This is a genomic window from Kitasatospora sp. NPDC088783 (assembly GCF_044750705.1).
Lineage (GTDB): Bacteria > Actinomycetota > Actinomycetes > Streptomycetales > Streptomycetaceae > Kitasatospora > Kitasatospora fiedleri.
The window spans coordinates 1-57671 of the sequence record NZ_JBIVKJ010000015.1 but is presented as its reverse complement, the minus strand read 5'-3'; the positions used below and the strand labels follow the sequence as shown (position 1 = coordinate 57671).

At 69.9% G+C, this 57671-nt stretch carries 31 protein-coding genes and 1 pseudogene (1 of these 32 running past the window's edge); 8 read left to right on the top strand and 24 right to left on the bottom strand.

Annotation, left to right across the window (positions count from 1 at the left end; translation table 11 throughout):
* Both ACIP60_RS30915 and ACIP60_RS30910 read right to left on the bottom strand, forming a co-directional pair.
* Positions 1 to 58, bottom strand: the 5' portion of a protein-coding gene (locus ACIP60_RS30915; RefSeq protein WP_400690610.1) for a hypothetical protein. Its footprint begins 995 nt before the window's first position; the window shows 58 of its 1053 coding nt (coding positions 1-58); its start codon is at positions 56 to 58; its stop codon lies beyond the left edge, outside the window.
* Positions 59 to 185: 127 nt separating this feature from the next.
* Positions 186 to 6293 carry an RHS repeat-associated core domain-containing protein gene (locus tag ACIP60_RS30910; protein WP_400690607.1) on the bottom strand — a complete coding sequence of 2036 codons (6108 nt, stop codon included), beginning with the start codon at positions 6291 to 6293 and terminating at the stop codon, positions 186 to 188.
* 1115 nt (positions 6294 to 7408) lie between these two features.
* Here ACIP60_RS30910 and ACIP60_RS30905 point away from each other — a divergent pair.
* From ACIP60_RS30905 to ACIP60_RS30880, 6 genes are all read left to right on the top strand, one after another.
* Positions 7409 to 12784, top strand: a complete 5376-nt coding sequence (locus ACIP60_RS30905; protein WP_400690604.1) for a LamG-like jellyroll fold domain-containing protein — start codon at positions 7409 to 7411, stop codon at positions 12782 to 12784.
* Between the two features lie 743 nt (positions 12785 to 13527).
* Positions 13528 to 14685, top strand: coding sequence for a tyrosine-type recombinase/integrase (locus ACIP60_RS30900; RefSeq protein WP_400690601.1), 1158 nt, complete (start codon positions 13528 to 13530; stop codon positions 14683 to 14685).
* 119 nt (positions 14686 to 14804) lie between these two features.
* Positions 14805 to 15932, top strand: coding sequence for a hypothetical protein (locus ACIP60_RS30895; protein ID WP_400690598.1), 1128 nt, complete (start codon positions 14805 to 14807; stop codon positions 15930 to 15932).
* A 241-nt stretch (positions 15933 to 16173) separates the two neighbouring features.
* Positions 16174 to 16545, top strand: a complete 372-nt coding sequence (locus ACIP60_RS30890) for a type II toxin-antitoxin system RelE/ParE family toxin (RefSeq protein WP_400690595.1) — start codon at positions 16174 to 16176, stop codon at positions 16543 to 16545.
* Positions 16542 to 16844, top strand: a complete 303-nt coding sequence (locus ACIP60_RS30885; RefSeq protein ID WP_123816981.1) for an XRE family transcriptional regulator — start codon at positions 16542 to 16544, stop codon at positions 16842 to 16844. The genes ACIP60_RS30890 and ACIP60_RS30885 overlap by 4 nt, the downstream gene beginning before the upstream one ends.
* Positions 16845 to 16975: 131 nt before the next feature.
* The gene (locus ACIP60_RS30880) at positions 16976 to 17956 is read left to right on the top strand and encodes a hypothetical protein (RefSeq protein WP_400690590.1); all 981 of its coding nucleotides are present in this window, start codon (positions 16976 to 16978) and stop codon (positions 17954 to 17956) included.
* 277 nt (positions 17957 to 18233) lie between these two features.
* On the opposite strand, the gene ACIP60_RS30875 is transcribed toward ACIP60_RS30880, so the two are convergent.
* The 5 genes from ACIP60_RS30875 to ACIP60_RS30855 all read right to left on the bottom strand — a co-directional run bounded on the left by ACIP60_RS30875 (position 18234) and on the right by ACIP60_RS30855 (position 23126).
* On the bottom strand, positions 18234 to 19604 hold the full coding sequence (locus ACIP60_RS30875) for a hypothetical protein (RefSeq protein WP_400690587.1): 1371 nt from the start codon (positions 19602 to 19604) through the stop codon (positions 18234 to 18236).
* A 142-nt stretch (positions 19605 to 19746) separates the two neighbouring features.
* A complete protein-coding gene (locus ACIP60_RS30870; RefSeq protein WP_400690584.1) occupies positions 19747 to 19935 on the bottom strand; it encodes a hypothetical protein in 189 nt (62 codons plus the stop codon).
* Positions 19936 to 20227: 292 nt separating this feature from the next.
* A complete protein-coding gene (locus ACIP60_RS30865; RefSeq protein WP_400690581.1) occupies positions 20228 to 22429 on the bottom strand; it encodes a hypothetical protein in 2202 nt (733 codons plus the stop codon).
* 59 nt (positions 22430 to 22488) lie between these two features.
* Complete coding sequence (locus tag ACIP60_RS30860) at positions 22489 to 22617, bottom strand: hypothetical protein (RefSeq protein WP_400690579.1); 129 nt, start codon at positions 22615 to 22617, stop codon at positions 22489 to 22491.
* A gap of 332 nt (positions 22618 to 22949) precedes the next feature.
* Complete coding sequence (locus ACIP60_RS30855) at positions 22950 to 23126, bottom strand: hypothetical protein (RefSeq protein WP_400690576.1); 177 nt, start codon at positions 23124 to 23126, stop codon at positions 22950 to 22952.
* 210 nt (positions 23127 to 23336) lie between these two features.
* On the opposite strand from ACIP60_RS30855, the gene ACIP60_RS30850 reads away from it, so the two are divergent.
* A complete protein-coding gene (locus ACIP60_RS30850) occupies positions 23337 to 25283 on the top strand; it encodes a hypothetical protein (RefSeq protein ID WP_400690573.1) in 1947 nt (648 codons plus the stop codon).
* A gap of 38 nt (positions 25284 to 25321) precedes the next feature.
* Here ACIP60_RS30850 and ACIP60_RS30845 read toward each other — a convergent pair whose 3' ends face one another.
* The 14 genes and pseudogenes from ACIP60_RS30845 to ACIP60_RS30780 form a co-directional block, all read right to left on the bottom strand.
* Positions 25322 to 26410, bottom strand: a complete 1089-nt coding sequence (locus ACIP60_RS30845) for a hypothetical protein (protein WP_400690570.1) — start codon at positions 26408 to 26410, stop codon at positions 25322 to 25324.
* Between the two features lie 62 nt (positions 26411 to 26472).
* Positions 26473 to 28794, bottom strand: a complete 2322-nt coding sequence (locus ACIP60_RS30840) for a UvrD-helicase domain-containing protein (protein ID WP_400690567.1) — start codon at positions 28792 to 28794, stop codon at positions 26473 to 26475.
* Positions 28791 to 35525 (bottom strand): DEAD/DEAH box helicase, encoded by a 6735-nt coding sequence (locus ACIP60_RS30835; RefSeq protein WP_400690564.1) that lies wholly within the window; start codon positions 35523 to 35525, stop codon positions 28791 to 28793. The genes ACIP60_RS30840 and ACIP60_RS30835 overlap by 4 nt, the downstream gene beginning before the upstream one ends.
* A 90-nt stretch (positions 35526 to 35615) precedes the next feature.
* Positions 35616 to 36260, bottom strand: a complete 645-nt coding sequence (locus tag ACIP60_RS30830) for a hypothetical protein (RefSeq protein ID WP_400690561.1) — start codon at positions 36258 to 36260, stop codon at positions 35616 to 35618.
* The gene (locus ACIP60_RS30825) at positions 36257 to 37555 is read right to left on the bottom strand and encodes an AAA family ATPase (protein ID WP_400690558.1); all 1299 of its coding nucleotides are present in this window, start codon (positions 37553 to 37555) and stop codon (positions 36257 to 36259) included. The genes ACIP60_RS30830 and ACIP60_RS30825 overlap by 4 nt, the downstream gene beginning before the upstream one ends.
* Positions 37552 to 42999: a hypothetical protein gene (locus tag ACIP60_RS30820; protein ID WP_400690555.1), complete on the bottom strand. Its 5448-nt coding sequence runs from the start codon at positions 42997 to 42999 to the stop codon at positions 37552 to 37554. Before ACIP60_RS30820 ends, ACIP60_RS30825 begins: the two co-directional genes overlap by 4 nt.
* Positions 42999 to 46025, bottom strand: a complete 3027-nt coding sequence (locus ACIP60_RS30815; protein WP_400690552.1) for an SNF2-related protein — start codon at positions 46023 to 46025, stop codon at positions 42999 to 43001. Before ACIP60_RS30815 ends, ACIP60_RS30820 begins: the two co-directional genes overlap by 1 nt.
* 180 nt (positions 46026 to 46205) lie before the next feature.
* Entirely contained in the window at positions 46206 to 47327 is a 1122-nt protein-coding gene (locus ACIP60_RS30810) for a serine/threonine-protein kinase (protein ID WP_400690549.1), read from the bottom strand.
* A 244-nt stretch (positions 47328 to 47571) separates the two neighbouring features.
* A complete protein-coding gene (locus ACIP60_RS30805; RefSeq protein ID WP_400690546.1) occupies positions 47572 to 49401 on the bottom strand; it encodes a hypothetical protein in 1830 nt (609 codons plus the stop codon).
* Complete coding sequence (locus ACIP60_RS30800; RefSeq protein WP_400690544.1) at positions 49394 to 49867, bottom strand: ABC-three component system middle component 2; 474 nt, start codon at positions 49865 to 49867, stop codon at positions 49394 to 49396. Before ACIP60_RS30800 ends, ACIP60_RS30805 begins: the two co-directional genes overlap by 8 nt.
* Entirely contained in the window at positions 49864 to 50934 is a 1071-nt protein-coding gene (locus ACIP60_RS30795) for an ABC-three component system protein (RefSeq protein ID WP_400690541.1), read from the bottom strand. The genes ACIP60_RS30800 and ACIP60_RS30795 overlap by 4 nt, the downstream gene beginning before the upstream one ends.
* 531 nt (positions 50935 to 51465) lie before the next feature.
* Positions 51466 to 52020, bottom strand: a complete 555-nt coding sequence (locus ACIP60_RS30790; protein ID WP_400690782.1) for an IS3 family transposase — start codon at positions 52018 to 52020, stop codon at positions 51466 to 51468.
* A gap of 31 nt (positions 52021 to 52051) precedes the next feature.
* Positions 52052 to 52261 (bottom strand): annotated as a pseudogene (locus ACIP60_RS30785) (IS3 family transposase); the annotation flags it as partial.
* A 78-nt stretch (positions 52262 to 52339) separates the two neighbouring features.
* Positions 52340 to 52648 carry a transposase gene (locus ACIP60_RS30780; protein WP_400690538.1) on the bottom strand — a complete coding sequence of 103 codons (309 nt, stop codon included), beginning with the start codon at positions 52646 to 52648 and terminating at the stop codon, positions 52340 to 52342.
* A 147-nt stretch (positions 52649 to 52795) separates the two neighbouring features.
* On the opposite strand from ACIP60_RS30780, the gene ACIP60_RS30775 reads away from it, so the two are divergent.
* Positions 52796 to 54088: a zinc-ribbon domain-containing protein gene (locus ACIP60_RS30775; protein WP_400690779.1), complete on the top strand. Its 1293-nt coding sequence runs from the start codon at positions 52796 to 52798 to the stop codon at positions 54086 to 54088.
* Positions 54089 to 54102: 14 nt separating this feature from the next.
* Here ACIP60_RS30775 and ACIP60_RS30770 read toward each other — a convergent pair whose 3' ends face one another.
* From ACIP60_RS30770 to ACIP60_RS30760, 3 genes are all read right to left on the bottom strand, one after another.
* Complete coding sequence (locus ACIP60_RS30770; RefSeq protein WP_400690535.1) at positions 54103 to 54630, bottom strand: hypothetical protein; 528 nt, start codon at positions 54628 to 54630, stop codon at positions 54103 to 54105.
* A 547-nt stretch (positions 54631 to 55177) separates the two neighbouring features.
* Entirely contained in the window at positions 55178 to 56776 is a 1599-nt protein-coding gene (locus ACIP60_RS30765; protein WP_400690532.1) for an MFS transporter, read from the bottom strand.
* A gap of 148 nt (positions 56777 to 56924) precedes the next feature.
* Positions 56925 to 57395, bottom strand: a complete 471-nt coding sequence (locus ACIP60_RS30760) for a MarR family winged helix-turn-helix transcriptional regulator (protein ID WP_400690529.1) — start codon at positions 57393 to 57395, stop codon at positions 56925 to 56927.
* Between the last annotated feature and the right edge of the window lie 276 nt (positions 57396 to 57671).

The following is a 57671-nucleotide window of genomic DNA, read 5'->3' as shown; positions in this document are numbered from 1 at the left end:
CCCCCCTCTCGATGGCGCGCACCAGGTTGCGAACGAGGAGTTGAAGTCTGGCTTTCACGGAACACGATCCTATCCCATCACGCAGCGGCCCGCCGATGGTTCGGCGGGCCGCTGCGTCGGATCAACGGAGCAGTGCTCCGGAACGGTGGAACGAAAAACCGGCCGTCCTTTTCCAGGAGATTTCGTTATTCCTCGTCCTCCACGGCACCGTTCGACATGATTCCACCGCCTCCCTCCTCGTCCTCCTCGCCTCCACCGCCGCCTCCGAACGGCCCGGTCCCGAGCATCGAGGCACGGAGCCAGACTGCGAACGGCCTCCCCGAACCGAGGGCCTTCCGCAGGCTGGCCATAAGGGTGTTGTCCATCCTCTGACCATTGATGATCCCTCGGGTGCCCTTCTCCAGGACCGTGCCGGGACGACCCACGAAAGCCGTCGCGTCCTCCTCGCACTCCGGCGAGCAGATGTTCGCCGAGACGAGCGCCGTATCGACGTCCGTGATCTTCCCGCCGAGCGTCTCCTCCTGGAGATCGACGTCTTCCCGCAGGGCCTTCGCAGCGCCTTCCGCGTGCCCCTTCCCGAGTGACCCCTCTTTCGGTGAGGCTTTGAAGACCCAGATGCCTGCTTCATTGAGGCTCTTGATGACCGAAGCCGGAAGCCCCTTCTTGCTGGTGATCACCACGACCCGTTCGGCCTCACCGTCGCTGTACTGGACCGTCATCTTGGAAATGATGCTGGTGACGTCCTGGTACACATAACCCTTCTCCTTCGAGGAGTAGTAGTCGTTGAGGATGTTCAGGCCGGTGGTCAGGATCGACGCGGCCGCCGCGGCGGAGAGCTTGTTCGGCTTTCCGACCTTGGGCTTGTTCTCGGCCGTCGGCGCGTCCCGCCACTGCTTGCAGGCGGCGCTCTCGTCGCACGGGACTTCTCCGTTGCTCCCGGACGGGAGGAAGGCGTCGCTCCCCCCGTCCACGGGCGCCACACGGTAGTTCCCATCGGGATCCGCCCCGGTGACCGGGTCGTTGCCCGCGTAGTCGTAGCCGTTGGTCTGGCTCGGGTCGTTATCTTCGAACATGGGGTCGGGACTGAGGAAACGTCCGACCGCGGGGTCGTACTGGCGAACGCCCAGGGTCTCGAGTCCGGTGACGACGTCGTCGTGTCCGCTGACAAAGCCCTTGTCCCCGCCGACCCAGGTGCCGGCGGTGCCGCGTACCTGTCCGAAGGGGAGGTACTGGCGGCGGACTGCGGACAGGGTGCTCGCGGAGACGGCGAGTTGATCGGTGCTCTGCCGGTCGGGGACGAGGTAGTGGACGGCACCGGCGCTGGTGCGCTCGGCGACGGTGGAGTCGCCGAGCGTGTAGTAACGAGTACCGCTGACGCTCTGGGACGCGGTGCTGAGGACGATCTGGGCGTCGTCGACGTAGAGGGTGGTGGTGCCCGGGTCGCGGCGGACCGACATCTTGCCGTCGGTGTCGTAGACGTAACCGGCGGTTCCGGCACCGGTGGTGTCGGTGGCGAGCCTGCCCTGGGTGTCCCAGGTCAGGGTCTGATTGCCGAGGGCACCGCTGTTGATGCTCAGGGTGTTGCCGGCCGGGTCGTAGGAGTAGGAGGCGGTGCTGGCGGCGGCGCCAGGGCCGGTGGCCGTGGTGCCGGTGAGGGTGTGGGGCTGGTCGGTGGCCGAACCGGCTGCGGGGTAGGTGTAGGTGGTGGTGGTGTCGGGGACACCGGTGGCGCCGTGGTCGGTCTGGGTGGTGCGGTTGCCGGCCGGGTCGTAGGTCCAGGACTGCCAGTAGGGGGCGAGCGGACCGCCCACGGTCGGGCTGTTGCCGGGGACCGGGATGGCGGCACACCCGTCGGTGGCTGTCCAGGCTTGCTGGACGCGGTCGGCGTAGTCGTACTGGAAGCACTGGGTGTCGACCGTGGAGCTGTTGTTCTGCTTGTCGACGGTGGAGACCAGCAGGCCCGCACCCTTGGAGACCGAGGCGTTGGCGAAGGAGTAGGACAGGTCGTCAACGACCCCGGGAACGGCGGATGCCGTGGTCTGGATGTCGGTCAGGCCGTGGGTCTGGACGTCGTAGGTGAGGGCGGTCTGGACCTGGCTGGTCGAGGGCCCCATGGTGTAGATGAGCGGCTGGCCGTACTCGTCGTAGCCGACCGAGGTGACGTAGTCCCAGGTGGCACCGCCGCTGGACTTGAGCGAAGTGGGGTCGCCGAACGTGTCGTACCCGTAGGTGAGGGTCTCGGCGGGCAGGCCGCCCTCGGCGGGATCGTTCCGGGTCTTGAGGCGGCCGGTGAGGGTGTAGCCGTAGGTAGTGGTGAACCCGGTGGCGGGGATCAGGTTCGTGCCCTCACCGGTGAGCGTGGTCCTTGTGGCCTGGGCCTTGCCCAGACTGTTGTAACCGAGGACCGCGTTGGTGTACGTGTCACCGTTGGAGTAGGAGGTGCTGGAAGTGGGGTAGCCCTTCTTGAGGGTGTCGTACGTCCAGCCGGCGAGCTGGTTGGCGCTGGACAGGGCCTGAGTGGCGGTCGTGTCGTACAGGCCGGTCCTGCGGCCGTCGTCGTCGTAGGTGGTGGTGGTCTGTCTGCCGCGCGCGTCGGTCGAGGTCACGGGTCGGCCCGCGTTGTCGTAGCCGGTCCTGACGTGTCCGGCATCGGGATCGTAGCTGTCGGTACGTTGGCCGAGCAGGTCGTACGTCCAGGACCAGGTGTTGCCCGCCGGGTCCACCTGGGTCGCCGGTTTGCCAGCCGGGGTGGAGGTGTACCGGGTGTCGGTGTAGTCAGCGGGCTGGTCGTTGACGTAGTCGGCCGGCCGGCCGGCCCTGTACTGGATCAGGTCTGTCCGCCGGCCGCGGGCGTCGACGACCTGGGTGGTCGCGGTCCTGCCAGCCGGGGGGACGACGGTGGTGAAGTCGCCGCCGTAGCCGGTGGTGGTGCGCCACGTCTCCGTGCCGCGGGCGTAGGAGATCGCATCGGTCTGCCGCCCGGCGCCGTCGTAGGCGTAGCCGGTCGCGGAGGGGACGTCACCGATCTGGGCCTGCACATAGGTGGTGGACACCGGGGAGGCGTTGTAGTAGGGGTCGGTGATCCCTGACTTCCAACCGTCCGTGTTGTACACCGTGTCGGTGATGGTGCGGCCGCCGTCGACGGTCTGTGCCTGGGTCTCACGGGCCCGCAACAGCGAGTCGTAGAGGGTCTCGGACAGCCGGAAGGTGGAGTCGTCCTCAAGGGTGTAGGTGTCGACGACGGACGGGCCGCTGTCGCTCACGACGTAGCTGAACTTGAGGCTCGGCGGGTTGGGGGCGACTTCGCCCGGCCGGTACACGGCCGTCACGCGACCGAGGGCGTCGTACTGACTGCTGGTCACGTACCCTGCGGCGTCCGTGGCCCTCAGCACGAGGCCTCGCAGCGGGTCCAGGACCACGGTGCTCACGTGGTTCAACGGGTCGGTCACGGCGATGGACGTGGGCACCGCACCGACGGCAGGGACGTAGTCGGTGTGGGTCCTGTGGTTGAGCCCGTCGTACACGTCGGTCGGACGCCCGTACTGGTCCACCGCCCGGCTCTGTGTGGTGGTGCAGACCGGAGTGGACCCGGAGTAGGACGACACTTCCTGACGCTTGGTGGCGTCGCCGGCACTGGGCGCGGCGGCGAGGACGGCGGACGAATCGTAGAACGTCAGGGTGTCGCTGACCAGGTCGGCCGGGAGGTTCGGGGTGGCGGAGCAGCCGAGCGAGACGATCCTGGTCTCGGCGGTCTTGTCGAGGATCCAGGTGGTGGTGTTGTCTGCGAACTTGACGGTGGTGCACAAGTCGTCGGCCGCGGTGGAGACGTCGCCCTGGTCGTCGGTCGTGGCGATGCGGCCGTGGGAGTCGTGGGTGTAGTCGGTCCGGGTCTGGCGGGTCGAGCCGGACGCTAGCGGGGTGTAGACCCGCGTGGTGGCCGTACCGGTCAGGAACGCGTGCTGATCGGGCAACCCTCCGCCGAGCGCGTGGGTGGCGGTGGCTGCGGAGGACCACGGAGTGCTGATGGTGTCGGTGACGAGTGCGGGACCGTTGAAGACGCGGGTCTCGTACACCTGCCCGGAGTACTGGTCCAGGTCGGTGATCGCGGGATCGCCACGGGAGTCGGTGACCGTGGCACGGCGGACGCCGTTGTTCGGCAGGGTGTCGCCGTCCATGCCTCGGAAGTAGCCGTACTGGGTTCTGGTGACCGGATCCGGCGCCGTCCCGGTGGAGACGACCATGCCCTGGTAGCCGCGCCACTCGTTCCAGGTCCGCTGCCCGGCGGGGAGCAGCGGGTTGTCGTCGTGGTGCCAGGCGGGGGTGCCGACGGGGGTGTAGCTGGTGGTGACGGTGTCGTTGGCCGATCCGCCGGTGGGGTCCTGCTGGGTGACGCTGGTGACGACGAACTTGTTGAACCAGTCCAGGACCGGGGACGTCTGCCCGTTCGGGGTCCAGTAGGACGGGTAACAGAGCCTGGTGTTCTGCGCGGGGTCGCTGGGGACGGCCGTGGCACAGTCGGGGGCCGAGTAGGTGACGGTGACCCGGGCGCCGGTCTCGGTCGTGACGCCGGTCAGGCGCTGGCGGGTGATCGGCGAGTACCCGTCGGTGACGTCTACCCGGTTCGACAGCGGCCGACCGGTGAAGGCCACCCGTGGCAGGGAGAGGGGCACGCTGGATCCGCCGGCGCCGGTGTCCTGGCCCGTGTGGGTGATGGAGTCGAGCCACAGGGACGGCTGGGTGGAATCACCGGTCGGGGGGAAGGAGTATGCGAGCGCCCAGGAGTCGGCGTCGGTCTCGGTGGTCCCGACCAGCACCTGGGTCCGGATGCCGGTGACCATGTACGCGGTCCAGAAGGACGGGGCGTGAACCAGGCAAGCGGCACCGGCAGCGCAGTCCATGTCGTAGGGGACGTCGGGCCAGTCACTCGCACTGGAAGCGTTCAGGCCGGAGACGTCGCAGCCGGTCGCAGAGGTGTTGCAGCGCCCGTTGACGGTGAAGACCACCTGGGCGGCGGGCTGGGTGGAGTAGACCTGGCCGGCCCGTTGGCCGTACTGGATCTTCGACAGGTAGCCGCCGCGGGTGTACTGGGCGGTGGCGGTGGCCGCGTCATCGGCGGCGTAGTGGCCCTGCTCGGTCTTGTAGAAGTAGGCGATGGTGTCCGCGTGGGTGTCGACGACGTAGTCGAGGTTCCACCGGTAGGCCTGCTGGCACCAGGAATCGGCGAACACCGCGTGGTAGCAGGGCTGGCCGGCCGTGGTCGCGTAGACGGGCTCGGTCCACACCGAGTCCGTAGTGGCGCTGCCGGAGGTCCAGCCGGGCAGCTGGTTCAGGCCGAACCAGTACTGGGTGCCGTCGTTGGTGGTGACCTTGAAGTGCTCGCCGTTCTGCGCGCCGTTGGCGGCACCGGCCAGATACTCGATCTTCTCGTTCGAGTCCCCCTGCGCCCGGTAGGTCCCGGTGGCGTCGTCCTTGATCAGCTTGGTGCTGGAGCCGTTCAGGGAGAGCGTCAGGGTGTTGCCAGCGGACCAGCAGTTGTCCCCGGTCCGGGTGGGGCCCGCGGGGTTGTCGTGGCAGGAGGCGTAGGAGCGCTCGACGAACGACTGCGGGAGCTGCCAGCCGTCGCCGACCTGGGACGCCTGGTTGTTGGTCGAGGAGGTGAGGCCGTCGACGGACTGGGAGTCGTAGGACAGTTGCAGCTTCGGGACCAGGTTCCCGGGTACCGCGGGCGCGGGAATCGGGTTCGACCAGGTGAAGGAGTCCGCAGCGCCCCCGGCCTGCCACGAGCCGGCCGCCCTGAGGCTGGTGGCGGTGACGTCACCCCCGCCGCCGGGCCCGGTGGTGGCGGTCGTGGTCGCGGCCAGCACGGTGGTGGACGAGGCGATCCCGGCCCGTACGGTGCCGACCGGTCCGGCCTCGGCTTCGGGGTTCGCAGTGCCGGTGCGCAAGGTCGCCGATGACACCGACGTGCCCGGAGGTCGCGGATCACCGCTGCGGGCGCCGCCGTCCGGGAGGAGGAGGTCGGTTTCCAGTGTCCGCTTCGCGGTGTCGTTGCGGAATCCGACCGGTGTCTCCCTGCGGCACGCGGGCACGGTGGGCGTGGTGAGGGCGCAGGCCGGAAGCTGGACCAGGCCCAGTCGGGTAGCCCAGTCCCCGCCGAAGGCGTCCTGGAACTGCCGGTAGGACAGCGCCAGGTGCAGGGGGGTTCCTCCGCCGTCGCTGCCGTCCCGCTCAACCGACACGACGACGCCGTTGATGCCGAGGGCCTGCGCGGCCTCACGGGGGGCGATGGTCACTCGCGCCGAGGACGGCGTCGCGTCGGCGCTCTCCCGGGGTGCTCGGTCCTCTTCGGAGTGTCCACCGATGGCAGCGGAGAGCCGGACGGGCAGCGTGCCTGCCTGGGACCCGGCCGACGCACCACCACGTGGCGTGGGAGCGAGGGAGACCTCGGCGGATCCCGTCGGCCAGGCCGGTTTCTCCGGCTGCCAGCGCGGCATCGGCTGCGGACGCTGGTAGTGGCCTTCGACCGCCGATACCGGAATCGATTCGGCGGGTGGGGCGGCGGCCCCCCGCTGAGCGGTCGAAGCAGCAGCCAGTGGCGTCCCGAGAAGGCCCCCGACCGCCAGCGAGGCTGACACCGCAAATGTCAGCAGGCGCCGAGCCATGCCGCCGTCCCCCCGCCCAGGACGATCCCCGAAAAGCAATATTAGACCGACGTCCGACACCAGCACAGCCCCCATCGCCGTAATGATGGAAAATTGAATCGGGCGGACGATACCAGAGGTGAAGCCGGGACCGGAAGATACATCCAATCGCCGGAAAACGAGTGCGGCCGCCAACAAGCTTCCCGTCAAAACGCGACAAACAAAGGCATCTGACATCAGATCACGCACTTCCGAGCCAGGGGTGCACCACCGCCCCTTACCAGGCCGATCCCCCTCCGAAAGAAAAGGTGAAATCAAGATTTGTACAAACCTCTCACTCACCCGCAGCATGCCACCCCAAAGGTCGCCAAATGCAACATCGAGGACCTACCGCCCCATTGTCACCAAGATCGGACATGGCACCGTGCTAATTTTCTGGCTACCATGCGGAAGCATGTCGACCACCATTTTTCACAAAAATGTCAAGGCTGCAGAAAAAGAAAACAAATAAATAGCAAAGGGGAATTTTTCTTGTGGTTGGAATGACTGCGCCGAAGAGAGGACAGACGGTTGCCGCGGCCCTGTCCATGGGCCTTGCCCTGTCTGCCGGGTGGTACGCCACCCCCGCCTCGGCAACCGCCCCGGGAGCCGAAGGGGCGGCGCCCTCGGTAACGGGCGACCCCGCACCGGCGGGATCGCTGACGAAGGAGTCAGGGCTCTCCCCCCTGCGGAGCAACACCGGGCCGGACGCGGCTGAACTCGCCGCCATGGCAGCCGCGGGAACGAAGGCCCGGGCCACCGGTCAGCCGGTGGCGGTGGACGCGCTGACCACGGAGTCGACGCAGGTCGTGGCGCAGCCCGGGGGCGGTTTCGCCGTGAACAGTTCGGCGAAGCCGGTGCGGACCGAGCAGAACGGCCGGTGGATGGCGGTGGACACCACCCTCCACCGGGGTCCGGACGGCAGGCTGGCTCCCGCGGCGACGGCCTACGGATCGGTGCGGTTCTCCGGCGGCGGCAACGGGCCACTGGTGGAAACCGTCTCCGGCGGGACGACGTACCGGGTGTCGTGGCCGTCAGAACTGCCGGTACCGAAGGTGGACGGAAGTTCTGCCACCTATCCGGAGGTCCTGCCCGACGTGGACCTGGTGCTGTCGCCGACGGTCAGCGGCGGCTTCAGCGAGGTGCTGGTCGTCAAATCCGCCCGGGCCGCGAAGGATTCGAGGCTCGCGTCCTTGCGGCTGCCGACCGCCGTCAGCGGCGGCACGCTCACAGGTGCCGCCGGCCGGGGGGCCGCGGTCGAGGCCGCCCCGCACGGTCCCGTCCTGGACATCGGATCGGCCGTCATGTGGGATTCCGGTCTGGACGCCCGGGTGGGGCAGTCCGACGGCGCGGTGCGCCCGCTGACGGCCCAGGAGGCCGCGGCCGCCAGGATCGCGCCGGACCCCTCCGACACGAAGCACCCCGGTGCGGCCGCGAAGATCGCCGTGGTGGGGGTGTCGGTCCGCGAAGACGCCCTGACGCTCACCCCTGATCGGGGCCTGCTGGGGGACCCCGCCACCGTGTTCCCCGTCTACGTGGACCCGACGTTCAACTGGCACCCGGCAGACGGCGGGACCCCCGCCTTCGACGAGGTGAAACAGGGCTCACCGTGCAACGGCGTCTCGCTGTACAACCACACCGACAGCGCGGGTGACTACGGCAACCTCGGCGTGGGTGTCAACGGCTGGGGCGGCTGTCAGGGTGCCATGCGCGCCTACTACCAGTGGAATCTGCCGTCCTCGATCTGGGGTGCGGACATCAACAGCGCGACGGTGAACGCGACCAAGGTGTACTCCGCAGCCTGCGGTGAGAGCCCGACCGTCATGCTGCACTGGGCCGGCGCCATCGGGTCCGGCACCGACTGGAACAACCAGTCGGGCTACGGCGGGACGATCTCCAGCTCTCAATTCGGCCCGTCCTACAACCCGCAGTACTGCCCCGGCAACGGTTCCGTCTCCCACGGCCTGGACGTGACCTGGCCGATCGGGCAGCAGGCCGCGAACCACAAGGACAGCTTCACCGTCGCCCTCACCGAGGACGGCTACGAGTCCTCGCACAACGTCAACGGCTTCTCCCGCTTCTCCGACAACCCGAGCCTGCAGATCTTCTTCAACCTGCACCCCGGCACCCCGGGCAGCAGCGACCTGTCGGCCGTCTCCGGCTCCGCCAACGCCGGCTGCGCGACCAGCACGCCCTACCCGTTCATGGGCAAGACCGTCGCAACCAGCACCCCGGTGCTCAAGGCGAGGATCTCCGACCCGAACGGCGACTCGCTGCGCGCCACGTTCAAGTACTGGGTCGACGGTTCCGGCACCACCGCGACAGGGCTGTCCGGCGACGGCCTGGGCTCCGGCAGCACCGCCGACTACAGCCTGCCGAGTTCCTTCACCGGATCACTGACGAACGGTCAGACCGTGGCCTGGCAGGTGCAGGTGACGGACGGCGCCTCCACCTCCGACTGGTCTCCGGTGTGCCACTTCACCGCCGTGCCGACCGGCCCGGACAGCCCGACCATACCGCCGAACCCGGTCTTCCCGAACACCGACAACGGGGGCGGCACCGGAGCGGCGGCCGGTACCGGCGCCACGTTCACCGTGCACGGCGCGGCCGACGGCGCACCGGCCACGAAGTTCATCTACGGCCTCGACCAGGTGCCCGCGACGAGCGGCACTCCGGCGAGCCAGATCGCGCCCGCCACCGGAACCGTCGGGTCGGCCCCGGCCGGACGCTGGAAGCTCACCGACGGCAGCGGCGCGACCGCCTCCGACACCGGGGGCAACCACCCCGCGACGCTCACCGGCGGAGCATCGTTCACCACGGGCGACACCGTGCGCGGCGGGGCAATGAATCTGAACGGCACCGGGTTCGCTGCGACCAACGGCCCGGTGCTGACCACGACCTCGTCCTATTCGGTGTCGACCTGGGTGCGGCTCGGCGACACTTCCGGCTACCACACCTTCGTCGCCCAGGGCGGCGCCAACGCGGCCGCCTTCTACCTCCAGTACTCCCCTGGCTTCGGGGGCTACACCTTCGTCTCCGCCTCCAGTGATTCCGCGTCCCCGGCGGCGTACTACTCGGCGCACCTGAGCAGCACGCCGGCCCTGAACACCTGGACCCACCTGGTGGGCGTCTTCGACGCGACCAACGGCGCCATGCGGCTGTACGTCAACGGGACCCTCGCAGCCACGGGCAACAACCCCGCGCCGTGGAACGCCACCGGCCCGCTGGCGCTCGGCGCGGCCAGGTTCAGCGGTGGCGGCGCTACCGACTACACCAAGGGCTCCTTGGCCGACGCCCAGGTCTACGCCCGGGCACTGACCGACGTCGAGGTGAACTCGATCTACTCCTCCGCCGATATCCGGGTGCTGCCACAGGCAGCCGGACCGCACACCCTGTGGACCGCCGGCGTCGACGCCGCCGGCGACGTGTCGGGTATGACCGCCTACCGCTTCCTCGCTGCCGGGCACGCAAACACCACCTGCAGCAGCTTCGCCGCGTGCCGCGACAACACCGCCATCAGTCCGGACTCCGACCCGGCCCTCGGCTCGGCGGACGGCGACTACAGCATGTCGGCCACCGACCTCGCCAACGCGGGATGGGGCTCCGGACAGCGGGTGACGGTGAACGGCGCGACGTTCACCCTGCCCGCCTACGGGTCCGGGCAGGCGGACAACGTGCTGGCCGCGAACCAGACGATCGCGTACAACCAGGCGCTCCCCGCGGGCAGTACGAGCTCGCTGGTCATGCTGGCCTCGTCGACCAATGTCAACCTGGCCGACCCGGGTGCGGTGATCGGCGCGGCGGCCCCCTACGTGCCGGCCGGCACCGGGGTCTCCGGCACGTACTGCTTCGACTCCACCAACCCGTCCGCGTACTGCCCCGCGAGTGGTGTGATCACTTACTCCGACGGCAGTACGCAGACGTACGCGCTGACCGTGCCCGACTGGGTGACCGGCCCTACGTCGCTCGCCGCGGTCGTCCTGCCCCACCGCAACAGTCCGAGCGGCCAGGTCTCGCAGAAGGCGAAGATCTACCCGTTCTCCGTCCCGCTCGCCGCGGGCAAGACCATGGTGTCCGTCACCCTTCCGGATGTCGCGACCAAGCCCTACCTGCCGGCGCTGCACGTCTTCGGCATGTCCACCCGCAACACCACGGTGGGTACGGCCAAGGCGGACGGCACCACCGCGAACACCGCCGCCGGGACGTCCTGGACCGGTGCCTGGGCCAACCCGACCGAAGGCAGTTACAACTTCCAGGGGGCGGACTTCTCCAACCAGACCTTCCGGATCGCGCTCAAGCCATCGATCTCCGGGAACACCGTACGGATCAAGCTCGACAACGCCCTGGGCACCACCTCGCTCAACATCGGGCACGCCACCATCGCGCTCTCCTCCGGCAGCCCCTCAGCGACCCCCGCCGGAGCGGTCACCAGCCTGACGTTCGGCGGCGTGCAAGGCACTGTCGTCCCGGTCGGCGGCATGGTCTACAGCGATCCGCTGCCTTTCACCGTCACGGCCGACCAGTACCTGCTCGTCTCCTTTTCCCTGACCAACTCGGTGCCCTACCTCGTCGAACACTCCTGGGCGAACACCGCCTACAGCTACCTCTCCGCCCACGGCTCGGGGGACCACACCACCGACACCAGCGCCACCGCGTTCTCCGGCACCGGTACCTACCAGGGCTGGTTCACCGACGCGCTGACCGACGTCGACGTCACCACCAGCAACATCCCGACTCAGGCGGTGCTCGGTGACGGCTTGATCGACGCCTGGCAGCCGAACACCTCCCCGATCGGACAGAACGCCCTCCGGCTCTCCGACGACCTGGCCGCCGCCGAGCCCTCCGCTCCGAACCCGTTCGGCAGCATCGCCGAAGGCATCGAATCGAACCAGGTCATGAAGGATGACCCCGAGACCCACAACAACGGTTCCGTCGGCGGCCCGTCCGTCCTGTCCCGCATCGACCGCGACATCCTCTCCCAACCGGGGCTCAACAGCGTCGTCCTCCTCGAAGGCCTGGAGGACGTCCTCAACGGACGCACCGCCCAGGACCTCAACGCCAACGGCTACACCCAGTTGCTCTCCTACCTCCAGGCCTCCGGGGTGAACGTCACCGCCATCGGTCTCACCCCCTGCGACGGCTACACCGGGGACGGTGCTACCGGCAACAGTGCCAACGACCCGTGCACCGGCACCGTGGACGGCTACCGCACCACCGTCAACCGCTGGCTCAGCGATGGCATGTTCGGCATGAACGCCTGGAGTTCACCGGCCCTCTACTACATCGACCCCGACACCGTTCTCGGCACACCGGACTCCGCCAACGGCGAGACCCGGCTGAACCCGGACGCAGCGATCTCCGACCATGTGAACCTGACCACTGCCGCCCACGGAGCACTTACCACAGCCATCCTCGGTGCCCAGGACACCTGGCCGCTCAACGACGGCACGACGGGCACTGCGAACGACACCAGCGCCCCCTTCGGCCCCTACCCCACCGCCGGCCAGAGTCCGTTGGCGCTCAACGGCACCTACACCTGGCCCACCGACGCCACGCGCGGCACGGTCCTCGCCCTCGATGGCGCCACCGGATACGGCGAGACATCCGGGCCTGTCCTCGACACCACCAGGAGCTACACCGTCACCGCCTGGGTGAAGCCGACTGACCTCACCGACAACAGCACCTTCGTCTCCCAGTCCGGTACCAACGCCTACGGCATGCAGCTCTCCTACTCCAACGGAGCGCACGCCTTCGCCTTCGGCCGCGCCTCGGCGAACGACACGACCGCTTCCTCCAGCACGGCGTACGGCCCCAGCTCGGGCACGGGCGCGCCCCAGACCGGTGACTGGGTCCACCTCGCCGGCGTCTACACGGCGGCGAACCACCAACTCCAGCTCTACGTGAACGGCACCCTGGCGGCCACCGCCTCCTCCGCCGGAGCCGACTGGAGCGCGACGGGGCCGCTCGAGATCGGGCGACTTCTGTACAAGGGAAGCAACGGAGAGTACGCCAACGGATCCATCAGCGACGTCCAAACCTGGAACTACAGCCTGACCGCCCCCCAGGTCACCGCCCTCTACCGGCAGATCACCCCCGTCCGTTGACTCCCCAGGGCGGACACCCGCCGGACGTCTGCCCCGCCCAAGAACGCGCCGTCGAACGGTGCACAGGTGTGCACGGCGGAAGGTTCCTCCAACGATCCCCGGTGGAGGAGCCTTCCACCTCAGTTCGCTAATCTGCCGATCGACCGCCTGCTCGACGCGTCCCGAGCAGGCGGTCAACTCGATTTCCAGGAAACAGAGTTGCCCAGCGAGTGCTACTTGCATGGCCCATGGTGGCTGACGGAGGCTCAGCTGTGACAGTGGCCGGAGATGTCCAACTGCGTCCACATGCGTCGATCAGCGGCCACCAGCGGCCACCAGCGGCCAAACCTGCTGGTCCCAAAATGGTCCCACGGCCTGGCGCCGGGCTCGGACACGCGGAGTAACAGCCCTCCGCCAGCCACTCGCCACCTGCCGGATGTCTGCCGAAACCTCGGCCTGCGGGTTCGTCTGCAGCGAAGCATCCAGAGCGCGGATCAGGGGCACCCACCCATCGGCTATGTCCCGTGATCTCCCGGGCGGCGTGTCGTCCGGCGCATGTCGCCACCGACCGGCCACGGCGTGCTTCGCGCCCGGCCCCGTACGCCCTGTCGGCACGCCGAACAGACCGGCGAACCTCGGTGCCGGAGAGCACCGAGTGCAAGGAGGGGCTCATGGGACAGCGTCCCCAGCGGGGCAGGGTGTACCGGCGGTGCGGCTGCAAGGACGGCAGCAGCGGGAAGCAGTCGGGACCGCGGTGTCCTCAGTTGGCCGCGGACGTGAAGCACGGGACGTGGACGTACTGCGTCGACCTCGCCCCCGACGAGGGACGGCGCCGCACCCGTCGGCGGGGCGGGTTCGCCTCCCGCGCCGAGGCCGCGCGGGAGATGGCCGCGGTCCTGGACGGCGAGCTGCGCGGGGTTTACGAGAACCGGCGGGTGACCGTGGCCGCCTACCTGCGGGAGTGGCTCGCGGCGCGGAAGAGCGAGCTGGCACCGAACACCTACGCCGGGTACGCGGACTGCGTGGAGCGCGACCTCGTCCCGGCGTTCGGCCGGCACCGTCTGCCGGATCTGCGCCCCCGGCACATCGAGGACTGGATCCGCGCCCAGCAGGAGGCCGGCCGCGGGCGCGTGACCGTGTACCGGGTGATGGCGACGCTGCACAACGCGCTGAAAGTGGCAATCAGGTCCTGGCGACTGCACTACAACCCCGCCCAGTGCGCCGTCCCGCCCAAGCCCCGCGCCGCCGAACGCACCTGCTGGACCCCTGACGAGGCGGCCGCGTTGCTGCGGCACGACAAGGAGCACTACGCCGACCGGCTCACCGACCTGTTCGAGGTCATGCTCGGCACCGGCATGCGCCGCGGCGAGATCCTCGCCCTGCACTGGTCCGACGTCCACCTCATGGACCGCAAGCTCTACGTCCGCCGGACCCTCGCCGCCACCAACAACGCGGAAATCCGCTTCGGTGAGCCCAAGACCGAGGCCAGCCGCGCCTGGATCAGCCTCTCCCCCAGAGCCATGGCAGCCCTCCACCGCCAAGCCGCCCTCCAAATGAACGCCCACCCCCAACACCGGCTCGAAGGACTCGCCTTCCCCCGCCCCGACGGCCGACCCCTGCGCCAGCGATGGCTGTTGAACCAACTCCGCAAACGCACCGCCGAACTCGACCCACCCACCATCGGCCTGCACGACCTGCGCCACACCGCCGCCAGCATCATGATCGCCGAGAACGTCCCCATCGCCGTCATCTCCAAGACCCTCCGACACACCACCCTCGCCATCACCATCAACCTCTACGGCCACCTCCTCAAGGACTCCGCCGACCAAGCCGTCACCGCACTCAGCAGCGCACTCGACCAAGCGGACGAGCGCTGCGAGGGCGCCACCGATGCGGGACAGGTCACCGCCCTGGCTGCCTGACCCCGCGCTGCTGGAAGTGCGGGAAATCCCTGCGGTGTTGTCCGGGACCGCCGGTACCCTTCCGATGCGGGCCAGCACATGGGACGCCGCCCCGCAGCACCGGGCACGGAGGGGTCCTCGTGATAGATCTCAGCAGTTACGAACTGCTCTGGCCTTCCGACTTGTTCGTTGCCGAGGCCGACCGTATCGCGGCACTCGGGCGGCGGGACTGGGTGTCGCGGGCCGAGTGGCTGCTCACGGAGGCGTTCCAGGGATCGAGTGCCTGCTCGGACTTCGAGAGCCTGCCTTCCACGGCACCGAAGTCCGACGACCCCCGGGGTGCAGGCGCGGATCCATGGAGCCAGGCACCGGTGCTCACCCAGCAGATGTGGTTCCGCGAACTGATCGGCCGCGCGCAGGAGATCCGCCAGTTCACGGAACCCCGCCCCTACTGGCCGCACCGCAACGGGCAGCTCTCCCCGACGGCGCCGCCCGATCCGGTTCCTGTGCGGTTGGGCTTCGCTCGGCTGGTCATGGAGTTCCACGACAACGGTTACCTCGCCGAGCGCTTCGGCAAGGAGCGCGTCGATGCCAACGAGCAACTACCGGACCCGGCCGAGGTCCTGGAGCAGCGGCTAGGGATCGGCCAACTGTGGCCCCTCGAACCGAAGGACTGGGACGAGGACACCTTCTTCGGCCTCGTCGAGGTCTTCCACGATCTTGTGTCCCGGCCGCGGGACCGCACCTTCCACTCCTGGAACGGATGCGGATGGCACCACCGCGAGTTCCATGTCGGCCCGGCCGGGGTCCTCTACCGGTGGCGGGTCAACCGCCTGCTCGCGGGTGCCGGCGTTCAGTACCGCCTCGCCGACGAGGGCGAGGGCCGGGGCCGGCTCGTCGCGGTCACCGACGACGCCCGCGCCGACCTCGTCCACCGTGCCCTCGCCGTCGCCGGCCCCGACATCAAGCGGCGCACCACGCACGCCATCGCCCTCTACCGCGGCCGCGGCGCGTCCATCGAGGAGAAGCGCTCCGCGGTGATCGTGCTCGCCGGCATCCTGGAGGAGCGGCGCGACCTCATCCGCAGCGAACTCGGGAAGCCCGACGACGGGGCGCTGCTCGTGATCGCCAACAAGTTCGAGGTCCGCCACCGAGACGCCTCCCAGCAGGAGGACTACGATCCGGTGTTTCTCGACTGGATCTTCTGGCGGTACCTCGCCACCGTCGAACTCACGACGACCCTCCTCAGCCGACAGCAGGCGAGCTGACAGGCAAGCAGCGCAGGACCGCGACAGCCTTACGGAAAGCCTCACACGGGCCTGCTGAAGCCCCAGGCGAAACCGTGGTTCGCCCCCCGAATGGGACCTCGACCCCAGCCCGTGCTGCGCAGTGTCTCGGAGGAGGCAGCAGCTGAATCTCGTCGCCAGTCGAGCGCCCCTGCCAATGACTCGTCGGCCTGCGCTTCGGAATAACTTGCAGCGCATATTCGCTGAAGCGCATACTGTCGACGTGGCATGGGAAGTCTCACTGGAGAGCGAGGTCGAGGAATGGCTCCTGGACCTCGCACAGCACCACCCGCAGACCGCCGACGAGGTCGTGGCCGCCATCGACAAGCTCGAGCAGGACGGCCCGACCCTCGGTCGGCCGCTGGTGGACCGCATCCACAGCTCCAAGCACCACAACATGAAGGAACTGCGCCCGCGGACCACCGGGCCCGGTGAGATCAGGATCCTGTTCGCCTTCGACCCCGAGCGCCAGGCCATCGTCCTGGTCGCCGGAGACAAGGCCGGAGCATGGCGGCAGTGGTACGAGACCAATGTCCCCATCGCCGATGAACGGTTCAGCAGGCATCTGAAGGCCATCGAGGAGGGCAAGCCATGAAGTCCTGGAAGGACGTACGACCGAACGTCGTCACCGACCCGCAGCGCGTGACCGCACACCGGGAGAAGCTCGACGCCGAGGTACGGGCCTACCGCCTCGCCGAGATCCGCCGCGAGCAAGACCTCACCCAAGCCGAGGTCGCCGAGATCATCGGCATCACCCAACCCAACGTCTCCCGGCTCGAGAGCGGCGCGCTCGACACCGCAGCACTCTCAACGATCCGCGCCTACGTCGAAGCCCTCGGTGGCCAGCTCCGCATGGTCGCCGACTTCGGCGACCGCACCCTGACCATCAGCTGACACTCTCGACACACTTACACCCCCACTCCGCCCGCATGGCGGCGGCAGTCCTCGCCTGAGGAGCACTGGCAGCCAGGGTGCGGCCCAGCTGCCCGAGCGGAATCCCACCATGCCATGAGAGCGACTCCCTCGTGGCTGCCGTCAAGCGACAGCGCGATCTCCAGGAACACCGGACGATGAGCAGAGGACAACGAGCGGAAACCGCAGCCGGCTCCATCGAGTCCGATCCAGAGGCCCGGATCACGATGATCCCGGCGGGAGACCCCACGTTCGCCATCGGCGTGGGGCTGTGGCGTGAGACCAGACCACTCGAGACGTTCCGTTCCTTCGCCCAGGACCAGCTGTCCCGGCACGGTAGCGGCGCCCCTGCGAGGATCGGTCGGGGGCGGAAGGACGACGACGAAGTCCTTCCTGTGGTCGTCCAACTCGTCCCCCGTCCGGACAACACCTACAACCCGGATGCCATCAGCATCGCGGCTCCGCCCGGCTACGGCGGCACCGACCACGAGCGGCACATGGCGTACATGTACGACAGGCACCTCGTCTCCCTCGGAGGAGCCCTGCGCAGCCTGGCGGCCCTGTCCCCGTTCCCCGTCGGCTGCCACGCCTTCATCGAACTGTACGAGGTCGAACACGACGGATTCGAGCCTGAGTCCGGCCCGAACGATGAGGACGGTGACGCTCTTGTCATCACCGACGAGCGGCAGGTCGCGTACTGGACCGGCCGGCTGCGCCTGCTGATGCCGCGCTGGGACAGGCTCCAGGCGTTGACGGTCGACTACGCCCGAGGGGTCCGCTCCGACCTGATCCTCCCGTTCATCGGCCACTGGACGCCCTGGCTGCCCGGCAGCCGTGCGGCGCTGGCGAGCCTGACGCAGGAAAAGTCGTTCGACGTCACGCTGCGCGCCGAAGGCGACGCCCTCACGGCTTCCTACGAGGATCTGCCGCTGTCCGACTTGAACTCCACCTCCCGGGACTACTTCGATCGCACGGTGCTGCAGGTGCGGGAAATGGGTGGCCGGGCCACGGCCCGCGCGGAGGAGCACCAAGGGTCGCTGAAGGTGTTCGTGGAGGACAGTCGGCCGCTGTCCGAACGCAGCACGGGTCGTTGACGGCCGAGGTGCCGCGAGCACCCCGGTCAGCGAGAACGACAGCTCACCGACCGAAGAATCGCGAAGACAGTACCGCTGGGTGACCGGCCGGGCTCCGAGCGACCTGGTCTTCAGGCTGGCCCGAACCGGTGCGGGCCCGGACCCGGAGCAGTCCTGCGCCGGTGCCGGGTGGGGCCGGCAAGCTGCCCGGCAGGTGGACGGCCGTGCAGCGTACGGACCGGCGGCCGAACCGGGACAGCAACTGGTGAGAGCTTTTCGAGCACGTTCGAGGTCGGTGTCAAGCGGAGAAGGCCCGTAGGGCGAGTACGGATCCGTCCGGGTGGATGGAGACCGGTCCGCCCCACTCCTCGTCGTCCCAGGAGGCGGTCGGCCAGGTGGTACGGCGGGCGTGGGCTTCGCTGCGGTAACGGCTGAGGCGGCCCTTGGCGAGATGCTTGAAAAGGTCTTCGTCGACTCCGGAGAAGGCTTCGACCCGGGTGCGGTTGAGGCGGTACACGTGGTCGGTGCCGACGAAGGGGATGCCGAGCAGGGTCTGCCGAGCGTCCTGGACGCTTCCGATCGCGGCGTGCGAGATGCCCTTGTAGCGTCTGCGCCCCTGCCGGTCGGTCAGGTACGGGACAGTGGCTTCCGCGTCGCCTGCGAAGGCGGTCAGGCCGGCCGCGCCGGTGCGGGCGAGGACGTGCTGGAACCAGGCATTGTGGCCGGGAGCGAGGTGGAAACCGGGAACGGTTTCCGGGCTCTCGCCGTCCTCCGCGGGCAACAGGATGCCGGGAAAGATGTTGTCCTGGTCGAGTTCGCTGTCCAGGTTCCGGGCGTCCTCGGCCGGGTGGGCGAGTTCGCCGCCGTTGCCGCGCGCGTGCAGTACGTGGATTCTCATCGGTCCGTCGACGGGCAGTTCCGTGCTGAAGATCAGAGCGGGCGTATCACCCCACCCGCCGATGTGGACGGCATCGGCGTGCACCGCGGCGGAGGCCAGCTGGCCGTGCGAGGCGGACAGGCCGCTGTGGTTGCCCTTGCAGGCGATCGGGAAGACCCGCGAAGGCTGCCCTGGCTTCCACACCTCGGCGAAGTAGTGGGGCCGGTACGAGTACCCGACGGATGTCCCGGCGTCCGCGCTGGTCACCGCGAACCCGGCGCGCAGCGCGGTGTCTGCCGGAACGATCGACACGCTGTGGTCCGGATAGCGCTTGGCCAGCACCTGTTTGGCCACGGCCAGGGCGAAGCCGACTCCGAGTTCGTCGGACTGGAGAGCCTTGTAGTAGTTGGCAGTGTCGCGGCCCTCGGCCGACAACGCCATGAAGGTACCCAGCGTGCCCTCCAGCGCCTGGCTGTACTTGAGGCAGCCCCAGTGCTCCGCCAGGCCCCGCCCGGCACCGCGCCGAGCGAGCGCGGTCGCACGTCCGAGGGCGTGCAGCACGTCCCACGGAGTCAGCTGGATGCCGTCACCGTGTTCCTCGTACGGAAGGGGCCCGAGTCCCTGTTTGCGGCGAAGGGGCTCGAGCTCCTTCTCCTTCCGCTTCTGGTCGTCCTTGGCCGCGCATGCTTCCACGTCCCTGAGCAGCTTCGGACCGGAGTGGACCGCGACGTTCGACGGCTGCGCCAACTGCTGCAGGACCTCGGTCACGTTCTTCGAGATGTCTTCCTCCACGTGCCTCCCCCGACTCTCCAGCTCCACCGAGCAGATGCCGCACCATAGGCCGCGCCGATGGGGCGCATGCCAGGGCGCACACGAACATGGCCGGAATCCGAGCCGCTTGACGCGAGCACTGCTCGCCGGTGTAGCGCGCGATCTACCGGAACGTATCGACGAGCGTGGTTCGGTCGAAGCCAGCCTCGTTCCAAGCCACGAGATCGAGGAGCCGGTCGCGTGAGAGGACCGCTGCGAGCAGGCCGTGGGCGTCGATGGCGTCGCGGACCTCACCGCGGCCGAAGAGCATGCCGGTCTGGCCAACCGTGATGGCATCGAACTCGAAATCCACGGGCGGGTAGGGTCCTCGACCCAGGCGACCCCTGCCGCCGACATCTCCTCCGCCGCTCGACCGATGAATGGCGAAAAGATTGACGCCGTGGCTCAGCCTGTCAACGACGCGAGGGCCTGCACTGCGTAGCCGCCGACGAGGGCGTAGCCGTACTCCGTTTCCGTCCAGGTGCGTCCGCATGCGTCCACCAGCGGCCAAAGCGGCTGGTCCCAAAATGGTCCCAGAGCCGGGACTACTCGCCGTAGCGGTGGAGGGGACGGACAAGCCCTCCCACCGCTACGGCGCGGCCTGGTCAGCTTGTCCGGCGTCGGGTCGCCAGGCGGGTGCGGAGTTCGTGGACGATCTCATGCCGGCGCCACGACTCCGGGGCGTTCCAGTACTCCTCGCCCTCCGGTTGCCGGCCGGCCAGTGCGGTGAGGCGCTCCGCCAGGAGTTCTCCGTCCGTCCGGAATGGCTTGTCCGGGTCGCGGCGGAGTGCCTCGGCGATGTCGTGGAGCCGGTGCGCGGCCCGGTAGTAGGAGAGCTGGGTGTCGGTGAACCGCCGGATCGCGTAGCCGTGGCACTTGCTGCACCAGTCGAAGTCGCTGCGCGCGAGGAGGTCCGCGATGCGCAGCAGGTCGTCGTCCCTCCGGACGCCGCGTTCCCTGGCGTGTTGGCAGAAGGGGGAGTGGCCCTTGCGCTGCCATCCGGGGTCGGCGTCGGTCGTGTAGACCTGTACGTCGGCGAGGGCTCCCAGGGGGATTCCGCTGCCGTCGCGCCAACGGTCGGTGCCGGGGGCACGGAAGGGACGGAGGTCGAGGTGCTCGGCGCCGGCGAGCAGGCCGTGCCACACCGAGGTGGAGACGGTCCGGCGGCGCCCCTCGCGGTCACGGCCGCTGTCGAGTGTCCGCAGGTCTCCGGCTCCGCGGGCCATGGCCAGGCAGCGCAGGTCGTGTTCCTTGAAGCGCTCGTCGTACCCGAGCCAGGCCGTCATGCGGGCGCCGTCGGCGTGGCCGAGGTCCGCGCCGAAACGCGGGTCGTACGGGTCGTGGACCGCAGGCTGCCAGATGGGTTCGCCGTCGGTGGGCCGGGGGCCGATCTCCTCGATCCACGGTTCGATGACGCTCTCGGGCAGGTCGGAGGCGCGGGCGATCACGGTCCCGGTCCATCCTGCGGCCACCCGTGCCGCGAGCGTCGACAGGGGCAACACTTCGGGTCCCGCTCCCGGGGAGAAGACCAGACACAGGTCGTCCCCTCGCGCCGGGGCCGCGTTCAGTGCGCGCAGGTGTTCCGCGTGGAGCGGCAGCCGGTCGAACACCGGGGTGTCGTCGAAGACGCCAGGGGCGAGGCGGACAGCCGGCTTCGGGGGTTCAGCGTGGTCAGGACTCCGGAGGCCGCACTCGGTGAAGAGTGACCTGGTGGTGAGGAGCCGGTCCGCGACGAGCAGCGGGACGTTCAGTGTGAGGGTGCGGTGGCCCCAGTCGGCGTCGGTGAGGTAGGTGACGAGTACGCCGGTGCTCCACTCGTCGAGGTCGGCGAGGAAGCCCCGCTCGTACCCTGCCGAGGAGTCGTCGACGGTTTCCGCGAGGCGGACGGTCACCTGCCGGGTCCGCTCCGCCCCGGCCTCATCGGCGACCGCCCGGGCCAGGTCCTCCCAGGAGGCGACCAACTCCTCCACGGCGGAGCAGAGCTGGTCGTAGCCCTTGCGGTTGGAGCGCAGCCGCCCCGTGATCCCGAACACGACCCGCCAGCGCACGTCTGCCGGGCCGTAGCCGCCAGGGGCCCGACGATGCCAGTCGGACCACAGGGAGTCGAGGGCCTTCGCGACTTCCGCACGGTTGCCGAGGACGGCGAACGCCGGTTCTTCGGACGGGAGTTCGGGCTTCTCCAGGGAGCCCGCGGCGGCTGCCTCCAGCAAGCCGCTCTCCGGGACGAAGAGCGCCGCCTGCGTGCGTAGGGTCTCCAGGTACTGGCGCTTCGCCGCGAGCGCGGGCGCGGCCCATTCGCCGAGCCAGTCGTACATCGAGAGGATGGCCTCGGCCAGGTGCAGGCTCCTGGCGGCGCCGCTCCATGCCTCGCGCACCCTGCCCCGGAGGTGTTCGGCGTCCTCGCGCGCCTGTGCGTCCTCCTCGTCCTCCGGGTCGGTCCCGGGGGTGGAACGCAGCAGGGCCGCGGCGGCCCGTACTTCGTCGTCCGCCCAGTCCTCGTCCTGGTCGGGCTCGGTGTAGGTGCGGAGCTGGTACAGCAGCCCCACGCCGCCGAGCGCGCGCAGGAAGATGCCGAGCCCGGTCCCGGGCCGGGCCCAACCGCTCCACCGGCCGCACTGCGCGCACATCCGCCTGATCGTCTCCGCGTTCAGCGGCACCTCTGCGGTGACGACCTCCCGGGCGCGCAGCATGCTGCACGACCGCGTGGCGTGGAACTTGGCGTTCTTGCTCGTGGCCGAATGAACGGTGATCGGCTTGCCCGCGAAGGGTCCGAGCGGGACATCTGCGGTCAGAGCGTTGTCGAGCACGTTACTCCCCTGTCGGTCTCGGCCTGCGAGCGTAGCCGCGGGCACCGACAACCCACTCCTCACGACTGGAGCGGGTTGCCGCACCGGCCGGCCGCGTCGTCGAGGGCGAGGTGCAGGGCCGTTTCCTCGGTGGTGCGGGTCGGTTGGGGCCAGCGGCCGTGTTCCAGGTCGTCGGTGAGGTCGTCCACGGCACGAGCGAAGCTGCGCCGCCCTCGGTGGTCCATGGCGAAGGTGGGTTTCGGCAACCGGGCGAACACGCCCCAGGTTCCCTCGTGCGCGTCCGGCACCAGCCGGCCGTCGCCGAGTTCCTCGGCGTCAAGGCCGTAGGCACCGCCTCGTCGTCCCGATCGGGTTCGTCCGACGCGGCTGCGGCCCGGTTCTCCTGCCTCTCGGACCAGGTGGCGAGCGCCCCGGGGCCGACGGGCCGAACACCGGAGAGCGCCCGGGTCACGGCCTGCCGCAGGAAGGCCGCCGGAGCGTCGGGCAGTTGCCGACAGAGTTCGTCCACGTGATCCACCGCTCACCTGGCCGGGGTGGACTCCAGCGCCTGGAGGAGCAACCGGGCTGCCCGGTCGACCAGTTCGGTCTGGCGGCGGGTGAGGACGGCCTGTAGGGAGTCGGGGCCGCGGTCGTGGCCGAGCCGCACCGGGACGCGGCTCTTGCCCGGGGTGTGTTCGCACAGGAAGTCGCTTGGCACAGCAGTGAGTCGGCGCTCCGGCATATGGAGACTCCGGAAGGCGGGTGCAGTGCACTCTGGATGGGGGTTCCGCTGGTGGACGCGTTGCTGACGAGCCCCAGGACGGGTGAAGTCGTTGCCGCGGCTGGTTCCGCCGATGCTGTCGGCGGGCCGGAGTGTCCGAGGGATGCAGCAGGATGGGGCGACTGTTCGTCTCGGGAGGGGAGAGCGATGTCCGTCAGCGGCACCCGGTTGCCTGTGGAGTTCCTGATCGCCGTCGTGGCCGGCGTCGAACCGGGTTCGGCCGCCGCGCTGATGGCGGCCGGGCAGGCGCGGGAGCGTTCCGGTGACCGGCAGGTCGGGGAGTTGCTGGAGGCACTCCTTCGCGGGCCGTTCGCGCGGGACGCGCCGGATTGGATGCTGACGGCCGCCGTGACGGAGGGGCTGCGACAGGAGGAATCCGAGTACCGCGCCCAGGCGACCGTCGAACTGGCAGCCCTCGCCCTGGGGCACCCCGGCTTCGACGGGGAGCTGCTGGCAGAGGCCCTGCGCGGCTGTTCCGCCTACCGGCTCGGCCTGCTCGGCACCGCCGACCGTCCGCCGGTGCTGACCGCCGCGGTGGTCGCCGAACTGCACCGACGGGTGCCCGCGCCGCCGAACTTCACGTCCACCATGCTGAAGGACCGCACAGCGGCGCAGGAGGTGCTTCGGACCGAGCACCTCGACGACCGCGCCTTCGATGCCGCGGTCGCGCTGCTTCCCGGCGCACCGGAGCGCGCACTCGCGGAGGGCGAGGACCCTACGGAGTGGTCGAAGCGATTCCAAGCCGAATACGAAGCCTGGAGGCAGATGTGGCGGGCAGTGCTGGAACAGCAACCGGACCGGCATGCCCGGTTCACCTCGGCCACGGACGGCACCGAGGCGCACTCCGTCATCGAGCGTGAGTTGCTGGGCAGCCTGCCGTGGATGGTGGACCCCGAGCTGCTCCGCCGGATCGCCTTGGCCGACCTGGACACGTTCGACACCGCCATGCTGACAGTGCACATCTGCCGGGCCATAGCCGACGGATCCTCTCCGGCAGCCGCCCGGAAGCGGTTCGCCGCAGAGCTGGCCGCGCTTGACGACGGTGAGCGTCAGGGGATCGACTTCTACGTGAAGGACGACGCCGTCCTCGGTCCCGAATTCGGCGTCCGCTCGGCGGTGATCTGGGCAAGCCACTCCGCCGACGGCCGCTGGCGACTCATCCTCGACCCGGCCGAAGCGAAGCCCTCCTACGGCGTCCCCCACGCGTGGCGCACACCGCCGGAGGACCTCGCCGACCTGGCCCGCAGGTTCGCACTGGTCGCCGAACAGGCTCTGCACACCTGGCAACCGAAGGAGCTCTACGGCATCAGCCGGGCCGCCGACCTCCACTGGGTGCACGCCATGCTGGTGCACCTTCCCGAGGTGACGGCCGAGACGAGGGCGGCCGTCCGGCTGATGATCCGCGACGCCCGGCGCAACTCGAACCGCCCCCGCTCCTACCGCCACCAGGACCACGAGGACCACCAGCAGTTCACGAAGCTCCTCACCGACATCACCCGGATCGTCGCCGACCCGCCGCCCCAGCCGTCCGCCACCCGCCGCACCCCCCTCGACGACCCGGCCGAAGTGACGCCCCGCCAGCTCTCCGCCGTCGAACCCGCCGTCCTGGCCGCCTACTTGGACCAGCACACCGGAAACGACCAACTGGTCGAGAAGGCCCTGCTGTCCTGCGCCCAACGGGGCAGCTACGGCAACGAACCGGTCTTCGCCGATGTCCTCGCCCGACACTCCGACCCACAGCAGGCCTTGCACACCCTCACCCACGGCCTGCGCCGCCGCCTCGGCGGCAGTCCCAACGACCGCGAGTCCTGGACCCGACACGTCCTCGCGCTGCCCGACCACCACCGCGAGACCGTCCTCGCCCTACCCGCCTGGACGGCGCTCACCGTCGGCGGCCCGCGCTACCGCGGCAGCATCCACCCCGCCGTCCTCGCCCTGATCACCACCGCCCTCGGCGACGACCCCCAGGCCTGGCAGCGCTTCGCCGACAGCCCGATCAGCCACGCCGGCCCCACCGCCTGGCTCCGCCTCGGCGAGGTGCTCGACGCCGCCACGCACGGAACCCCGTGGCCGAAGCCGCCCACCTCCCGCTGACCTGCGGCACGCCCTCGACGGGGAGCCGAACCTTCGGATCAGCCGGCCGAAGATCGGCCCTCCCAGGTGTACTTCAGCCGGTAGGTGTCGACACCGCCGTCCGGCCGGGCCCGGTAGATGGTGATGGAGGGAAGGAATTCGCGCTTGACCGAGACGGTGCGCGCACGCTCGTCGTCCTCGACTTCGCTGATCCACTCTTCGATTTCGCGGGCGAGCTTGAACGTGAGGCGGTACCCCGGCTCGGATCCCACCGGGGTCACGCTCCACTCCGCGTCATCGTTGTGGCCGGTGCGCCGGAGACGGACCGCGTGCGTCGGCCAGGCCCTGGCGTACTGGAGGAACCGCGGCACGTCGGTGGTGACGAGGGGGATGACGAAAGGGGCTTCCGGGAAGCCCAGGAGGACTTCGGTGCCGATGTGGTCGGTGATCCTGGTGGCGAAGCCCCGGACGACGGGAAGCGCGGTGTCCTCGAAGCCCGGGGCGTTCAGGGGGATGCCGTCCGGGTCGGGGGCATCACCGGTTCCGAGCGCTTCCCGCAGCACGGCCCTGAGCCAGTTGACCGGGAAGTTCGTGATGCCTGCTTGAATCCCGATGTTGTAGAGCAGATCGGCCGCTTTGGCCGTCCTGTCGCGCAGCCACGCGAAGGAGTCCCCGGAGAGGTCCACGAGGGAGATCTGGTGGGCCAGCGCGTAGCGTTGGGCGTCCTTGGTGAATCCGCTGGTGGAGAAGAGCGTGTACACGTAGTGGTAGCGGCGGCGCGGCCGGACGGTCCCGTGGTCGTGGCCGGCGGCTTGCCGCAGTTCGGGCACCGCGAAGTTCTGGTTGACGTCGTGGATGACCCCGTGGGCGTTGCGCACGATCGACAGTCCGCAGCGTTGGCTGTGGGACTTGGCTTCGAGGAACATCCGGACGGGCAACGAGAAGGCGGGTACGAAGGCGAACTGGCCGAGCACGTCCACCTGGTGCTGGGCACCGCGTCCGCGGACGGCGAGGGAGCCGTCCTGGGACGTGGTCAGTTCGGCCCGGTCGTCGCTCTGACGGGTGAGGAGCCGGTACCCGCTGTTGCGCAGCAGCCAGGCCAGGGCCTCTTCGAGGAGGTAGCCCTTCAGCTGTGACTTCTTGAGCATGATTCCCTTCGGCCGGCCCGCGACGGGTTGCCGCGGCCCGGCGGTGTGAGCGGACGCCAGGATCAGCGGGGCAGGAAACGGCTGCGCTCCCGGTGCCAGGAGATGGTCAGGGCGTCGCGGGCCCGGGTGGTGGCGACGAAGAGCAGCGCGCGGGATTTGCGCAGCTCACGCTGGTAGCGGGCCGGGTCGCTGTCACGGTACTGCTCGATGGCTGCACGGGGGAGGGTGCCTTCCCCCGCAGCGGCGATGGCGAGGCGCTGGTACTCGAGGCCCTTGAAGCGGTGCATGGTGCCGACGTGCACCTCGCCCTCACCGCGGGCTCCGTCCTTGGTCAGCTCGGCGCAGGTGATCCCGGCCTGCGTGGTGAGGTAGTACATGACCTCGTTGACCTTGTTGCGGTCGGCGACGCAGACCGCCATGAGCCCGCGGGCGTCGCGGGTGGTGTTGCCCGCCTCGTCGGTGGTGAGTTCGGTGCGCCAGGTGCGGAGGGTGTCGGCGAGGCCGGCGAGTTCGTCGTTCCAGGTGGGGTGGCCGACCAGGGCGGGCTCGGGGCCGCTGAGGACGGAACGGTACCCGGCGAGGGTGTCCTTCCCGTCGTCGAGGTCGTCGAACTCCACGTTCTTGCCGCTGACGACGGTGATCGCCTTGGCGAGGATCTCCTTGGTGGTGCGGTAGCTGAGGGTGAGTCGGGAGGACCGGCCCTTGATGTTGATGCCGACGGATCCGAGGGCCACCTGGTTGTCGTAGATCCGCTGGTGGGTGTCGCCGGCGATGAACAGGTCGTTGGGGCCCGGGGCCACCATCGCCCGGAGCATCTTCCAGTGCGCCGGGCTGAGGTCCTGGGCCTCGTCGACGACGACGTGCTGGTAGCGGTGCCGGATGTAGCGCATGCCGGAGTCCGCGTCCCGGTGGATCAGTTCCCTGCCGCCGACCTGTTCCTTGTGCTCGGCCCGGGCCTGGATCCTGGCGGCGCGTTCGATCTCGAAGCGGGCGGCCCGTTCGGCGGCCTGGCTCCAGGTCTCCATGTGCTGCTTGTCGAGACGGGCGGTGTACTGCTCCAGGATCTTCCACACCGCAGTCCGTTCGACGCGGGTCAGCGGACGACCGCGACCGGCCCTGCGGGCCTGCAGGTAGGCCGTGCGGGTGGGGACGGCCTGGCCGAGGACGACCTGCTCCCATTCCTCGAAGAGGAACTCGGGCTCCCAGGTGCGCTCGTCGAGTTCGAGCAGCAGGTCGCGGAGCTCCTTGAGGGCGATCTGGTTGTCCACCCGGTTCCGGGGGCGACCGGAGACGGCGTTCTCGCCCAGCACCCGGGCGGTGAGCTGGTCGATGTGGGTGATCTCGACGCGGGCCAGCAGCTCGGGTTCGAGGAGGGAGGCCAGGCGGGCTCGCAGGTCGGTGGTGAGGTTCTTGGTGAAGGTGGTGAGCAGGATCGGCTTGTTCTGGCCGGCTGGGAGCTGCCGGGCCAGGTGCCGGACCCGGTGCAGCGCGACGATGGTCTTGCCGGTGCCGGGGCCTCCGGAGACCCGGGACGGACCGCTGTAGTCGCGGTTCACCAGGCGGGCCTGGGTCGGGTGGAGGAAGACCTTCCACGCGCGGAAGTCGCCTTCTTCGAGAACGGCGCGCAGTGCGTCGTCGACCGTGGTGACGGTGGTACGGGCCAGCGCTGCGGTGAAGTCCTCGGGGTTCGGCTGCTCGTCCAGCTCGACCGCCCCGGTGATCTCCCGGCGGATGTCCTCCAGGGGCAGTCCGCTGGCGAGACCGTAGAGGACGTCCTTGGTCAGCAGCGGTGCGTTGCTGACCAGTTGGTCGAGTTCCTCACTGGTGGTGACAACGAGGGCGAGGTCGATGAGGGCCTCGGCCACGCCCAGCTCGCGCAGGAGTTCCGCGTCGTAGGCGGCCAGGAGCGGAGCAGCCGGTTCGGGTTCCGCGGCGGGGGCCGCCGATCCGGGCGCGGCCGGGGCCGTGGCCGTGTCCTCCCCCGGCTCGGCTTCGGGTTCGGCCGGGGTGAGCTGGATGCCGGCGCGGCGCAGAGCGCTCTCGCCGACCACGGACAGGTCGACGAATTCGATCTCGCCGGTGATCCGGTTGACCGCCACGGACAGTTGCTCGTAGACGTCGCGCCGGTGGCGGACCGCGATGGCCAGCCAGCTCTCCTCGCCGTTGGCGGCGATGCCGGTGCGGGTCAACAGGACCCGGTAGGAGGGGTCGAGGCGGGCGGAGTAGATCCGGCCGTCGCCCTTGAGCGGCTTGAGCCGCAGGGAGGTGTGCCAGGGATCCTGCCGGAAGAGGTGGCTGAAGTCGTAGAACTTCGCCTTCACCTGCCGGTCGAGCTTGTACAGCTCCTGTTCGGCCTTCTGGTACAGGCTGAGCCGGGCGGTCATCGCAGGGAGCCTTCCGCGTCGGGCGCGCCTGCCGTGGGCGCGTCGGGGAGGAGGGAGATCAGGGAGTCGAAGTGGCCGAGCCAGTCGGCGGCGGTGCGCACCGTCCAGCCGGCGGCCCGGTAGGCGGCGTCGCGGCGTTCGGCCTCGTCGTCGGCCCCGTCGGGACCGCCGTGCGGGCCGGGGACGACGGCGACCTTGATTCCGCCGTCCTCCCAGGCGAAGTCGGCCGGCCAGCCGCTGTCGCCGAGTTCGAAACCGAACACGGTGGGGGCCTTCTTGCCGCGGTCGGCGATCCGGGTGGCGAGGGCCAGGAGGTCGGCCTCCTCGTCCGGATCGATGTGCGGGAGGAAGTCCTTGTCCCAGGCCCGGTCGCGCAGCAGGGCGACGATGCGTTCCTCGAACGGGGACCCGTCGGCCGCGGCGGGTTCGGGCTCCGGGGCCGGCCGGTCGGCGGCGGAGAGCGTCACGAGTTCACCGGCGCCGCCGCACACCGCGAGTGCTTCCAGCGGATAGCCGGAGGATTGGCTGCCGGTCAGTTGGACGCCGTCGCCGCCGATGCGGACGAGGAACTGCAGGAGGTTCGACCAGTACAGCCAGGACCGCCAGCGCTGCTTGTGCTCTTCGGTGTCCAGGGCCGACGACTCGTCGTCCAGGCACGCCAACGCGGTCCAGACCGGGGCTTCCCGGTCGGCGTCGCGTACCGCGAGCACCAGCGCGAGCCCGTGGAGATCGGTGCTGCGCAGGACGTGCACCAGGCCCGTCTGCCCTCCGTCGGGGCTCTCTCCCGCCGGCTGGCCGAGCGCGGTGCGCAGGGTGTCCGCGATCCGTCCGCGCTCGGCGGCGGAGCCGGCCAGGGTGGTGAACGGGTGTGCGGTCAGGCCGCTGACCAGTGCGTTCGCCCGCCTGGCCCACAGCTGTGGTGAAGGGTCCCGGAGGTACGCGAGCAGGGTGTCGATCGGGTTGGCGAACACTGCCTCGGAGAACTGCGGTCGGCTTCCGCCGAGTTGCTCGTAGGCGTTCTTCGCCGCCTCCTGGGCGTTCCACTCGTACGGCGGCCACACGGCTCCGGCCCGGGTGCTGCGGCCCTCGAACAGGTCCAGGTCGTCCCAGGTCAACTGGAAGACCACCGACCCGTCCGCGCGCAACCGGGTGCGGCGCAGGGCGTCCTCGGCGAGGCGGTTGTGTTCGCTGCTGGCGTGGTAGCGCCGCCCGTCCAGGTAGACCTTGACGCTGCCCGCCGGTCCGTCGACGCGGGTGAAGGTGAAGTCGGTGCGGGAGCCGGCGAGCCGCTCCTGGGCGGTGAGCCGCCAGTGCAGCCGTTCCTCGCTCGCGCTGATCCTCAGGTGTCCGCTGGCACGGCCGTCCTCCTCCAGGACGGCGTCCTGGCTGTGCTCGCTCCAGGTCCGCAGCGCGGCCAGGAAGCGGGCTTCCAGATCGGACTCGACCTGCCGGTCCAGGCCGATCAACCCGGTGGAGGTGATCTCCTCGGTCTGCCAGGCGTCGCCGCCCTCCTTGTCGAACAGCAACGACTTCAGCAGTTCGAGCGCTTCGACCCGCGAGACCTTCGCCTGGTGGCGTTCGACGGTGTACCGGTGCAGGCAGCGGTGACAGGCTTTGCGGTGCTCCTCGTCCTTGCACGGGCATTCGAGCAACGCCTGATGGGCCTTCAGCAGGGTGCCGCGGAAGACCTCGGGATCGGTGAGCCGGTGCAGGTAACCGGTACCGCCCGGGAGGGCGTCGAACAGCACCAGGAACCAGCGCCGTTCGCCGGTCGCGGCGTCGGGCATCGATGCGAGGGTGTGGTCGAGGTGCTGCGGGTCACCACCGAACTGCCGGTCCACGCCGAGGCGCAGGGCTGCCCGGAACGAGTGGATCTTCTCCTCGACCAGGACGGTCGCCGCCGGGAGCAGCACCCGCAGGGCCTCGGTCGGCAACTGGTGGGCGAGGAGCACCGGCAACTGCTCGGCCGCGCGCGGGTTGCCTCGCCGTACCGGGCACCACGGCCGGTGGTGCTTGAGCGCGGGGTTGCGGGCCTCGGAGGCGCTGAGCGCGTCCGTGTCGTGGTCGAAGACCGGTCGGCCGTCCGCGGTGGCGGCGCCGCAACCGGTGCAGACGTGGAAGGGGTTCAGCCGCACCGTGTGCCCGGCGAAGTCGTCACCGGCCGGGATGTCGAAGCGCGCCGGTCCGAGGTTGATCGTGCGCACCATCGCCGCCCGGCTGAAGTCCACACCGAACGTCGCGCTGACGTGCCGCCACGATCCGGGCTCCAGTGTCTCCTCCGGCATGTCCACGGCGTGGACGGTCTCGTAGAAGCGCGGATCGCGCTCGTCGCGGTCGTCCCGGATCCGGGCGTCCTCCCGCTTGTCCCGGGAGGTGACCAGCCTCGGCTGGACGACCCTGAACAGGCAGGAGCCGTCATCGGCGATCGCCCCGGTGCGGCAGCGCGGGCACGCGGAGCGGTCCTCGGCCGCGTCCTCGGTTCGCACGTACCCGCACTGCGGGCAGATCCGCCAGGTCTGCCAGCCGGGCTGCGAGGCCGTGCCGATGTCCAGGCCGGTGATCTCGTGGCGGTAGCGGTTGACGTAGAAGGTGTTGCCCGGTGCGAGTTCCTCGATGGCGAAGCGCTGCGGGCGGTCGTAGCTGCGCAGTTCCGATTCGTAGCGGGTGCGACCGGCGGCGTCCTCCTCCTCCGGCCAGTAGAGGGTGGCCTCCAGCACCGTGACCGCGTCCACCAGGGCGTAGTTGGGCAGCAGTCCGAGGTCGCACAGCGCGCCCTGTGCCGGGGTGTCCTCCAGCAGGTCGCCGAGCTGGCGGCCGACCGCACGGCGCTCCGCTTCCAGTTCCGCCTTCTGCCGGGCCTCCTCCGGGTCGGCTTCGTGCAGTTCGCCCAGCGCTTCGTTGATGTGACCGATCCGGGCCCGCAGCACCTCCTCGCGTTCCGCCCAGGCCCGTTCGGCTCGCTCGGCCGCACCGCGCAGCCCCTCCGTGGCGTACGCGCGCAGATCGGCTGCCGCCTGCTCGGACACCCCGGTGGGGAACAGGGCGAGGAACGCCCCCGCCAGCTCCTCGCCCCGGGCGAGCGCCAGGTCGACGAGGTCGGCGAGGTAGCCCTCCGGCCCGAACAGGGTCTTCGCCTTGCGCGGCAAGGCGGGGAGGGTGTGGCCCTGATCGCCGGTCAGGCGGCCGCGGGCCGCGAGGTCCAGCAGGTGGGCCAGGTACTGGCGCCGCAGGATCTCGATGGCCGAGAGGTAGCAGCCCGGCGGAACGATCCGGCCCGAGATCATCTCCTTGGGCTGTTCCAGGAAGTACAGGTCGCGTCGGCGCCGTTCCGGGATGGTCAGCAGGAAAGCATTGCCGGTGCGGCGGCCCGCCCGGCCGACCCGCTGGGCGTAGTTGGCGGGAGAGCGCGGCAGCGAGGCCAGCACCACGGTCGACAGGTCACCGATGTCGATGCCCAGTTCCAGCGTGGGCGTGCAGGACAGCACGTTGGGCTCGTTGAAGGCACGTTCTCCGCCCGTACCGCGGAACGCCTCCTCCACGGCCTCCCGTTCCGGTCGGGTGAGCATGCCGGTGTGTTCGGCGGTCACCACCTGGTACGGGCCCGAACGGTGGTAGAGCCGCCGGTAGTAGTCCTCGCGGAACTGGCGGTCGCGGGCGTGCACGTCGGCCTCGCGCGCGTGCGTGCCGGCGATCAGCCGTCCCGAGGTGCAGCGGTAGGACGGGCAGGGCGCGTCGTGCCACTGCTCCAGCAGCGACGGGTGGACGGTCTGCTCCCAGAAGCACACCCGGCAGCGCACGTACGCCGTCTCGACGTCCGCGTCGGACAGCAGCAGTGCGTCGATCGCACCGGGCTGCAGGCCGTGGATGCGGGTGGCGCCGTCCTTCGCGGTGCGCACCGACAGCAGCCCCGCGTCGTGCAGGGCCGGCAGCAGCCTGCCCCAGAACTCCGGCGACAACTCGCGCGGCAGGCCCAGGCACCGTCCGGCCCAGCGCTCGTGCCAGGCCAGCCGACCGGTCACGATGTCGAACTCGGAGCCCTCCTTGGGCCCGGAGAGGAGGAACACCGGCGCGCCGACACCCTTGGGGAAGGCCGGCATCCCGGCCGGGCGGCGGTTCCAGATGAAGTACCTGCTGGTGCCCGTCTCGGACAGGTACTTCTCCAGCCAGCGGTGCTTGATCGCGCCCCGCCAGCGCAGCCGCTCCAGGAAGATCCGCAGGAAGGCCAGGTACCGCGCGTCGTCCACCGGCAGCAGCGCCTCACCGCGGACCGTCTCCAGGTGGGCCTCGCGCACCAGGGCGACGGCCGCCGCCGGGTCGGGCAACCGTACGTGCGCGGCGGCCGTGCGGGTCAGTTCCAGGGTGCGGCCCTGGCGGGCCCGCAGGCCGAACTCCATCAGCGTCTGGAACGCCAGCCGTTCCCCGATCAGCCGCCAGGTCGCCTGGTCGCCGCCGCGGGACTTGCCGGACAGCAGCCGCTCGACGCCCCTCAGGTCGTGCAGGTCCGGCGGGACCACCGCGGCGAGGGTACGGGGGTTGGCGGTGTCCGCGATCACCTTCGCGATGAGTTCGTTCAGCGGTGTCGGCTCGCTGTCGGAAAGGTGGGCGACCAGCAGCGCCCGCAGGGAGAAGGTGTAGGAGCGGTTCGCGACGAACCCCGCGCGGTGCGCGGCGTCCTGCACCGAGTCGTTGAACATCAACGTCTTGCGCTCGCCCAGTTCCTCGGCCAGCTCGCCGCCGGTGAACAGGCGGGTGATCGACGCGGCGGCGAGCGCGGCCTGGCCGGTGCCGAGGAAGCGGATCGCGTTGCGCTCGCCGCAGGCCGGACACCAGTCCTCCTTCGCCGCCGTGTTCGCCGTGGTGCCCTGGTTGACCAGGACGAACGCCGAGTCGGCGGTGCCCAGGCGGGGTTCGCCCGACTCCGGGTCGAAGTCGCCGATCGGATTGGGCAACCGCAGTCGGTGCTGCGGCCCGTCCAGCACCATCAGGTCTCCACCCGCACCACGGAGCTGTCCGTGGCCGGAACCCTTGGCACGGGCCGAAGCGGCGATCTTGACCTCGGCGGCGGCCCGCTTGGCCTCCTCGCCGGTGGCCGCGATCAGGTTCCGCACCCGGATCTTGTCCTGAGTGGCGGAGGCCCGGCGGATCTTCGCCGGGTTCACCTCCACCTCCTGGTCGTCGCTCTCCGGAGTGAACACCGCCCAGCCCGAACGCCCGCAGTCGCGGCAGTACACAGCGGGCAGGAACAGGTTCGCGCTCTCCCCGCTGGTCGCCGTCGTCACCGGCGCGTTGCGCGCCCCGTCCGACGTACTCGTCTGCGGGGCGTCACCGGCGTCCCACTGGAACTGCGCCTTCGGCCACGGCAACACCCCGCGCAGCAGCCGCGACACCGACCGCGCCCACTGGTGCACCTCGATCTGCACCAGCGGCCGGGGCCGCAGCGGGGTCGAGGCCGGGTCACGGGCGACCGAGAGCAGCGCCACGAACCGGGCCAGCGCCTCGGCCGCCTGCTCCGGGCGCTGGGTGATCGCCTGGCCCCACGAGTAGGCGCCCGCCCGCCAGAGCACGGCGAGGATCTCCTCGGTGGACTTCAGCTCCCCGCCCAGGGCGATCATCACGGCCTGGGTCAGGATGTGGCGCTTCAGCCGCGCGCCGAGCTGGAACGGGTCCAGCCCGCGCTGTCCGGTGAACGCCTCCACCAGGTCGTCCAGTGCCCCGTCGCCGACCGCCGGGTCGGCCATCGACGCCAGTTTCTCGGGCGTGGGGACCGGCAGCAGCTCGATCGTCTCGGACGGGATGAACTCCTCGGCCTCCGAGCGCTGTTCGCCGATCACCGCATCCGCCGTGAACGGCGTCCCGAACACCTCGCCCGCCACCTGCAGCAGCTCGGCGGCCCCGCTCTCGTCCGTGCCGGAGGCGAGGGTGGCGGAGGTCGCCACCGGGCAGATCCCGCCCAGCGGGCGACCCGGTGCGGACACCCCGAGCGACGCGGCCAGGCGGCGCAGCAGCATCGCCACGTCGGTGCCCTGCGCCCCGTCGAAGGTGTGGAACTCGTCGACGACGACGTAGCGGACGTCCGCCCCCTCCCACAGCGGTGCGTCGTCGCTGCGCTGGAGCAGCAGGTCCAACATCTTGTAGTTGGTGATCAGGACGTCGGGCGGCGAGGTCCGCATCGCGGATCGGTTCGTCTCCACCCGCTCGTAGCGGGTCCTGGCGATGTCCCCGATGTAGAGACCGGCACTGACCTGTGACAGTGCCTCCTCGTCCCGCAGGTAGGCATTGATGCGCAGCGCCTGGTCGGTCGCCAGGGCGTTCATCGGGTACAGCAGCACCGCCTTGACACCGGTCCGGCCCGCGGCCCGCTCGCGCCGGCAGTGGTCCAGGACCGGGACGAGGAACGACTCCGTCTTGCCCGAACCGGTGCCCGTGGTGACGAGGGTCGGCTCGGGCGTGCGGCCGTACGCCGACGAGAGCCGGGCGAACGCCTTGGCCTGGTGCGCGTACGGCGTCCATCCGCCCGACGGTGCCCACTCCAGCACGTCGCGCCAGTCCGCGTCCGCCTGGATGAACGGCGTCCGGATCCGCAGGTAGGGCCCGCGGAACATTCCGGCCGTCTCGTCACCGAGGAAGCTGTGCAGTGCCAGCCGCGCCCCCTCGTCGGTGAGCGCGTACGTGGTCGAGAGGTACTGCAGCAGGCTCTCCTTGAGCGCCCGCGCTTCCAGCGTCGGCCTCACGGTGTGACGTGCTCCCTTGGTGACCGGTTCAACGGTGATCGGCGTGACTGTACCGTCGCGGTACGTCAGTGGTGGCGATGATCTGTATTCCTACCAGCCTTGCAGGTCCGCCAGGAAGTCCCGGTAGGAACGGTTGGTGCCGACCTGTTTCACGGGCGTGGGATCGGTGGATACCGCCGCGCGCATCACGGCCGGGCTGTCGGTCTCGCAGTAACGCGGCTTGCCGAGGCGGTGCTGCAACTCCTCCTTCGGGTTCCGAATGAGTCCGGTGTCCTTGCCACGCAGCTGCTGCGGGACCTTCCAGCCGGCATGGACCCGAGGAAAGGCATCCGGGAAGAGCAGCAACCAGCTCTCGGTCTCCCACACCGCCAGGGCGAGAGCGAGCCGTGCGGGACACCTGGCCTCGAACTCGGACCGCAATCGTGCCCGGACGGTGTCGTAGTACTCGCCGTGAACGGCGTCCAGATCCAGGTGGACAACCAAGCCGTGGAGGTGACCCTGCTCTTTGACCGCCATGGCTTTGGCCTTGCCGACCACCTTCGCCACGCGGGAGGAGAGGTTGGTGCCGGTTGCGTCCTTCACCGCCACCGGACCGTTGATCGAAACGATCTTCCCGCTGAAATCGAGGCGTTCCCGCAGGAGGGAGGTCATCACCGCGCGGTCATTGGAGTCTTCCCCCGCCACCACGATCACCCGCTTGGTCCCGCTGCCGGCGGCCACCCGCCCCTTGCTCACAGACCGCCTCCCAACGCCCCCGAGAACCATAGCTCGCCCAGCGGAAGCCCCTCGCTGGCCGCCCGGATCTCCCGCACCTGCTCGGTCGTCAGCGAGGGGATCCGCGAGGCACCGTTCTCGCTGCGCTCGCAGACCACGAACTCCTCCGGCTCCAGGCGGTCCACCAGGGCCGGCGAGTGGGTGGTGACGATGAACTGGCTCCGCTCGCTCGCCTCCCGGAGCCGTTCCACCAGGAGTTCAAGGGCCTGCGGGTGCAGACCGTGGTCGAGCTCCTCGATACAGGTGAGGGCGGGCGGTGCCGGGTCGTACAGCATGGCGAGCAGGCTCAGTATCCGGACGGTGCCGAACGAGGCGTCCGCGAGCGGCGTCGGGCGCCGCAGGCCCCGCTCGATGAGCTGGACCTCGATCAGCTCGGCCGCCCCGCCGATCGCGGCGAAGTCGATCTCCTCAAGGTTGGGCAGCACCGTCCGGGCGTCTTCCAGCAGCCGCGACCAGGTGTCCTCGTCCTGCGCCAACTCGTTGAGGAAGATCGCGAGGTTGCCGGCATCGTCCGCCAACCGGGCCCGAGGGCCGTACAGCACGCCGTGGATCGGCAGTTGGCGGCTCAACTTGGCAGAAGGACGACCCCGGCGTTGCGGCAACGGCAGCACCCGGGCCGGTTCCCTGGCCGCGGCGACGCTGACGTCGAACACCCGGAAGGAGGAGAGCCGTTCGGCCAGCGTGGCTACCTCCTCACCGCCCTCGGACGGCGCCAATCGCGGCAGTGTGGACAGGCCGCTGCTGAGCTTGCGGATGCCGACGCTGCGCTCGCCGGAGTCGTCCAGGTCCGCCGGGGACGGACTTGCCGGAGTGTCAGTAACCAGTGCCTCCTCGCCACTGACCGTGATCCGCCTGCCGCGCCCCTTGGTGCGCTTGAAGGTGAAGGACTCGCTGCGCGAGAGCGTGAACCCGTCGAGGACACGCTTGTCGGCCCGCCGGTTGAGCGTCAGCTCGTACTCGTCCGGCGCCGCGGCGGACGCGTGCGATGTCCACCGCGCCTGGAGCCCGATCTTCATCGCAGTTGGCGTCCGATTGCCACCCCAGAACGCGATCTCGTCGAACCCGCCACGCGACTCCAGCGCCGGGTCCAGGTCGGTGTTGATGATGTCCGACAGGAACCGGAACACCTGGAGCACGTTCGACTTCCCAACCCCGTTCGGGCCGACCAGCACGGTCAACGCGCCCAGGGGAAGGGAGATTTTCCGCAGGCTGCGGAAGTTCTCCACATCGAGTCGGAGCAGCCGACGGTCCGTCATGACGCCTCCTGACTTTCGTTGCGCGCAGCGGCACCAGCCGTACGCGGATCCTCCTGCTTCACCGGGTCCCACTCCCCACGGGCGACAGCAGCGTCCAGCCGCGCCTGGAACACGGCGTGCGCCTCGCGCATCTCGCGCTCGCGGTCCGCCTTGAAGAAGGGGGCGGTGTAGCCGTCCGGCACCGGGGCGTTGTCCGGGTCGGCCAGGTGGGCGGTGAGCTGCGCGAAGCTCTCCTTGCCCTGGTACTGCCCGATCGTGCGGGCGTTGCCGGCCAGCTTCCGGCCCTCCGCGTCGAACCAGGTGACGGCCTCGTACTTCTGCAGCACCGGAAAGCGCCCCCGGTACGCGGCGATCAGCGCGTCCGCGTCCATGCCGAGCCAGACCGCGACCAGCGCGTCGATCTCCACCAGCGCGGAACGGCGGGCCCGCTCGGTCCGCAACGGGGTGTCCGACCGCCACTGCGGAGTCACGTCGTGCAGCGGCTGGAGCTTCGGCCAGTCACACGCCCAGGGCTCGTACCCGGGCCAGGTGCGGTCGTACAGCTCGGCCCACAGGTCGGCGTAGGCGCGGGTGAGGCAGTTCAGGCGCAGGGTGCGGAGGAGGAGCGCGGAGGCGAGGGGGTGGTTAGGGGCGGGGGCAGGCATGGCCCTGGCAGAGGCGACCAAGAGATTGGTACGACCCGTAGCCCTCAAGAAATAATCAAGCGGCAAGGAAGCCCAGAAACCGGCTGTCAGAGACGTGAGTCGGCTACTCGGCATCGCAAGACTCTGAACAGCATGCACATGTACGGTGCCTGGCGGGATCATTGCACCATACAGCGCCCGTTCAGTGTTCGGGGCAATCATGCTTCGCCAGGCCAGTCGTTGAAAAACAGTGAAACGGCGACGCGCACGGCCGACGAGGACATTGTCGATCTGCTCCACCGTCACCTGCTCCGGAGAGATTCCCATCTGCACGCTGACCACGTCCCTGGCAGCCTCGCGAGCCTTGGTGCTCGCACGGAGCCGGGCGAGCACACGGTGGTCGATCCAACGGTCCTGGGCGTTGAGGTACTCGCCGGTCCTGCCCTTCACCCGAACGTAGGCGGTGTCCGGAACGAAGTCGTCGGCGAGGGTGACCAGGTCCGCGCCGAAGGCATCGTTGCTGTTCGCATCGTGTCGCTTGAACACCGGGGTGGCGACACTGAGTTGGGTGCCCTTCAGGACCACCTGTCGCCAGCGATCCGGCTGGTAGGGACTTCCTTCTGAACCGACCGGGCGGTTGTAGTCGATCAGGTTCTCCTCTTTAGCACCACTTTCGTGGTAACCCGCAGAAATCTGGGGCCCGAACGCCCCCAACCTCAGCGGATAGTCGGCCAGCGCCTCGATAGCTGCCGCCTCCGCCGTGCTGACCGGGAACAGCAGCCGCCCCTGCTCCACCGGCTCTCCTTGTTCGTCCAACAGCCGCTGCCAGACAGCAAGTTGCTCACGGTCCACACGAACGACCCGGGCCAGGTGCGGACGCTCGTCGAACTCGCCGTTGCGGTAGCGGACACCGGGCACATCACCGGTGCCATCGTGCTTGGCGGAAAACCGCAGCGCGTCGATCGACACCAGCCACGACAGGTGGTCGAAGCCGATCTCGCCGGGGGCGCCGTACACGTGCACGCCGAAATGAGTGGTGTGTCCCACCGGCTCCGGAAAGAACCGCTGCCCGGCATTGACGAAATCCCCGTGCACCCGCAGCCGCCGGTAAGCAGCTGCCCGCATCGACCCTTCCTTGTCTCCGGTGAAGTGCGAATCTGGGTGCACCATCCCCGCAGCACCCGCCGCCGACGAGTGCGCCCACACCTGGCACATGAACGCCCGGTACAGGTCCGGCTGTGTGCCCGTCAGCAGCGGGTAGAGCTGCTCCGAGCCGAACAGCGCCACCTGCGCGCTGATCGAGGTCAGCTCGTCCAGCACCCAGTTCCGCGCGGCCGGGTCCCGCAGCAGCTCATCCTTGCGCCGCTGCTTCTCCGCCGTCGACGCCTTCTCCGTCAGCTTGAACCACGGCTCGCGCTCCGCCAGCACCCCGGCCTCGTCCCAGCGGGGCCGCACCCACGGCGGGTTCCCCACCTGGAGGTCGAAGCCGCCGCCCTGGGCGAAGACCAGCGCGAAGTCCAACTCCCAGTGCAGGAATCCCTGTTCCTCGGCGATGCGCTGCACCGTGGCCAGCCACGGGAAGCGTTCCTCCAGCTTCCACACCGAGTCCATGCCCATGAACGCGGGCAGGCCGTCCTCGTAGGTCGAGACGTCGTCCAGGTCCCGGAGGTCGCCGATCAGCGAGTCGGTCGGCGCGTCGTAGGTGCCGAGCAGGGCCTCCGCGAAGTCCAGCCAGTCGGCGAAGTCGGTCAGCGCGATGGTGTTCCGCCGCTTCGGTGCCGGACGCCGTACGCGTCGGACCCCCGGAGCCGAGCCACCACCCGTAGACACCGGCGCACTGTCGGCGAGCCCCGCAAGCAGGCTCTCCTGCTCCGCCCCGACGGCGAAGAGCGACCCCTGCTCGGCAGCCGTCCAGCCCGTCTCGGCAACCACCGGCTCGCCGACCTGCGGCAGAACAGCGAGGACCGACTCAACGACGCTCGCTCCCCCGACGGTCTCCTCCTCCGCGTACACGGCGGCGCTGCCGTCGAGCAGTTCGGCCCGGTCGACCGGCCAGAACCACAGCGCGCACCAGGTGTCCATCATGGTCTTGAGCCGCCAGTACGGGGTGCCGGGCGAGTCGAACAGGTCCTTGTAGACCTTCTCCTTCGGCACCGCGCCCTCGGGCCGCCGCAGGAACGCGTACTCCTCCTCGTCCTCCCCCGCTGCCGCCTCGGCTCCCCAGACCGCCACCCGGCGGGAGATCTCGCTCTCGGAGATCTCCATCCGCCGCACCACCAGCTCCCACAGGAACTCGGCGCGGCGGGCCACCGCCTGGAGCCGGGCCAGTTGGGACAGCTTCTGCCCCCGTGCCGCTTTCACCGCGGGCGGCTTCAGGATGCCCTTCTTCCAGGCGGCGAGTCGCCGCTCCTGCTCGGGGGCGAGCACCTTCGCCTCCTTCTCGCCGGCGACGGCGGCCCAACCGACGGCCGGCAACAGGAACTGGTGCACCGCGCCGTCCGGCAGTTCCTGCCGCTCGCCGTCCTCGCCGAGGAACGGCAGCGGGGTCGGCCCGAGGGCGCCCTTGGACTTCAGCCAGAGCTTCTCCTTGCCGCCCACGACCTCCCCGCCGAAGACCGCGCGCCGTCCGCCGATCAGCGAGTTGCCGCGCCGCAGGTGCAGGCCGAACCAGGGTGCCCGCATGCCGGGGTGCATGGTGTTGAGCCACAGCGACACCTCGGCCAGCTCGACGCCCGTGGCGTTGAGGTCGACGCCGTACGCGTTGTGGAGGGCGATGTACGCCTTGGCCTTCTGCTCCTCCGCGAGCGCCCGGCTGGTGGGGATGGTGGTGCCGAGCTCGTCCTGCCGGCGGCGCAGGTACTCCTTGGCGACCTGGTTGATCGCCTCGTTGAGGAAGGCCCCGGAGCCGAGCGCGGGCTCACAGATCCGGTACTTGAGCAGTTCGGAGGCCCGGGTGGGGACGACGTTCCCGGCCGCGTCCTTCTCCTGGTCGAGCCGGTGCTTGAGGGTCAGTTCGACGGTGACCTTGGTCAGCGATTCGGGGGTGTAGTACGAGGCGGAGGTCTGCCGGTCCCGTCCCGCGAGGCGGTAGACGAACGAGCCCTTCGCGTACTTCTTCCGTCCGCGCAGGCCCTTCTTGGCGTCGCGCTCGTCGTACTGGACGAACACGTCGTCGGGGTAGTCGCCCTGCCGACTCGCGGGGATCATCCAGGAGCCGTCCCTGGCGTCGCCGCCCTTGGCGACCTCGTACAGCTCCTCCTCGGCGATGAAGCCGGTGTACGACATCAGCCCCTCGTACACCGCCCCGAGCTGGTTGATGCCCAGGTTGCGGTAGGAGATGAAGCCGCCGCGCTCGCCCTTCTTGGCGTCCTTCATGGTCAGCAGCCGCAGCACCTCGTGCAGGGCGGCGTTGCGCAGTCGCAGGTCGAGCCAGGCGGGGTGGTCGTCGTCCGAGCGCGGGTCGAGGGTGTAGCGGCCGATCAGCTTCACGGACTTAGGTTCGAACAGTTCGCTGCGCAGTGGTTCGAAGCGCAGGCCGCGGTCCTCGCTGCGCCGCTTCTGCTTGGCCTTCCTGGTGTCCTCGTCGTCGCCGGGGAGGTCGTCGTCCGGCTCGCTGCCGTATTCGCGGTGGCCGTGGTTGACCTTGTTGAACAGGACGTCCAGCGACTCGTGCAGGTGGAAGCCGCCCCAGGCGGTCGGATCGGCCAACTGCTCTTCACGGGCGACGAGTTCGCGGAGCCGGGCCATCGAGTACCCGGCCTCGTAGCTGCCGTCGTCGGCGGGCAGGATGCCCAGTTCGGGGCGGGCCTCGGCGTAGAGCAGGAACAGGATCCGGTACAGGTAGCGCAGTGACTCGCGGGTGAGCCGCCGGGCGAACGGCGTCCGGCCGTCGTCGATGTCGCCGGGTCGCAGGCCCTGCCCGGCGAGCCGGTCCAGGATCTCCTGGGCGATGATCTCGACCGAGCGCTGGAGGCCGCTGCGCAGTTCGCCGCTGACGCCGACGGCGTTGGTGCTGGAGGCCTTGAGCAGGGTGTCGAGGAGCGGTTCGGCGCCGTTGTCTCCGGGGCGGAGCATCTCCTGGCCGAACAGGGCGGCGATGGTGGCGAGTTCGCCGCCCTGGCGACGGTCGTTGCGTTCCAGGGCGGCGTCGAGGTTGACGGCGAGGTAGCGGCCTTCGCCCCAGCTGTTGCGGTCGGCCAGTACCAGGACGCCACCGATGAGCAGCAGGACGAAGCGCGGCGGGGTTCCGTCCGCTCCGCCCAGGGTGCCGGCGAACAGCCAGGAGGCCAGTGCGGCACCGTCGTTGTAGTTCTCGGCGGCGGCGACCCGCAGCGGGTGCAGCAGGCGGCCGGAGCCGGTGGGGTCGAGGGCGGTGTCGTTGTCGGTGGCCCAGCCGCAGTCCACCGCCACGATGCCGTGGCCGTGGTAGGCGACCTGCACGGTGTGCTCGCGGCCGGCCCGGTGCACGGTCAGTTCGGCCGGGCCGCCGTCGTCGTACCCGAGAACGTGCAGCACCTGCTGGTGCCACTCGCCGAGCCGCTTGGTCCACTCCGGGTTGCCGTGGCCGCGGCGGGAGTACTCGTCCTCGGCGTCGGCCCGGGCGGCTTCGGCGAAGAAGCCGCGCAGTTCCTCGCCGAAGTAGGGCGTGCGCAGGCTCCGGATCCGTTCGCGCGCCGTGGTCCGCCGGTCGTGCTCGTCGCCCTCGCGCAGTGTCCAGGTGTCCAGCAGTTGCTTCTTCAGGTCGGCGGCGAGCTGCTCGGCGAAGTAGTGCGCCGCGAAGTACTCGCCGCGGTTGCTGAAGGAGTCGTAGTCGGTGCTCATCAGTGCGAGTTCTCCAGGACGGCGAGCAGGCGCAGCATGGGGGCGCCCGAGGTCTCCAGGGACTTGACCAGGCCGAAGAGGTCGCCGGCGGTCCGGGCGGTCTGTTCCTTGTCCGGGCGGGTCCCGATGGACAGGGCTTCCTGCTTCCAGTAGGTCAGCCGCTTGCGGTAGGGCTCCAGGGTCGCTTCCACCTGTCGGCGGTAGTCGTCCTCGCGGGCCTTCAGGTGGGCGGTCGCGGCTTCGATCGCCGCCGGCACCAGGGTTTGCAGGCCGGGCAGGTCGCGTGGGACGGCACGGCCCGGCATCTGCGGGCCGACCCCGGCCCGGTCGAGGAACGCGTTGTCCATGGCCTCGACCACCGGTTCGCCCGGCAGGCCGTGGACGGCCATCCACTCGACCACGGTGGGGCGCCCCTTGGCGTTGGAGTAGATGCCCTGGACGAGGAACACGGGGTGCGGCACGTCGGCGGAGAGCACAGGCGCCTCGTGGCGGCCGATCTCGACCAGGACCTTGTCGGTGAGCCAGTCGATGACGGGGTGGATGTCCGTCAGGTAGGACACGTTCGGCCACAGGGTGTCCGAGGAGTCGCGGGCGACCTGGAGCCGCTTGCCGGCCAGGTCCTTGGAGAAGGTGACCCGGAGCCGTCCGGCGCCCTTCTTGCCGGGCAGGATCTGCTGCTCGTCCAGGTAGGACTTGGGCAGGGCGCGGAAGCGGTAGGCGAGGTCGCGCGGCGGTTCGAAGGCGATGGTGCCGTCGGGGTCGCGGCGCAGCGTCAGCTCGTCCTCGGGGTTGGTGCGGCAGATCTGCCGCAGGCCCGCCTCGAAGTACTCGGCGGTGCCGGGGAACAGCTTCGGAACGCGGGCCCGGGGCACCTCGCGCCGGACGGGGGCGGCACCGACCTGGGCCAGCAGTCCGGCCAGCATGCCGCCGCCGCTCTGCCGGGATGCCTTGATCGATTCCTCGACGGTACGGCCTGCGATCAGGTCCTTGGTCAGCCGGTTCTCTTCCTCCTGCGCCCGGTAGATCCCGGTGACGGCCTCGGCCGTTCCCTCGATCTTGTGTGCCTGCTCCTCGCGGGCGAGCAGCTTCTCGCCGACCAGGCGGTCGTCCAGGGTGCGCGCCTCGCCGGTGGCGGGATCGGTGCGCCAGGGCAGGTCGCTGGTCAGGATCATGGCGCGGAACTGCGGGGAGCGGGCCTGGCCGTAGCGGTCGATGCGGCCGTTGCGCTGTTCGATGCGGATCAGCGACCAGGGGAGGTCGTAGTGCACCAGCAGGTGGCACTGCTGGTGCAGGTTGACGCCTTCGGAGGCGACGTCGCCGGTGAACAGCAGCCGGACCGGATCGTCGCGCAGGCCGAACTTCTCCACCAGCCTGATCTGTTCCTGGTCGGTGTTGGCTTCGCCGTGCATGACCTGGACGGCACCGGTGGAGCCGTTGCCGTGGCCGTAGGCGAGCCAGGGCTTCCGGTCGTCGGTGTCAGGGCCCTTGGTGAAGCCGAGCGCCGCCGGAACGGCCTGCGCGAGCCACTTCAGGGTGGGGATCCGCTCGGAGAAGACCACGACGCGCACGTCCGATCCGGGGCCCACCCCGAGTTCGCGCAGTTCGGCCACCAGGGCCTTGAGCTTCGCCGAGTCGTCGTCACCGATCCGGCGGGCCAGGCGTTCGAGGTCGGTGAGGGCGGCCAGTTCGGCCGCGGCCTGCTCGTCGGTGCGCTGGCGGCGCTGCACGCGGACCGGACCGCCGTCCCCGTCCCGCTGGGGGTCCTTGCGGTCGGTCAGGGTCTTCTTGCGGGTCGCGACGGTCTGCAGCAACGCGTGGTGGGAGGAGAGGAACGACTTGAGGAGGTTGTAGGCGTCCAACTGGTTCCAGGCCACCGACGCGACCGACTCGTCACGGGGGATCCAGCGACTGGCGAGTTCCTCGAAGACGGCGAGTTCGGCCTCACTCGCGGGAGCCGGCACGGGCACCGAGGGGCCGCGGTCGGCCCACGCCCCGCGGAGCGAGTCGCGGACCTCGGGCGTGGCCTTGGTGCGGCGGATGTAGAGGTGCTCCAGGTCGGACACCTCGTACTTGCCGGGGTCGGCGATCGCCGCCGGGTCGAGCAGACGGATCAGCTCGGCGAAGGAACGGGTGTCACCGTTGTGCGGGGTCGCCGAGGCGAGGACGAGCGCGTCGGTCCTCCGCGCGAGCAGTCTGGCCAGGGTGTTGGTGTCGGTGCCGCGGTTGACCAGGCGGTGCGACTCGTCGATCACCACCGCGTCCCACTCGGTCTTCTCCAGGTGGTGGGCGTACTGGCCCTCGCGCTTGAGGGTGTCCATCGAGACGATCACCCGCTTGAAGTAGGCGAACGGGTTGCGCCCCGAGGGGATCTCCTGCTGGATCCGCTGGATGCCGGTGGAATCCAGCCGCACCAGCGGAATCGCGAAACGCGTCCACAGTTCGCGCTGGAACTGCTCCAGCACGTGCTGCGGGGTGACCACCAGGATCCGCTCGCCGCGCCCGCGCCTGATCAGCTCCGCCAGCAGGATTCCGATCTCCAGGGTCTTGCCCAGGCCGACCACGTCCGCGATCAGCAACCGGGGCTGCGGGTTGGCCATCGACAGGGCGAGTTCGGCCGGTCGCAGCTGGTGGGTCTGCGCGTCCATCAGGAAGTTGTCCACCAGCCCGAGGCCGTGCTCGGTCTGCGGCAGGGAGGACTTGCGGACGACCGCTTCCAGGTACAGCCGGGCCCGGCGGTGGTTGGGCGAGTCGTCGGCCACCAACCGGGTCTCGCGCGGGTCGAGGACCTGGATGGTGTCCAGTCGGCTGTAGAAGGTCGCTTCGGTGTCCCGGACGAACGAGGAGACTCCGGTGACCTCGACCATCCGGCCGTCGTGCGCGGTCGGGGTGACCTTGCGCACCAGCCACTGCTCGTCGCGCACCAGCACCTGCGCCCCGGGCGGGAAGTTCAGCCCGAGCTCCTGGTCGGAGGACGACCCGCCCAACACGGGTTCCGGCTCCCAGGCACTCCAGTCGGTCGACTCCACGCCGGTCTCCGATCCGTCACCGGCTCCCGTGTCGACCACCACGTCGTTCCCCCTGTTCCTTCGTCCTCGCCATGACCGCCACGCCAATGACCGCATCCTGGGTACGCCCTCTCCCGGGCCTGCCCAGAAGTATCCAACCAGGCTCGCCGCCTGGTACCGACAACAGCTACCGACCGCTTCTCACAGGGTCGACTGCAGCGCGTACGCCACACGCAGTTCCTCCGCGATCCGCTGCGAGGCCGGAACCCTGGGACGGGCGGGGCGGGGCGTTACCGCGCCGGCTTCAGCAGCTCCGGGCGGCTCGGTCGGCTCTACGGCAGGGGCCTCGGCGGCGGCAACGGGTGGAACGTCCAGGACCGCGGGTGGCGGACCCACTGCGACGAACTCCCTCAACCGGTCCTCGACGTCAGGGGTGAACGGGTCCGCAGCCGAGTCTCTCGGCCCCTTCATGCCTGTCCGCGCGATCAGCGTCTGCCGTGCGGAGACGGGGGTGACACCAAGGGCAGTCATCAGCTCCGTACAGGCTTCGGCCACCTGGTCGATCGCCGGCCGGTCCTCCGGCACGTGCGCGAGCATGGAGGTCAGGAGCGGGAGCATCGGCTCGGGGACACCACTCAGGTCCGGGGAGTGCGCCGGGTTGGAGACCTGGGCGACGATCGCCTCCCAGCGCGTTCCGTCGTAGGGGTAGTGCCCCGCCGCCGCGTACAGCAGCACGGTCCCCAGCGCATAGACGTCCGCTGCCTCGTTCACGTGAGGATGCCCGGCCGCCTGTTCGGGCGGCATGCACCGCACCGTTCCAACAATCATTCCGCTGTGGGAAAGGGATTCCTCCCTGTTGTCCACGAAAGCCGCCAGGCCGAAATCGATGATCACCGGTCCGTAGTCACCCAGAATGACGTTCTGCGGCTTGAGATCCCGGTGCAGCAGTCCGGCCCCGTGAACCACCCCGAGCCCTTCGGCCAACAGGGCGGCGAGGCTCACCGTGTGCACCGCCGGAAGGGGCCCCTCGTCGTCCACGGCATCGAGGAGGGTACGACCCGCCACGTACTCCATCGCCATCCATGGCCTGTCGGCATACGGATCCGCGTCCAGGAAGCGTGCGACCCGGTTGGTGCCGACCACTTTCCGAGCGGCCCGCGCCTCCTTCTCGAAACGCGCCCGCGTGACCGGGTCCAGCCGATCGGCCCGGATCAGTTTCACCGCAACAGGGTCTCCGGCCGGAGAATAGGCCAGGAAGACCTCGCCCATCCCTCCGGAGCCCAGCTTTCGTGCCACCGTGTAACGGCCGATCCGCTCGGGCATCCCCGGCATGTCCCACTCAACCCTTTCGCACACGTGCGGCACCACGATGCCGAGATCATCGCTGGTCAGCCTAGTCCGTGGCGCAGCCCCCCAGGAGAGGGATCGCGCAACTCGGCGTCCAAGCTCCCCGTGCAGAAGCCGGACAAGCCCTTCCTCACGGCCGTGCTCAGCCGCCGACGGAGCCGCCGACAGCAGCCGCCCGAAACCACGGGCCGGGTCCTCCGACTGCCTACACGCCTCGTGCTCAGGTGAGCCCCGGCCTCGCCGGAAAGAAACCGTGCCGGCCGTTCCCCGTCCGGCGGAACATCACCACGCGCGCCTGCTCGACGACGTCCGGGGGCGGCGGCGTGTTCTCCGCGATGATCGTCTGTCCCGGCGCGTGGAGGAAGTGCCGGTAGAAGCTGTCGTTGACCTCCGGGGCCAGGTCTGCCTCGTCCTCGCCACGGAGCTGCCCGTAGGTGACCAGGGGCGAGTCCAGGACGAGGAACCCCAGGTGCGGGAGGCTGCGCTCGATGCAGTACTCGGCCAGCGCCGCGGAGAACGCGGAACGCAGCAGTGCCTGCATGCCCCGGCCGTGGTCGGCGCGGGCCTGGCCGCCTGCGCGGACGTCGCCGCTGTAGGGGTCGTAGCCGGCGTGCTCGGTGCCCGGTACGTTCCAGCGTTCGAGGATCCGCTGGAGCACGGAGTCGAACACCTGCACCGTCCGGCCGGGGACGAGAGAGTCGGCGCGTTTGGCGGAGACCGCTCCGGCGGCGACCAGTTCGGCGCGGTGCCCGTCGAGTTCACCGATGCGCGCCAGCACTTCGAGGTTGCGCTCGATCTCCGAACGCTCCGCCAGGATGCGGTCGAGTTCGCCCTTCGCCGGCAGGAGCTGCCCCTCGATCGTCCGGATCGTGCGGTCGAGTTCGGCACCCCGGGCACGCATCCGCTCCTGCCCGCGGAGGAGTTCCTGTTCCTGTTCCCCCAGGTCCTCGATGGTGAGCCGGAGGTCTGCCAGCAGGGCCCCGGTCTTGGCAGCCTCCGCGGTGACGGCCTCGTGCAGGTGGATGGTCTCGTGGTCGTCGTGCGCGGGTTCCTGGTGCTCGGGCTCCGCCCCGCAGAACACGCAGCGGCCGGTCCGGAAGTAACCGAGCAGACTGCCTGCCTCGCCGACCATCTCCAGACGGGCGAGGTCCGACTCGTACTGCTGCCGGAGGATGGCGAAACGCCCCAACAGGTCGCGCACTTCACCCAGGCGCACCGCCAGTGCCTCCGCGGCCTCGGTGTGCTTGGTCCGCTCGGCCGCGATCAGGCTCTGCCGCTCCGTCGCCTCGCGCAGCGAGGCCGTGACCGCCTCCAGGGTGGCGGCGAGTCGGGTCTGGCGCGCCCGCAGCTGGTCCGCGCTCTCCTCGGTGCTCTGCTTGGCCGACAGGTCGATCACCAGCTGGTCGAGCAGGGCGATCTTGCTCCGCTGGATGCGGCACTGGGCGGCGTTGGGCACCTTGCTCGCCGGTGGCTCGTCCTCGCCGGTGAGGACGAGCTTCATCACGGACCTGGCGGCGGTCTTCGCGGCATTGCCCCGGACCCGCTGCGAGGGCGGTGTCTGGTCGACCATCCGCTCGTCGGTGACGATCGCCAGGTGGGTGAGGTCGGCGAGCTTGAGGTGCTCGGTGTTCCCGGCCTCGTTGGTGCGGATGTACGCGTCCGCCAGGCCGAGCCGGTCGAGCAGGTGGTGGGAGACGTCGCGCCGGTTCTTCGTCCGCCGCGCGGACAGCACGGCGTCGGGGGCGGCGTGGACGAGGGTCCGCAGGTCGGCTTCGTGGACGTGCACGTTGTTGCTGCCCGGTGCCCGTACGAGGGTGAGCGGGCTGCCGTCCGGCAGGAGCAGCCCGAGCAGGATCTGGCTGTAGCCCTCCGCGTGCGGGACGGCGGGTGTGGTGTGCCCACCGAGCATGTAGTCGATGGAGTCGACGATGAAGGACTTGCCGGTGTTGGAGTCTCCGCAGATCAGGGTGAAGGTCGGGGCGAAGTCGAGTGTCGCGTCGGGGCGGCCGGACCCGGCGTAGGTGAGGTGCGTCAGTGTGAGTTCATTCATGTCCGTCCCCCGGGTGGTGCGCGCTCGCGGCGAACTGCTCGCGCCAGGTCTGCGTGATGGCCCGCGTGGACGCCAGCGGGTCGGCGTGCGGGGCGAGCCGTTCCACCGCCCAGGTCGCCCGCTCGCACAGCCGGCCGACGTAGGGTGCTTCGAAGATCCTCAGGAAGCTGGAGCCGCGGGCGGTCGCCCGGTAGACCAGGCCCTCGGCCGTGGCGTCGATCGACGCCAGGCCAGCCCGCATCAGGACGGTCAGGCCCTCGTGGAGGAGTTCGCGTTTGCGGCCGAGTTCGCCCGGCTGGGCAGGTAGTTCGGGCAGCAGGCTGGGCGGTCCGCCGAACCGCCCGCTGTGCAGGACCGCGTGGTCGAGCACGACGAGCGCCGCGAGGTCGAGCGCCTCCGGGTGGGCCTCGGCGAGCAGGGCCAGGGCCCGCATGCCCACCTCCACCGGGCCGTTGAGGACGTTCACTGCTCGCTCCCGTCGCACCACGTCAGCTTGTCGTCGTTCGCGAACTGGTGGCACATGCCCTTGCGCTGGGCCTGCTGGAAGTACGACGCGATGGCCGATCCCGCCACCTGCAGGTTCCCGGCCTGGGTGACGACCGCCCGCAGCCGGTGCCAGCCCGACTCGTGGTCGTCGTCCGCCACTTCCACCAGGTTGACGAGCACGTCGTCCTGCAGTTCCGCGTAGGCGTCGCCCGGGACGCTGTCCCGGGCGTACAGGCGTAGTTCCTCCGCCGCGTAGAACGCTTCGCGCTGGCGGCGCAGGTGGCTTCCCGACTTGGCGTGGGCGAAGGCGTCGTCGACCGTCACGATCTGCTGCCCGTACCGTTCCCGGTACACGTCGACCAGTTGGGCCAGGAACCGGGCCTCGTCGGCGGCGGGCTCGGGCGGCACGGGGAGTTTCGCGGGTTCGCCGGAGGGCGGGTAGTTGAAGCGGGCGGCGAACAGGGGGGACTTGCTGTAGACCTCCAGCATCTCGTCCAGGTTGGCCGTCCAGAACATGGAGAAATCGGTGGCTCCGGCCAGCTTCATGACGTCGGCGAGGAGTTGCACGGGCAGCTTCACCACCGTCTGGGAGCGGCCGCGCAGGTACTCCAGGAAGCGGGACTTGAGCTCGTCGGGGGTCAGCACCAGATCCTTGAGCCGCGGGTGGATCCTGGGAGCGACGAAGGTGTAGCGCGTCGGCAGCGTCCTGGTGGTCTCCACCGCCGCGACGAAGGGCTTGACCATCTCCGGCAGCGCGTCGGCGAGTTCCAACGCGTCCTGGTACAGCTTGCACTGGAAGCAGTGCCACTCCCCGTTGAGCCGCCGCTCGGTGAAGAACGCCACCACGTCGGCGCCCCGGTCGTTGCTGCCGCCGATGATCTCGGTGCCCAGGTAGCCCTCCTCGGGCACCCGCATGCGCACCCACTCGCAGGTGAACTGCTCCCACTCGTCGGGCTTCCAGAACCAGACCTGCTGCAACGGCGTGCGCCGGTCGAACCGGTTCGGCGGCACGGCCACGGCCGGGGCGACGTACTGCGACACGGACACCGCGCTCACCGCGATGCCCGGCCCACGCGACAGATCTTCCATCCCCACCCCCAACGCGCCACCATGGTCAAGCGCACTGGGTGTCCATACCACCACGGACCGCCGACGAAAACTCCGTTCCGGCTACTGACGCACCAACTGCCGCTGCCTGCCCCACTCGCGCATTCGACGGCGGCGAAGCAGTGCATCACGACGAAGACCTCGCAACACCACCAGATTCAACCAGCCGATCTCCCCCGCCGACCTGCGCGCCGCCAGCAAACACTGGCAACTCAACGGCAACGCCCCAGCGACCACACCCACCGCGGACGCGACCGTCCCGTCCGACATGACCGACGGCACGAACACCGTCACGGCCGCCGATCTGGTCGTTCAGCCGATAGCTTCGAGGCGACCTGCTGCTGCGGTTTCCCAAAGGGATTCAGCGGAAACGGCTCTAACGCCGCGCCAGGAGCGGCCACACATCGAGCCGCGCGAAGAATCGAACTGGGTGAGCTTGCTCCGCTTTGGCGGGCACCCTCGGTGTGGTGGTCAGGCCGCCAAGGCGCTCTCGTCCTGAGCGGGACTGCGGTAGCCGAGGCTGCTGTGCAGCCTGCGCATGTTGTACCGGCCTTCGATCCACTCGAAGGTCGCCGTTCTGACCGCTGCGCGGCTCGGCCACGGCCGGTCGCCGATCCACTCCCGTTCCAGCGTGGCGAAGAAGGACTCCGCGAGCGCGTTGTCCCAGCACTGTCCGGTGCGGCCGACCGGCAGTTGAACGTCGAACTCGGCTGCAAGAAGGGCGAATTCGCGGCTGGTGTACTGACATCCGCGATCGGGGTGGAAGGCCGCCGGTCCGGTCGGGCGGCGGGTTCGGCAGGCGGCCCGCAGGGCGTCGGCGACCAGTTCGGTCCGCAGGTGGTCGGCGGTGGCCCGGCCGACGACGCGGCGGGAGGCGATGTCGATGACGGTGGCCAGGTGGAGCCGGCCCTCCTGCGTCGGGATGTAGGTGATGCCGCCGCACCAGCGCGTGTCGAGAGCGGCCCGGTCGGGCCGGAAACCCCGCTGGACCAGGTCGGGCCGCAGGGCCGCACGCGGATCGGGGATCGGGGATCGTCGTACGGTGGCGCCGTCGGCGGTGCCGGCCTTGAAGGCCGGCCTGGCGCATCAGCCGGGCGACCCTTCGGCGGCCGCACCGCTCACCGCCGCGCTGGAGCGGGGCGTGGACCCGTGGGGCGCCGTAGCTCCCGCGGGAGGCCGCATGGACCTCGGTGATCTTCTCGGTCAGCTCGGCGTCGCGGACCGCGCGGGGCCGGGGCGGTGGTGCGGCGGGCGTAGGAGGCGGCACAGGAGACCTCCAGCAGTTCACACGCGCGCTTGACGTTGTGACCCGCCTGCTTCTCCGCCTCGATGAACGGGTGCACCGTCACCTGGTCTCCTGAGCGAAGAAAGCCGTGGCCCGGCGGAGGATGTCGACGTCCTCCCGCAGGCGGCGGTTCTCCCGCCGCAGCCGGGCCAGTTCCTTGCGCCCGTCGCTGCTCAGGCCGCCGCGCTCGCCGGCATCGGTCTCGGCCCGGCGCACCCAGTCACGCACCGCGGTCTCGGTCAGATCGGAGTCCTTGGCGACCTGACCGACCGAGCGGTCACCGCGCCGGCACAGCTCGACGATCTCGGCCCTGAACTCCGGCGTGAACGAGCGGCGAGGACGCGGCTTCTCCTTCCCCGTGCTCTCCACGACGGACATCATCCTTCCGGAGCCGAAGCCCCCGATCAGGAGTGTCCGTCAAAGCGAATCAAGCCCACTACGTGCGCTGCCGGCACTGCGGGCGGCTGAGCGCCGACCGGCCAGGGGACATCGCGTTCGGCTGCCGATGCCAGACCAATCCGAACCGGGCCCGCCCGGACGCCCTACGCCCCCGGCGAGAAGCAGCGGGCGCTACTCAAGGACTCCGGACTGTCCCTTCTCGACTGGTGGGACCATGAGGTCAACAGCGTTGCTCTGTGGGAGACAACCATCGTCACGGCCCGCCGCGAGGTGGCCTGGCGCTGTCCCGACTGCGGTCTGCGGTTCGCCGCCCGAGTCAACGACATGATGATCAGTCGGCAATGCTCCGCCTGCGAGCCTCTACGCCGTGCCGAGCAGGAGGCTGAGGACGAGCGCCTGCGGGTGACGCCGGTCTCGGACGCCCTCGAATCGATGGCAGCCTGGGCTGACGATGAAGATCCCCACGCTGTCTTCGTCACGGTCGGGGGTCCACCGCGACGCTTCCGCTGTCGGCAGGGCCACGAGGACTCCGCCAATCCCCGCACCTACCTGCGCGTGGGCTGCTTCGTCTGCTTCGACCAGAAGCTGCCCGTCCTCCTGCCCCAGGCCGACGGCACCGAGCCTGCACCATTCCGGCTGAGCCCGGAGATCGCCGCCCAGTGGCACCCGACCCTCAACGGCCGCACCAGCTTGGCGAAGATCTCCCCTGGATCACGCAGAACCGTGTGGTGGCGGGAGCCGGCCTGCGGCCACGAGTGGCAGGACACTCCGGCGCAGCGGCAGAGGGGACAGCGCCTGCGCTGCCCGATGTGCCGCACGATCCTTGACTCGCTCGTCTTCCACTTCCCCACCCTGGCTGCCGAATGGTCGCCTGCCAACCCGGTATCCGCCTGGCATGTCCGTCCTACCGGCCAGACCTCGTTCGTCCCGACCTGGGTCTGCTCGGCCGATTCCGGCCACCTCTGGCAGGCGGCCTTGACCTCCCGTGCGAACGACACCGGCTGCCCCGAGTGCCGGGAGCACGGTAAGTCCCAGGTGGAACTGGACCACCACGCAGCCGCGCAGCGCGCCTTCGGTGCAGCTGCCTCCGGCCGGACGGTACGCCACGGTGCCTTCGTCGGGCGCAGCTCCTGGACCGTCGACATCGCCGTCGACCTCCCCGACGACCGAAAGCTCGCCATCGAGTACGACGGCTCCTACTGGCACGCCGACAAGAAGAGCATCGACACGGAGAAGTCCCACGACCTCCTCGCGGCCGGCTACCTGGTCGTCCGTCTCCGCGAGCACCCGCTGCCGGCCTTGCCCATCGATGACCTCAACTACACCGAGTTCACAGTCCGCTCCGCCTCCCCCAGGCCCGATGACATACTCGGCCAGGTGAAGCAGTGGGTGGCCGTCACCAAAGGTTGAGCCGCCCGGTTGGGTCAGCGGTACTCGGGTTCTGCGGTCGCGGGCTGCATGCGGCCGGGTAGTCGGCTCCAGTCGTTCAGGGCTCCTTGGAGGAGGTTGTCGAGTTGGGCCTTGCCCTCGTTGAGCAGGAGGTCGCGCAGGCAGGCGCAGTCGTTCATCGTGCCCGTGTCGGTGAAGCAGATGAAGATGCCGGCCGCTTGGAGGCCGCGGGCGGCGAGGGCGGTCTCGTGTCCGAACGGGAGCGGTACGCGGCGGGCGAGCTCCTGCGCGAAGACCTGCTCGATGCGAGGACGGCCCAGCGCGGCCAGCAGGGCGCCGACGAGGCTGCCGACCACGCCGTGCAGGGACTTCTTGCCGTCCAGCAGCACGCGGGCGAAGGCAGCGAGGGCGTCGCAGCCCTTGCCGCGATGCCGCTCGACCAAGGCGTTCCAGGTCTCCGGGGCCACGTAGCGCACCGCCTGTGCCGCGATGACGTCACCGCCACCCCCGCCGACGAGTTGCGCGCACGCCCGGACGGCACTGTCCGTCTCGGCGCGGGTCACGACGTGCGGCCCCCGGAACTGCGAGGTCGCCGGACCGATGCGCTGGGGCGGAATCCGAAGGGACGGCGGGGCAGGAGCCGTCCGGCGGGGCCTGGACGACGTGGGCTGCGGACGGTTGGCGGTGCGCCGAGGAGCGGGCCCTGGAGATCTTGGGCCCGCAGGGAGCCCTTGATGCAGATGACAGCGGAGGCCCGCCTGCCGTACGAGGTTCCTGCAGAGCTTCCTGTCCGGCTTCATGGCACGGCACCTGTTGACCATCAGCAGAGAGTGGCTGCTCGTCAGGTCACGGGCAACACCGTGGGAGTGGCGGTGGAACGATCCGGCCACCGGTCCTCGCAGGCCGTGCCACGGCCTTTGACCGCGCACGGAGCGGACGCAGAGTTCTCGACCCGGTGACCGTGAGTCCGTCGTGTCCGGATTACGGGAGTGCACGCGTCTCGCAGGGACCGGCATGAGCCGCCCAGTGTGCCCAGCGCACGCCCGGACGGGAGTCGACGTGGAGGTGCCCGGCCGGTAGGTACCGGCCGGGCACCTCCACGTCGGCCGATCAGGCGTGGGCGGCGGTCGGCTTGCGGATGCCGTGGCGCAGTCCGGCGGCGAGGAGGGCGCCGATGACGCACAGGACGGCGGTGACCTGGACGGCGGTGTGGACGCCGTTCATGAAGGCGTTGCCGCTGCCTTCGATGACGGCGGCCCTGAGTTGGGCGGGCATGGTGGCGTCGACGGGGGCGATGCCCATGGCGACGGCGTCCTTGGCGGCGGCGAAGTCCTGAGCGGCGGGTTCCGGCACGCCCGCACCGGTCAGCTCGCGCGCCAGGGTGGAGTCGACCCGGCCACTGACCAACGAGACCAGGACGGAGGTGCCCAGCGCGCCGCCGATCTGCAGGGCGGTGGCCTGCAGGCCGCTGGCCACGCCGCCGTCGCGGACGGGGGCGTTGGCGACGACGGCGTCGGAGGAGGCGGACATCACCATGCCGACGCCGAGGCCGATCAGGACGAAGGGCGGCCACATCGCCCCGTACGCGGAGTGGCTGTCCCAGGTGCTCATCCACAACGCGGCGACGGCCTCCAGCAGCATGCCCGCAGGCATGGTGAGACGGGCGCCGAAGCGTCCGGTCAGGGCGGCGCCGAGCGGGGCGGCGGCGACGGAGGCCAGGCTCATCGGGAGGGTGCGTACGCCGACCTCGACCGGGCTGAGGCCGCGGACGTTCTGCAGGTAGAGCATCAGGAAGAAGATGACGCCGAGCAGGACGAAGAAGTTGATCGCGGTGACGACGGTGCCGATGGTCAGGGCGGGGTTGCGGAACAGCCGCATCGGCAGCAGCGGGTGGGCGATCCGGGTCTCGTACCAGGCGAAGAGCGCCAGCAGCACCAGGCCGCCCGCCAGGATGGCCGGCGTGCCGGGCGAACTCCAGCCCCAGCTCTCGCCCTTGATCACGCCGAAGACCAGGGCGACGAGGCCCAGGGCCAGGACGGTGACGCCGACCAGGTCGAAGCGGTGGTGGCCGGTGGAGTCCTTGCTCTGCGGTAGGACGAGCAGGCTGAAGACCAGCGCGCCGATGCCGATGGGCACGTTGATGTAGAAGACGGACTCCCAGCCGACGTGCTCCACCAGCAGGCCGCCGACGATCGGGCCGAGCGCGGTCGAGCAGGACGCGACCATCGCCCACAGGCCGACGGCGGTGCCGAACTGCTTGGGCGGGAAGACTGCGCGCAGCAGGCCCAGGGTGTTGGGGATCAGCAGCGCGCCGAACAGGCCCTGCAGGGCGCGGAAGGCGATGACGCCGTTCACGGAGCCGATCAGGCCGATCATCACCGAGGAGACGACGAACCCGGCGACGCCGACCAGGTAGAAGGTGCGGCGGCCGAAGCGGTCACCGAGCTTGCCGCCGAGGATCAGCGCGGCGGCCATGGCCAGGAGGTAGGCGTTGGTGACCCACTGCAGGTCGGAGGTGGAGGCGCGCAGGTCGCGGCCGATCTCCGGATTGGCGATCGAGACCACCGACCCGTCGAGGTTGACCATGAACAGGCCGATCGCGACGGCGATCAGCGTCAGCCACGGGTTGGCGCGCCGCCCGCCGGATTCACCGGGCGGTACGGGCCGTGCGGGCAGGGCGGTGCGGTCCACCGGTGTGGAGGAGGGCATGAAGGTGCCTTGTCTGGAGGTGAGTTGACGAAACGTCGCGCCGGGCCGCGGTCACGGCACGGACGCGTGCCGGAGTCGTCGGCAGCCGCCGGACGTGCCGGGGCGCGCCGGAACGGGTTTCCGGGCCCGGGCGGGCGGTGCCGGGAGGTCAGCCGGCGGAGTGGAGGTGCCGGACGAGCGAGTTCAAGGCTCCGAGGGCCGAGCCGAGGGCGTCCTGCTCCCCGTCGGTGAGCGTGGCCAGCAGCCGCGTCAGGTGCGCGGTCCTGATCGCCCGGGCCTCGGCCAGCCGCGAAGCGGCCAGCGGCGTGGGGTGCAGGTGCGCGATGCGCTTGTCACCGGCGTCCTGCCGACGCTCCAGCAGGCCCTTCTCGGTGAGCTGCGTGACGAGGGCGCTGACGTTGTTCGGCTTCATCAGCAGGACCTCGGCAGCGTCGCGGACCGTGATGCCCGCGCGCTCCTCGACCAGTCGCAGCAGGGCGAGCTGCCCCTCGGGCAGCCCGGGGTGCGGGAAGTCCAGCGCGACCTGCCGCTCCAGTACCCGGTTCAGCACGGGTAGGACCGACACCAGCGCCTCGGCGGTGGAGTCGGTCTGCTCGCTGCGAGCGCTGGGAGTGGACACCGCGACAGAATAAGTAAACCTCCATACCTATGTCAACATATTCAATCTCGGGGCGGTGGCGTTCCGAGCTGCTCCGGCCGCCCGTCGGGGCTGCGGCATGAGCGTGGGTCGGCGCGAAGACGGCGGCAACGGTGTCGGGCGCTGCGAACAACTTCCGGCCGTCCCCCGTACCACCGGCCTTACTGATCATTTCAAAATGAGTTCGGCCTGGGGGCTTGGCAGTTGAGGCGTTGAGGCAGCAGAGTGTTGCACGTGTCGGATGATCTTGTGCCGGAT

Bases quoted from the DNA above. Each gene is read 5' to 3' on its own strand.
- ACIP60_RS30905 (WP_400690604.1), top strand. From the start codon at position 7,409: ATGGCAGCCGCGGGAACGAAGGCCCGGGCCACCGGTCAGCCGGTGGCG.
- ACIP60_RS30885 (WP_123816981.1), top strand. From the start codon at position 16,542: ATGAAGTCCTGGAAGGACGTACGACCGAACGTCGTCACCGACCCGCAG.
- ACIP60_RS30850 (WP_400690573.1), top strand. From the start codon at position 23,337: ATGTCCGTCAGCGGCACCCGGTTGCCTGTGGAGTTCCTGATCGCCGTC.
- ACIP60_RS30845 (WP_400690570.1), bottom strand. From the start codon at position 26,410: ATGCTCAAGAAGTCACAGCTGAAGGGCTACCTCCTCGAAGAGGCCCTG.
- ACIP60_RS30840 (WP_400690567.1), bottom strand. From the start codon at position 28,794: ATGACCGCCCGGCTCAGCCTGTACCAGAAGGCCGAACAGGAGCTGTAC.
- ACIP60_RS30825 (WP_400690558.1), bottom strand. From the start codon at position 37,555: ATGACGGACCGTCGGCTGCTCCGACTCGATGTGGAGAACTTCCGCAGC.
- ACIP60_RS30820 (WP_400690555.1), bottom strand. From the start codon at position 42,999: ATGAGCACCGACTACGACTCCTTCAGCAACCGCGGCGAGTACTTCGCG.
- ACIP60_RS30810 (WP_400690549.1), bottom strand. From the start codon at position 47,327: ATGCCCGAGCGGATCGGCCGTTACACGGTGGCACGAAAGCTGGGCTCC.
- ACIP60_RS30805 (WP_400690546.1), bottom strand. From the start codon at position 49,401: ATGAATGAACTCACACTGACGCACCTCACCTACGCCGGGTCCGGCCGC.
- ACIP60_RS30765 (WP_400690532.1), bottom strand. From the start codon at position 56,776: ATGCCCTCCTCCACACCGGTGGACCGCACCGCCCTGCCCGCACGGCCC.